The organism is Microcoleus sp. A2-C3 (assembly GCF_036706065.1).
Lineage (GTDB): Bacteria > Cyanobacteriota > Cyanobacteriia > Cyanobacteriales > Microcoleaceae > Microcoleus.
This window is the reverse complement of sequence record NZ_JAUBVX010000041.1, coordinates 1-57,671: the sequence shown is the minus strand read 5'-3', so window position 1 is coordinate 57,671 and position 57,671 is coordinate 1. Positions and strand designations below refer to the sequence as shown.

Sequence of the window (57,671 nt, the reverse complement as noted above, 5' to 3'; positions counted from 1 at the left end):
GGCGGCGCTGGAATCGGCGCATTAGCCGGAGTATTGTTGGGGCGGCGCAGCGTTGACGTGATCGTGATTCGCCCGGAACAAGATTTGGCAGTGAGATTGCGATCGGACATCGTGCTGCGGTAATATTGGAATCTTCCGATTAATTATTTGCAGTAAAACATTGTCGATCGCTAACTTGTGGTCTCCCGATAATTGGCTAGGCATACTATTAAGGTTGTGTCTGGCCATGTTTGTTGGCGGAATGATTGGATGGGAGCGCCAACTCAGACACAAACCAGCGGGTTTGAGAACTCATATGCTCGTAAGTATGGGCTCGGCACTGTTTGTTTTAATACCGTTGGCAATAGGTAAAAATGAAAACGAACGAGATGCTATAGAGCGCGTAATTCAAGGCATTGCTGCCGGAGTTGGATTTTTGGGAGGTGGAGAAATCCTGCGGGAATGTCAGCAGGAAGTAGGCAAACCAGAAGTTCACGGGCTTACCTCTGCCGCCGCTATTTGGGTATCAGCAGCCTTAGGAACGGCGGCAGGATGCGGGTTGTGGCAACTTTCATTAATTGGCGCTTTCATGTCGCTGTTTGTTTTGAGAGTAATTAAAGAGTTGGAGCGTCGGAGTCGTCGGAAATAGTTTCAGTTAAAATCGCGTGGCAATCGGACTCTTTGGCAGCAGTTGAAACTGACAGATATAGCCTTTCTCAGAAAGATCAGGTACGCGAACGGCATAGGGCATAGGGCATAGGGCATAGGGCATAGGGCATAGGGCATAGGGCATAAGGCATAGAGCATACCTCACCACGCTTAAGAACCGCTATAAGAATTAGCAGAAACCTAATTTATAATATTATTTGGTTTTTGGGCAGAATCAATGTCTATCCAGCCCAAAAACTGAATAAACAGGATTAGTTTTTATCATAAATGTTGGACAATTTTATCGATTCCAAAGACTCTTGCCGCACGCGACCCGCCATCGCAGCTAGCTGCAAACTCATAAAAGCATTCAAATCTTCCAAATCACATTTGGCTGAGGAAAAACTCTGCTGCATTTCATTTTCTGCTTCCAAACTCAGATATCCAGCGGCAATAGCTTGTTGTACAACTTCACGAATCAGCATGATCAAAATGTTCCTTACTAAAATTCCAGGTGTCAAAAGCTAAATAATTACTAACAGGAAGTTTCCGAGGCTGTCTCGCCAAACATTTCAAATTGTTTGAGCTCGCGAGACTCTTGTTTTACCAAGCCCGACATGGCTGCTAGTTGCAAATTCATAAAAGCATTTAAGTCTTCCAAGTCATACTTGGTGGTAGTTAACATCCGCCGCAGTTGATTTTCGGCTTCAAGAGTTAAATAACCTAGGCTCAGAGCTTGTTGAGCGAGATCGCGAATCAGTACCATAACACTTCCCAGTTTTATTTGTTGAATAGCCTCAGTATCAACGGTTTTCACTGACTCCGCAGTGACGGCTATTGCTCAATTTGTGTGACATTTTTAATGGCCGGCCGTGACAGCCGGACTCCCAAACTGTGACTAAGTGTTTGTACGGGTGTGACGGAGATCACGCGGGGGAGTGGAAGAGGGGGAAATGGGGAGTGGAAGAGGGGGAAATGGGGAGTGCGGGAGATGGAAAAATATTCCCTCTTCCGTCTTCCCTCTTCCTTCTTCCTTCTACCTTCAGAAGCCTTCTACCTTCAGAAGACGCTCACCGTCTATAATCATCAAGTTAAATATTTACGGCAAGACCTATGGAAGCAGCACATAAAGATTTGTTACAACAAATAGCCAGATTATCGGAAACTTATGGTAATTTAGCCGATCGACTATCCCAAGCAGCCAAACAACTGCAAGACTCCGGCCTTCCTCTCTCCGACAGCTTACTGCAAGAAGTCGCCACCTACAGCCGAAACTTTGCAGAAGTCCAAAAACAAGCTCTCCAACTCAATAAATCTGCCCTCACCCCAGGGGAAATTACTTCCCTCAAAGACATTCAAAACTTAGTCGAGAGTGCCGCAGCTTCCGTAGGTAAAGCAGAAATTCGCGACGCGGCTTTGAAAGTGCTCGATCGAGTATTGGCGATCGCCCACCGTGAACAAAACGACTTCGCGCCCTTACAATCAGTTCATGGCAAAGCCCGCGAACTGCACCGCGCCATCTCGGAATCAGCCCCAACTCAACTGCATTCCGACGCAGAATCCTTAATCAGCGGCAAACACCCAGTTGCAGCAGTGCTCGCACTGGTGGAACAGCAAGACAAACTAGATGATGAACAATGGGTTATCCTCGAAGAAACAGTCAGCGCCGCTTTTGGCAAACAAATAGCCGTCGCCATTTCCAGAGGCAAATTAACCATTACTGAGATGGTAAAAGCAGCACCGGCTAAAGTCGAACCCGCATTTAAAACAGCGCCCGAACCCAAAATCAGCGCCGAACCCTTGCCTGAAGTGATTATCATCCCGTCGGGAAATGTCGCGCCGAAACAAGTTACAGTTGCACCACAAATCCAAATTTTGGAATCCCCCGCCGCGACGGCCCCCATGCACGAGGTGATTATTGTTCCTAGCGTGGAAGTACCTAAATCCCTGCAAACAACCGGCTCCGGCAACATTGTCTTTGGGGCACCTCGCGACATTCAACAAGCGCCTGTAGAGGGCGGTTTGGGATTGAAAGTGTTGGCGCATATTCAAGGAATTGGCGATCGAACTTTCGGTGCTCAAGAATACGCCGGCACTAAAGCTCAAGGGCGGCGCGTCGAAGGATTTCTGATTAATATCGAGCCACCAATTGCCGGCTTAACAGTCGAGTACATGGCTCACGTCGAAGGTGTTGGCGATACTCCTTGGATTAGCGAAGGGGAATTAGCGGGTTTTCGGGGTCAAGCGAAACGAATTGAAGGATTTGCCGTGCGGTTGAGCGGGCCGCAAGCTGATAAGTATGACGTATTTTATAGCGCTCACATTCAGAATATCGGCGACACCGATGTGTCCTCCAACGGCGATTATTGCGGCACTCGCGGCAAAGGTTTGAGAATTGAGGGCATCAAAGTTTGGATCGCGCCGTCTGCGAGTTCTCAAGTTGCGGCGCCTGTGGGTTTAAAAGTGTTGGCGCATATTCAAGGAATTGGCGATCGCACTTTTAGCGATAAAGAATACGCCGGTACCAAAGCTCAAGGCCGCCGCGTCGAAGGATTTCAAATTAAAATAGATCCTCCGACTGCCGGTTTAAATTTGCAGTACATGGCTCACGTTGAAGGAGTTGGCGATACTCCTTGGATCTCGGAAGGGGATATCGCCGGTTTCCGGGGTAAAGCTAAGCGAATTGAAGGATTTGCTGCGCGGCTGACTGGCCCACAAGCTGATAAGTACGATGTATCTTACACCGCTCATATTCAAAATGTGGGCGATACTCCTGTTACTTCTAACGGTCAATATTGCGGCACTCGCGGCAAAGGTTTGAGGGTTGAAGGGATGACGGTTTGGGTTGAGCCGAAAGCGTAAAAACTTAGGTTTATTGTTATCCAAGAAATTTGAGAAACCAGGTTTATTCCTGAATTTTTGGTACTAACCGAACTTTGTCGCAGAAACCCGGTTTTTGGCCACCCAACGACTCTGAGAAACCGGGTTTCTTCCTATATTGTTGGTACTCCACCGAATTTGTTGGAGAAACCCGGTTTCTGGGCACCCACGACTCTGAGAAACCGGGTTTCTTCCTATATTGTTGTTACTCCACCAAATTTGTCGTAGAAACCCGGTTTCTGGGCACCCAACGAATTTCAGAAGCCTGGTTTAGCAGGCAGTTAATAACGTCGCAAAATTTACCCTCGGCTGCGGAAAACACCGATATCGAATCGATCGACAATAAATCGCAAATAATAGGATTCGACTTGTGAAATCGATATTTTTACTGTGGCTGCATCCTATGTAATTATACGGTTGCGAAACGGTAGACGCTCGGCATAGAATATATTTGTAGGTTGGATCTGTGTGAGTTGACAGGAGGGTAAAATTTGAGTTGACCTCGGTTCGGAGAATAAAAATTTATTGACAGTAAAAAACACAACATTCAGAGGCTGGCGATCGCGCTTTTGCCTGAATGGTTAATTAAAAAAAGTCTTAAAAATCCCGTTACACTTGTTCCGAAGTTTTTAGTTCAATACTCGCAGGTAAGTATGTCTTGGCCAGCAGCCGACCGTCCCCAATCTGTAACAACTAATAGCGAATCTTCCTATCAACTTTCACCGATCCAGCAGGGGATGTTGTTCGAGGGCCTTTCGGGCCAACAGTCAGGGGTAGATATCGAACAGGTACTGTGCAGCCTGGGCGAAGAATTGAATGTTTCAGCTTTTGTGCAAGCTTGGCGCCAAAGTGTCGATCGCTATCCAGTTTTGAGAACGAGTTTTAGTTGGTTGGATCGAGAAGTGCCGGTGCAAACTGTACACCAACAAGTCGAAGTACCAATTGTTGACGAAGACTGGCGCAGTTTTTCGGAGGACGATCGCACCCGCCAACTCGCAACTTTTTTACAAGCCGATCGCCTGCAAGGATTTGACCTCACTCAACCGCCGCTGATGCGTTTGGCTTTGTTCCGAGTTGCGGAAACCGAATACAAACTCATCTGGACTTATCACCATATTTTGCTTGACAGTACCTCGGCAATAACTGTTTTGCAAGCAGTTTTTACCTTGTACGAAGCCCTGACTGGCGATCGGCAATTAGAATTAACACCGCCAAATGGCGATCGAGATCGCAGCGATCGAATGCTGCAAGATATCTCGAAAACAAAAGCATTTTGGAGGCAATACTTAAGTGGTTTCACAGATCCTACCCCTTTGGTTGGCGGTGTTTCCAGGACGGGCAAGATACTTAACCCGAAAGACAGCCCGAAAGACAGCCCGAAAGACCGCCAGGGGTTTAAACCCCTGTCTAATAGCGAAAGTCCTCTGAAGAGGACTGATGAGTTATTCAGTCCTCTTCAGAGGACTTCAGCTTTGAGGCAGGGGTTTGAACCCCTGCCGGACTGCGGGTTTGACCCTAACTTGACACCAGTGGCATCTGGCCTGTTGCCGACACTGCCAGAAATAAGGCTTTCTACCACTGTTACCGCAGCTTTAAACTCTCTAATTCAAGAAAAAAAACTAACCTTAAATACCCTGCTGCAAGGAGTTTGGGCTTTAGTTTTGAGCCGCTGTTCCGGTTCGGAAGATGTAGTATTTGGATCTATTTGCAACAGTCGATCGCCAAATACAGAAAAAATAGAACCAGCAGTAGGATTGTTCATCAATACTTTGCCGCTGAGAGTAATTGTCACGCCAGAAATGCCAGCGATCGATTGGCTGAAACAACTGCAAAATCAATGGAATGCGCTGCAAGAATACAGTAACGTACCGCTGGCAAAAACTCAAGAATGGAGCGAAATCTCCCGCAGCAGCGCTTTATTTGAAAGCTTGCTAGTAGTTGAAAAATACCAATTCAATTCTGCCTTGCAATCTCTAGGCGGTGACAGGAAAAATCGAGAATTTCAGGTTTTAGAACAGACGAGTTTTCCCCTAACAGTTTACGGATACGGGGGAGACGAATTGCTGCTGAAAATTGCGGGCGATCGCCAGCGGTTCGATCAGAATGCCATTACCCGAATGTTGGGACACCTGCAAACTTTGCTCGAAAGTATAGCCGCGAATCCCCAGCAGAAAATCAGCAAATTGTCAATGCTGACAGCAGCCGAAATTGCTCAATTGCAGGCCTGGAATCAAACTGAGGCAAATTATCCCGACGACAAATGCGTTCACCAATTATTTGAAGCGCAAGTTGAGCGATCGCCCGATGCCATTGCCGCCATTTTTCCCCACAATTCCCGACAGCAGCTTACCTATCGCGAACTCAATTCGCGATCGAATCAACTAGCCCATTACTTGCAGGAATTAGGAGTCGGGCCCGATGTTTTAGTCGCGATTTGCATGGAACGTTCCTTAGAAATTGCGATCGCCGTTTTAGGCATTCTCAAAACAGGCGCAGCTTACGTGCCGATCGATCCAGCTTATCCCAAAGAAAGGCTGACTTTCATGTTAGCCGACACCAAAACTCCCGTTATACTCACACAATCTCACTTAGTTTCGGGCTTGCCGGAACATCAAGCGCGAACCGTTTTTTTGGACGAAAACTGGCAAGAAATCGCCAATTACAGCACCGAAAACCCCGCTAACACCCTATCTCCCGACAATTTAACATATACAATATATACATCCGGTTCCACAGGCAAACCCAAAGGAGTGCTCCTCCCGCACCGCGCCCTAGTCAACCTAATTGCGTGGCAATTGCAAAACTCCACCTTGGAAGACGCAGCCAAAACCCTGCAATTTGCCTCCCTCAGCTTCGATGTCTCATTTCAAGAAATGTTTTGTACTTGGTGTGCCGGCGGCACCCTCGTTTTCATCACCGAAGAAATGCGGCGAGATGCGCGGAGTTTGTTGCAGCTAATCGACACAGAAAAAATTCAAAGACTATTTCTCCCTTTCATCGCCCTGCAACACTTAGCAGAAGCCGCCGATAGCTATCAGCTAGTACCAAAATCCCTGCGCGAAGTAGTCACCGCCGGCGAACAGTTGCAAGTCAACCGTTACATAACCAGTTTCTTTCAGCAGCTAGAAAATTGCACCCTGCACAATCAATACGGCCCCTCGGAGAGCCACGTTGTCACAGCTTATACCCTCAGCGGCCCGCCGGAAAATTGGCCCGCACTGCCTCCCATCGGCCGCCCTGTTGCCAATACGGAGATATATTTGTTACACATGAATGGTGAGCCTGTGCCGATCGGCGTTCCGGGAGAATTGCACATTGGAGGTATCTGTTTGGCGCGCGGCTACCTCAACCGCCCCGACTTGACTGCTGAAAGATTTATTCCCAATCCCTTAAACGATTTTAGATTGGAGGAAGATGCACAGAAACCAGAGATTGCTGAAAGCCAAGAAATATCTAATTTTGCCCGATCGCATCTCCTTTATAAAACAGGAGATTTAGCTCGCTACCAGCCCGACGGTAATATCGAGTACATCGGACGCATTGACGGTCAAGTAAAAATTCGCGGCTTCCGCATAGAGTTGGGAGAAATCGAAACTGCACTAGCAAAACATCGGGCGGTAAAACAAGCTGTAGTGCTAGCGCGGGAAGATACACCGGGAGACAAACGATTGGTGGCTTATTTAGCAGTCAATCCAGAAGAGCAACTGACAATTGCCGATCTCCGCGTCCAATTGCAATCGCAACTCCCCGATTACATGGTGCCTGCGCTGTTTGTGACTGTGGAGGCGATGCCGAAGACTCCCAGCGGCAAAATTGACCGCCGCGCCCTGCCAGCACCTGACTCGCAGCGACCTGAACAGTCGCAGGGTTACGCGGCACCGCAGAGCGACTTGGAGAGAGTGCTAGCGGGCATTTGGTCGAAGTTGCTGAAGCTCGATCGCGTGGGGATTCATGACAATTTCTTCGAGATTGGAGGCAATTCTCTGATGACTCTGCAAATTGCTGTGCAAGTGCGGGATCTACTACAAAAAGACTTGCCAGTTGTGAAATTGTTCCAGCATCCGACGATCGCCCAATTGGCCAATTATTTAAACCAAGGAGAAAGTACGAAGCAGTCTAGTAACAAATTTCAAGATAGGGCCGATCGACAAAAAGCTGCTTTTGGTCGCTCGAAGCAATCTACTAAAAGAGGCTAAATCGAAGGAAGAAGGAATAAGGAAGAAGGAAGAAGGAAGAAGGAAGAAGGAAGAAGGAAGAAGGAGGAAGAAGGAAAATTTATACAGTAAGTTGTTGATTTATTTTTGTTTGACGTTCGATTAAATTGATTTTACTTAACTTAAATTTATGAATGATTCAATCGATTCCGAAGAAAATCAAGAACTTGACGGCATTGCCATTATCGGCATGGCCGGCCGCTTTCCCGGTGCTGCAAGTGTCACTGAACTGTGGCAGAATTTGTGCGGGGGAGTCGAGTCTACAACGTTTTTCAGCGATGCGGAACTAGACCCCAGTGTTGATCCGGCCCTCCAACAAGCTCCAAATTACGTCAAAGCTAGAGGAATTATTGACGGGGCCGATCGCTTTGATGCTGCATTTTTCGGTGTCAGTCCCCGCGAAGCCGAAATTACCGACCCGCAGCAACGGGTTTTTTTAGAAATAGCTTGGGCCGCCCTCGAAAATGCAGGCTGCGATCCGAATACTTTTAACGGTTCGATCGGAGTTTATGCCGGCACTGGCAACAATACTTATTATCCCAACAACATCGCCGGGCGATCGGACATAATTTCCCGCGCCGGCGAGTTTCAGGTGATGGTAGGGAACGAAAAAGACTACATCGCTACCCGCACTTCTTACAAGCTGAATCTCAAGGGCCCGAGCGTCAGCGTTCATACCGCTTGCTCTACATCATTAGTTGCAATTTGTCAAGCTTTTTATGCTTTGATGAGCTATCAATGCGATTTAGCTCTCGCCGGCGGGATTTCGATTACAGCCCCCCAAAATAGCGGTTATTTGTATCAAGAAGGGGGGATGTTTTCTAGCGACGGACATTGCAAACCTTTTGATGCCAAGGCTGAAGGGACTGTGTTCGGCAACGCTGCTGGGGCTGTGGTACTCAAGCGTTTGGAAGAGGCGATCGCCGACAGAGATACAATTTATGCGGTAATTCGCGGTGTCGGCCTCAACAACGACGGTGCAGCCAAAGTCAGCTTCGCAGCGCCCAGCGTAGACGGCCAAGCAGACGCGATCGCGATGGCGCAGGCGATGGCAGGTGTAGATCCAGAAACCATATCCTACGTCGAAACCCACGGCACGGCAACTCCCCTCGGCGATCCGATCGAAATTGCAGCTTTGACACAAGCCTTTGCTCTCAAAACCACAGCCAAACAATTTTGCGCGATCGGCTCCATCAAAAGCAACTTCGGACACACGATCGCCGCCGCCGGAGTCACGGGGCTGATTAAAACAGCTTTAGCCCTCAAACACCAACAAATACCCGCCACTCTCCACTACGAAACACCGAATCCGGCGATCGACTTTGCCAACAGCCCCTTCTACGTCAACGCCGAACTTGCGGAATGGAAAGCCGGGAAAACGCCCAGAAGAGCCGGAGTCAGTTCCTTTGGAGTTGGCGGTACCAACGCTCACGTTGTCCTCGAAGAAGCGCCGGCACTCACACCGTCAAGCCCTTCTCGCCCCAAACAGTTGCTGCTGCTGTCGGCAAAAACAGCATCTGCTTTGGACGCGGCTACCGCCAACTTGCGATCGCACTTTGCCGAAAACCCAGAAATCGATATCGCCGATGCTGCTTACACCTTGCAAACCGGGCGACAAGCCTTTAATTACCGCCGTTTCGCCGTTTGCAGCGATCGCTCCGATGCCCTAGAGTTACTCGCATCGCTGCCACCGCTACGCACTGCCACCCGCTGCACCGAATCGAGAAATCCGGCGGTAATCTTCATGTTTCCGGGACAAGGGGCGCAATACGTCAATATGGGCTTGAATTTGTACGAATCTGAGCCTTTATTCCGCTCTACGGTCGATCGCTGCGCCGAAATTTTGGAGCCGCATTTAGGCCTAGATTTGCGCCAAGTGCTATATCCCGGTAGCGATGAAACCGCCGCCGCCGAATCTCTCCGCCAAACCTTTTTGACTCAGCCTGCAATATTTACCGTAGAGTACGCGCTGGCCCAACTGTGGCAGAGTTGGGGCGTAACTCCCCAAGGTGCGATCGGGCACAGCATTGGCGAATTTGTCGCGGCAACTATCGCCGGCGTGTTTTCCCTGGAAGATGCGCTGATGCTGGTGGCTGCGAGGGGGCGCTTGATGCAAGATTTACCGGGGGGTTCGATGCTGTCGGTACGGCTGCCGGCGGCGCAAGTCGAAGGGCGCTTGAGTGGCGATTTGGCTGTGGCGGCGGTGAATGCGCCGGATTTGTGCGTGGTTTCTGGGCCGACAGATGCGATCGCACTTTTTGAACAGCAATTAACCAGCGAAAAGATTGTCTGCAAACACTTGCACACTTCCCACGCTTTCCATTCGCCGATGGTAGATTCGATCGTCGAACCTTTCGGTGAATATGTCAAAAAAGTGCAATTGTCAGCACCAACTATCCCCTTTGTTTCGACTGTAACTGCTAGTTGGATCACCGCAGAACAAGCAACAGATCCGATGTATTGGGCGCGGCATTTGCGGGCGACAGTGCGTTTTGCCGACGGCATTAAAGAGCTGTGGCAAGATCCGAATCGCGTGCTTTTGGAAGTCGGGCCGAGAACAACGGCTGCTACTTTGGCTCGCAAACAATCCAAAGATTTGAAAAAACAAGTCGCTATTTCTTCTCTAACCGATAATCCAGATAACAACGCTGAATGGACTTCTTTGTTGAGCGCAGCCGGACAGCTTTGGCTTTGCGGAGTGTCGATCGACTGGCAGAGTTTTTATCAGGAGGAAACGCGCGATCGCATCCCCTTGCCAACTTATCCCTTCGAGAGCAAACGCTTCTGGATAGAACCCATGCGGAGAGAGGGGGAGACGGGGAGAGGGGGAGACGGGGAGAGGGGGAGATGGGGAGAGGGGGAGAATTCCCAACTCCCAATGCCCGATGCCCAATCCCCAATGCCCAATCCCCAATCCCCAATGCCCGATGCCCAACTAACAACTATCAACTCATTACCAATGTCAAATTCACAAGTCGCAACCCAACAACCAGCTCGCAAAGAAAGACTCATTCCCCAAATCAAAAATATATTAGAAGAAACTTCGGGTGAAGATTTAGGCAGCGTCAGTGACGATCTAACGTTTTTAGAAATGGGTTTGGATTCTCTGTCTTTGACTCAAGTAGCGCTGAACCTGCAAAAAGAATTTAAGGTTAAAATTACCTTCCGCCAGCTACTAGAAACTTTCCCCAGTCTCGAAACTTTATCTGAATTTATTGACGGATCTTTGCCGCCGGAAGTTTTGCCCGCAGCAATTCCCGCACCAATTCCCGCAGCAATTCCCGCACCAATTCCCGCACCAATTCCCGCACCAATTCCCGCACCAATTGCAGCACCAATTGCAGCCAGCGCCCCGGTAAATCTGCCCGCCCCGCAACCTTACATCTTGCAACCCGTACAATCGAGCAACCTCGAATACTTGATTGGCCAGCAGTTGCAGATTATGTCGCGACACCTAGAATTGTTAGGTGGCGGTGTTCCCGCACAGCCTGCACCGACAGCCCCACCTCAAATGGTGCAGCCCCCCGCACCGGTGCAACATATCCCGCAATCGAGCAATAACGGCAGCACGATCGCCCCAACCGCCCAACCTGCACCATCCGCCGAACCCACGGCCGAGCCCAAAAAAGTATTCGGCGCGGCCGCCCGCATCGACACATCCGATCGCGGTGGCTTAACTCCATCGCAAACAGCATATTTAGAAACATTTGTCAAGCGGTATACGGCGCGAACCCAAAAATCGAAACAGTACACTCAGACTCACCGCCACCACCTCGCAGATCCGCGTGTAGTTTCCGGCTTTAACCGGACGATGAAAGAGTTGGTTTATCCGATCGTGGTGGGGCGATCGTCCGGTTCCAAACTTTGGGATGAAGACGGTAACGAGTATGTAGATTTAACCAACGGTTTCGGGTCGAACTTTTTCGGATATTCGCCTTCATTTATTACAGAAGCGATCGCCGCTCAAATGCAGCGCGGGTATGAAATCGGGCCGCAAACACCGCTAGCCGGGGAAGTCGCCGAACTCGTGTGCGAAATGACCAAGCACGATCGCGTCGCCTTCTGCAATACCGGTTCTGAGGCAGTTCTGGGTGCAATGCGACTCGCCCGCACCGTCACCGGCAACAGTACGATCGTCACGTTTACCGGAGACTATCACGGAATTTTCGACGAAGTAATCGTGCGGGGGACTAAGAAATTGCGATCGCTCCCAGGAGCACCGGGAATTCCCCAATCGGCAGTTGACAATACCCTGATCCTCGACTACGGCGAACCCGAATCCCTGGAAATCCTGAAAGCGCGGGCGGGCGATTTTGCAGCCATCATGGTAGAACCGGTACAAAGCCGCCGCCCCGACTGGCAACCGCGAGAATTCCTCCACGAAGTGCGCCGGATTTGCGATCGAGCCGGTTGCGCCTTCATCATGGACGAAGTGATTACCGGATTCAGAGTAGCACCGGGCGGCGCTCAAGAATATTTCGGCGTACAAGCCGATATCGGTACCTATGGCAAAGTTGTCGGCGGCGGAATGTCGATCGGGGTAATTGCGGGCAAGTCTGCCTGGATGGACGCTTTTGACGGCGGATTTTGGCAATTCGGAGATGACTCGTTCCCCGAAGTTGGCGTTACCTATTTTGCAGGAACTTTTGTCCGCCATCCGCTGACTTTAGCAGCCGCCAAAGCATCCCTCGAATATTTGAAACGGGGCGGGCCTTCATTGCAGCGCGATCTCAATGCCAAAACTGACCAATTAGTTGCAGAATTGAGCGCCATGTTCGATCGCGAGCAAACACCTTTCACGGTTAAAAACTTTGGTTCCCTGTTCAAAATCTCCTACCCGCAAGATTTTTCTCATGGAGAATTGCTCTTCTACTCGCTGCGGGAAAAAGGCATTCACATTTGGGATCACCGCCCGTGTTTCCTGACGCTAGCCCATTCCGACGCAGATATTGCTTTTATCAAGGAAGCATTTAAAAACAGTATTGCCGAATTGCAGTCAGCCGGATTTTTAGCCGGTGGATCTGAGGAAGCTGTGAGGGCGATCGAATTCCACAATCACAGTAATATTAATGGAGGAAAGTCCTCAACTGCTTTCGCCCAAAATGCTCCCGTACCCGGTGCAAAATTAGGGCGAGATCCTAACGGTAATCCCGCTTGGTACGTAGCCGATCCAGAGCGCCCAGGCAAACATTTACAAGTAGGAGATAATTTATCCAATTGATTGTTAAAGTTGGCAATTAAATCCGGCAGGGGCGGGTTCACCAACAATAATTGCCTGAAATCGATCGTCTAAAAAACCCGCCCCCACCAAACGATAAATCTCAATCTACCTGTAAATAATTTTCACATCGGCAATGAATTTCAACTAAACAACACAGGAAAAAACCAAATGCTCCAAACAGCAAAAGCTCTTCAAATAGACCGCCGCACAGGCCTGACTCACCAGGAATTTGTCAGCGAGTACCGCAATCCCGGCAAACCAGTTATTTTCACCGATTTATCAAAAAATTGGCCCGCAGCAGCGAAATTTACCCCAGAGTATTTTGAAGACAATTTTGGCGATCGCGAAATAGAAATAGGTGGCAAGATTTACACCCTCACAAAATTGTTCGACTTGCTGAAAAATTCCACCAAAGAAAATCCGGCTCCCTATCCTTTTAAACTCAATGTCCGCAAAGATTTTGCCGATTTAGAGCCTGATGTCTCTCCCCGACCGAGCATTGCCAAACCCGATCGCACCCACAGCAGCTTAATCCCGAAAATGCTGCTCGATAATTTGTACGACTTAGAAATATTCTTTGGCGGCCCAGGGGGAGAATTTCCTTATTTGCATTACGATTTTCTCGGGCTTTACGCATATATCAATCAAATTTACGGAGAAAAAGAATTTACAATTTTTCCGCCGGAACAGCAAAAGTATCTTTACCCAAAACCAGATGCTCCTTGGCTGTCTGAGATTGAAAACCATCACAATCCAGACCTAAAAAAATATCCGCTTTTTGCTGAAGCTACGCCCACAAAAATTATCATCTCAGCAGGTGAAACACTGTTTATTCCCTGTGGGTGGTATCACACTGCAAGGTCGCTGACTTTAACAATTTCCGTAGCATTTGACCAGCTTTGCGAATCAAATTGGGAATTTTTTACGAACGAATGCTGCATTTCTAGAGGTCAAAATTCCCTCAAAGCCAAGATGATTAAAGCCTATCTAAAAAGTGCAGGTGCGGTGCTTAGTGCTCGCGAAAAATTGATGGGGACAGATTAATAAATTCGATTGTAGCTTGCTTCTGCGTAGCAGTACAAAGCGAACACAACATAACTTCTGATTGAACCACAGAGAGCCCAGAGCAAGCAGAGAAAAACGAAAGAAATTCATCATTCCCATGCTGATCCGATTTGATACCCCTATGATTCTCTCTCTCTGCTTACCTCCTCTCTCTGCGCCCTCTGCGCCCTCTGCGGTTAAAAAACATTATCTAGATCAGTTATTCTACCGTTAAAAGCCGATGAAAACAACCGCAGATATACCACCAAAACTAACTGCTGTAGACTTCGATCCTTTCGCAGGCGGAGAACTTTTTGCTTGCGTACCCCCCACGGAAGCGCAGAAAGAAATCTGGATTGCCGTGCAAATGGGAAATGAGGCAAATTGTGCTTACAACGAATCGATGTGTTTGCGATTGCAAGGAAACCTCGATCTTGAATCTCTGCGATTTTCCATTCAGGAATTAGTGCAGCGACACGATGCGCTGCGGGCAACATTTAGCCCCGACGGATCGACTCTTTGCGTTGCTGCGTCGATCGCCCTCGATATTCCAACGATTGACTTGTCAATTTTGGACGATCGCGATCGCGAATCGAAATTAGCTTATTTGCGCCGCCAAGAAGTCGATCGCCCATTCAACCTAGTCAGCGGGCCGCTGTTTCGCAGTCAAATTATTAAGCTGCAAGAACAGGAACACATCGTTATTATCACCGGTCACCACATTATTTGCGATGGCTGGTCTTGGGGCATCTTATTTCCCGATTTGGGAGCAATTTACTCTGCCAAAAAGCAAGGATTAGCCGCCAATCTTCCCCAACCAGAAAGTTTTACAGAATACGCAATTTTACAAGAAGCACAGTCAACAAGCACCGAAGTTATTGACGCAGAAGACTATTGGTTAAAGCTTTTTTCCGACACAACTCCGGTGGTGGATTTGCCGACAGACAGACCGCGGCCTGCTTTGAGAACTTACAATGGTTCGCGAGAAGATTGGGAACTAAATCCCGATTTAGTTGCTAACCTCAAACGTCTGGGCAAAAAAGCAGGTTGCAGTTTTTTTACAACTCTCTTTGCTGGTTTTGAAGCATTTATGTACCGCTTGTGCGGCCAAGAGGATTTGATTGTCGGAATGCCGTCAGCCGGACAGTTGTTTGGAGGTCAAGAAAAACTTGCCGGACACTGCGTCAGCTTGTTGCCCATCCGCAGCCAAATTAACGGCGAACAATCTTTTATCGATTATTTGCGATCGCGCCGGAAAGCGATTTTAGATGCCTGCGAAAGGCAGCAAATCACCTTCGGAACCCTGGTCAAAAAACTAGCCTTAGCCCGAGATTTCAGCCGCATTCCGCTAGTACCTGTAACTTTCAATCTGGACGTGCAGCTTACGGAATCACAACTTAATTTTCCAGATTTTAAAGCTGAAGCTTTCTCGAATCCCAGAACTTGCGAAAATTTTGAATGGGCGGTGAATGCTAGCGAAACCAAAGAAAAATTGGTGCTGGAGTGCCAGTACAACACTAACTTGTTTGACGCAGCTACCATCCAATCTCGCATGGCGGAATTTGAGGAGTTGTTAAAGGCGGTAGTGGCCAATCCAGAATGCCCGCTGCAAAATTTGCTAATTTTGACTGCTGCGGAACGACAAAAAATATTAGTTGATTGGAACAATACTCAAACAAATTATCCCAAAGATGCCTGCATTCACGAACTGTTTGAAGTGCAAGCAGAGCAAACTCCCGATGCTGTCGCCTTAGTTTTTGGCGAACAACAGTTAACTTACCAACAGCTAAATTGTCGCGCCAATCAATTAGCACATTACTTGCAAACTTTGGGGGCTGGCCCGGAAGTTTTAATCGGTGTTTGTTTCGATCGCTCTCTGGATGCGATCGTCTCGCTTTTAGCTGTTCTCAAAGCCGGATCTGCTTACCTGCCTTTAGACCCAGCTTATCCCAAAGAGCGCCTGGAATTCATGCTGTCAGATGCCGCCCTATCGGTGCTGTTAACTCAACAGCATTTAACAGAAAAGCTGCCCGATACTGAAGCAAAAATAGTTTGTTTGGAGCAGGTGCGGGAGGAAATCAACACACAAAGTGAGGACAATCTTGCCAATCTCGCGCAGGCGGAAAATCTGGCTTATGTCATGTATACTTCCGGTTCCACGGGCAAACCCAAGGGCGTTTGCGTCGTCCACCGTGGGGTAGTGCGGTTAGTCAAAAACACCGATTATGCCAGCCTCACCGCCGCCGAAGTATTCCTGCAACTGGCTCCGATTTCCTTTGACGCTTCGACGTTGGAAATTTGGGGAGCGCTGCTTAACGGGGCGCAACTGGTTGTATTTCCGCCAGGAACTCCATCTTTAGCAGAGCTGGGAGAGGCGGTTCGTTTATCTAAAGTGACAATTTTGTGGCTGACGGCTGGACTGTTTCACTTGATGGTGGACGAGCGGATTGAGGATTTAAAGGGTGTGCGGCAACTGTTGGCGGGCGGGGATGTTTTATCTGTTCCCCACGTCCATAAAATGCTGAGAGAGGCTCCAAACTGCCAATTAATTAACGGCTACGGGCCGACCGAAAATACGACTTTTACTTGCTGTTTTGCGATCGCTCCAGACAGTCAAATTAGCAATTCCGTTCCGATCGGGCGGGCGATCGCCAATACTCAAGTGTACATACTCGATCGCCACTTGCAGCCAGTGCCGATCGGCGTTCCGGGTGAGTTGTATACAGGCGGCGCAGGCTTAGCCAGAGGCTACCTCAACCGCCCGGATTTAACAGCAGAAAGATTCATTCCAAATCCTTTGATCGCCAACCAAGAAAATGGATGGAAAAATGCCGAAGAGCGATCGGCTTCAAGCCTTCTTCCTTCTGCAAATCACCTTTACAAAACAGGGGATTTAGCCCGCTATCTACCCGATGGCAACATCGAGTATTTGGGACGCATTGACAATCAGGTAAAAATTCGCGGTTTCCGCATAGAAGTCGGAGAAATTGAGGCGGTACTCGCCGGATATCCAGATGTGAGTCAAGTGTCTGTGGCCGTTCAGTTAGATGCTTCGGGGAATAAATGTCTCGCAGCCTATGTAGTCGCGGGCGAGGGCAAAATTCTCGCCGCCGCTACCCTGCGAAATTTCCTGCAAAAAAGACTGCCAGACTACATGATACCCGCTGGGTTTGTGTTCCTCGACGCTTTGCCCTTGAACCCCAACGGCAAAGTTGACCGCCGCGCTTTGGCAAGTCAAAAGTGGCAATCTGCCAGCGTCCCATCCAATGAAACAATTGCTATTAACCCCCGCGACAAGTTAGAACTCCAAGTGCAGCAAATTTGGGAACAAGTTTTAGGCATCAATTCAGTTGGTATCAGGGACAATTTCTTCGAGATAGGAGGACATTCGCTGCTAGCAGCGCGTTTGTTAGCTGAAATTGAAAAACTCTTCGGGAAAAAGCTACCGCTTTCTGCTATGTTTCAATCGCCAACAGTTGAGCAATTGGCTAACATTCTCCGCGAACCGGAATGGTCTTCACCGTCTCCGTCAATGGTAGTGATTCAACCGGGAACAGGGAGTTACAAACCCCCTTTGTTCTGCATTCATGCGCTCGGCAGAGGATTGGAATTTTACCGTCCTTTGCTGAATTATTTGGATCGATCGCAAGCTGTTTTGGGACTGTCTACCCAGATTATGGATGAAAAACTGGCTCCCCCCAATCGAGTTGAGGAATTGGCAGCTTATTACATCAAAGAAATGCAAGTTTTTCAGCCGCACGGGCCTTATTTTCTGTTAGGAGTATCTTTTGGCGGGACGGTAGCTTTTGAGATGGCCAGACAGCTCGATGCGAAAGGTGAGAAGGTAGCTTTGCTGGGATTTTTGGATACTTACGGCCCGGATGCTTTCAAAAATTTGCCTGAAATAAAAAGCGGTCAACGGGTGATGAAAATGTTACGGCTAAAACCAGGTGTGTTTCTGAATAAAGCGAAGAGCAATCTGATGGGAAAAATCGAGATGCTTACTCATATTCAGTATAGAATTTTGTGCAAATTTTACCGATTAATCGGGTGTCCCTTGCCGATTTATTTGGAAAATTTCACTCATGGAGATCTCAATGAAGAGGCATTGAAACACTATGTAGCGGGAGTTTACTCTGGTCGAGCCACTATCTTCAAAGCGGTTGAGAGTGCCATCTTGTTTGGTGCCGATCGCGAATTGGGTTGGGGCGAGGTAGTTACTGGAGGAATAGAGATTCACGATATCCCTAGCGACCATTTGGGGATGTTAAAAGAGCCGCACGTTAGGATACTGGCGGAAAAATTGCAGGCCGCGGTCGATCGCGCTCAAGGTTAACATTGGACAATTGACAGTGGACAATTGACAGTAAAAACTCCGAGCTAATTTTCGCTGTGAACTATCAACTATCAACTATCAAATCGTTTCTGGTTGCATCGGAATGATTTAACCACAGAGGGCGCTGAGAACACAGAGGAAGATTAGAGAGAGATGAATACAGGACTATGAAGCGTGGATTTTATATGACTCGATTTTACAATTCCGATGCTACCGGATTTGATATTAATTGTTTAAATCTCCATGCTAAAAACTCGCTGTCAACTGTCAACTGTCAACTGTCAACTGTTTAACCTTCCAATGCCGCCAAAAGACACAGCAACAAAGCCTCCGTCCACTCGACTACAGCACCGTAAGTATCGCCCGTGTGGCCGCCCAAACGGTGGTTAAACCAGGCTCCGACAAAAATTCCGATCGCACTTCCGCCCAAAGCCATCCCCACCGCCAACAGCCACCGATCGCCCGACAAGACAACTTGCAGTACGCTCAAACTCAGCAGCAACAGCACTCCTGGGATAAAATCAAACGGAGAATAAATCGATTCTTTATGAAAAGCTCCCTTACCCTCCGGGCGGAGATAGGGATAACGGGCGATCGCCACCAGTTGCCCCCATCTCCCCCAACCTGCCACACCCATCAAAGCCAGCCACCGATAGTTACTCAAGTCCGAGAGAGCGGCAGTTTTCAGTAGGACGATCGCGATCGCAGCCATCGCCCCAAAAGCCCCTGTAACGCTATCCCGCATCACTTCCAGCCGGCGCACCGGGTCGGGGACGGCCAGCCCGTCCGCCGCGTCCATTGCTCCATCTAGGTGCAGCCCGCCAGTGATGGCAATGCCCAAAACTACTACTAATGCCGATCGAGTCAGAGCAGGCATACCCAACAAATGCAACCCAAGATCTGCCAGTCCCAGCATCCCGCCAATCAAAAGCCCGATCGCCGGAGCCAAGCGAGCAATGCCCCGAAACTCCAAAGTCCAAGACACCGGCACCGGCAAACAAGTATAAAACGCGACTGCGGCTGCAATGGCAGCGCCTTGATTCCGGAAAAAGTCGATTGTAGAGCGAACCAATTTATCATCCACCATAAGATAGAAAATTTTTCATCTGATATGCAGTTGTCAATCCCTTAGCGTGTGCCAGAATTGGAGCTGTAACACCCTAGTTTTTTGGATCGGGCATTCCTCCTGTCCGAGATATTTTCCCCGGAAAACCTCTGCCGGCAGCGATCCCGAAGCTCCGTATCTAAAATGACTAAACTGAAGATCCGCGTTTCCCTTCCCAAGAATTCTAGCTAACTCCCTGATTTCCAAGACGGGAACATACTACAACAGAGGCTTTTAATCCATGAGTCACGACCAATTGAATAACAGGGTAGTTGCTCCTTGCATCATCGATACAGGCATTGTCGTCAACAAGCGCGATATCAAAAGATTGCTGTTTGATTTAGGACGTGTCCGCTACCTTCACATCCAAGATGGCAAGATTTACAGCGAAGGAGAAGGTTATGTGCTCGAAGTCTTCGCCAACCCCCACCGTTCTACCCTGATTGCCAACCATGCGCTTTATTTGAACGTGTATAGTTTTGATTACCTAGAACTGAAACAGTCCCCTGATGAGGGTGCTTATTTTGACCTGATTCAAGACGGAAGACAGTTGCGTTTAATTCCCCTCTCCAATCCTTTGCAAGAGCAAGTCGCCCGGAATTTGGATGCTGCGGCTTTGGATGCGGTTGTAGATCAGGTACTCTCAGGCAACTGGGATCTGCAATTAGATGAGGATGATTCTCCGTTTTAATCACCAGTCAGTCGATTTTAGATTTTAGATTTTAGATTTTAGATTTTAGATTCACTCTACAGATGAATCTGGGAGATTAAATTTTGGTCTAAAATTTTTGGGCATCTATGAGAGGAGTCCGGGCTGGTCTCGGTTTTTTGGGTCCCGTCATGGGTTTTTTGTCTCAATCTCAACAACAATAGATTAGATAACACGGACTGCCCAGTAGCGGTTAAGCATCGACGGAGACTAATGACTGAAGACAACGGGAGATTTTCTTTTAAGTGTGAGGCTAACTGTAGCCATACCCAAGCACGTGCAGGGGTTTTTAGCACTCCCCACGGTATTGTGGAAACGCCTAAATTTATGCCCGTGGGGACGCTGGCTAATGTCAAAACGTTGACCCCGGCACATCTAGAAGACGCGGGAGCTCAAATGGTTTTGGCGAATACTTATCACTTGCACTTGCAGCCGGGGGAACGAATTGTCGCGGGCGCGGGCGGATTGCACAAATTTATGGCTTGGCCTGGCCCGATTCTGACGGATTCGGGCGGCTTTCAGGTGTTTAGCTTGAGCCAAATGCGGACTATTTCGGAGAATGGGGTGACTTTTCGAGCCCCCCGCGATGGCCGTATCATTAATTTGACACCGGAAAAGTCGATCGAGATTCAGAACGAGTTAGGCGCTGACGTGATTATGGCCTTTGATGAGTGTCCGCCTTACCCGGCTACACGGGACGAGGTGGAGGCGGCGACAAATCGCACTTACCGCTGGCTGCAACGCTGTATGCAGGCTCACTCGCGCCCGGATCAAGCTTTGTTCGGCATCGTGCAGGGGGGCGTTTTCCCAGATTTGCGATCGCGCGCGGCAAACCAGTTGGTAGACTTAGATTTGCCCGGTTATGCGATCGGCGGGGTTAGCGTCGGAGAATCGGGGGATTTGATCGCAGAGATTGTCAGAGTTACTGCGCCCCTGTTGCCGGCAAATAAGCCCCGTTATTTGATGGGAATTGGCACCTATCGCGAAATGGCGCTGGCTGTGGCGAGTGGCGTAGATATGTTTGACTGCGTGATTCCGACTCGACTGGGGCGTCACGGGACGGCTTTTGTGCGCGGGGAACGCTGGAATTTGAAAAATGCTCGGTTTCGGGAGGATTTTGCTCCCCTGGATGAGTCTTGTCCTTGCTATACCTGCCAAAAATTCAGTCGGGCTTATTTGGCGCATTTGGCGCGGGCTAAGGAAGCACTCAGCTATACTTTGCTGGCGCTGCACAACGTCACGGAGTTGATTCGCTTTACTGGGAGGATGCGGGAGGCGATTTTGGCCGATCGATTTACCGAAGAGTTTGCCCACTGGCTGACACCGAGTGTCGATCGATAATGATTGCCTTGGGTGAAGATATGCGACAATTATGAAAATTCTGTTGGATAGGTAGGTTGATTCATGGAAGCTGCATTACTCTTAGCAAAACTGCCCGAAGCTTATTCGATTTTTGAGCCTTTGGTTAATGTTTTGCCGGTCATTCCCGTGTTTTTCTTGCTGCTGGCTTTTGTCTGGCAAGCGGCTGTCGGGTTCAGATAAGTTTCATTTCATTAAAAATCAGGGGCAATTCACCAATTGCCCCTGATTTTAGCTGTTAAGTTTTGTTTCGTTCTGCTTTATGGCTTCAGCTACCGATCGCACTTTTAAATGCCGGTCTTTCCGAAATCCGCTTGATGTAATCTACCACAGCCGGATAAGCACTGAGGTCAAGTTTTAGCATCATCGGAATGTAGGCCAACATTGAGCCGACAGCAGCGTCAGCGACACCGAATTCATCGCCCATTAAAAACTGCTGTTTCTCGAAGATGCGATTTAACGGTTCTAACATTTTCGGGGTTTCGCGTTCCCGGCTGGCTTCGACAAATATTCCCGGCCCCAGGGTGGCGTTAGCAAAGATCACCCACTGCACAACTTGAGCTTGCTGCTCCAAAGTTTCGGGGATTTTACCATATTTTTGAGCTAAATACAGCAAAATTGCGCCGGATTCCCAAAGTTTAAAATCTCCGTCCACAATTGCCGGTACTTTGCCGATCGGGTTAATTTCAAGAAACTCTGGCTGCAAGTGTTCCTCTGCTTGCATATCCAGCATGACAAATTCGTAGGGAACCGCTATTTCTTCGAGATACCACTTGACAATTGAGGCCCTGCTGCGAGCTCCGCCGTAAAGTTTGAGCACTTAATTTTTGTCCTTTAATGCAATATTTCTGTTATACCATTTTTTTGTCAGTTGACAGTTGTCAGTTGACAGTTGACAGTTGTTAGTTGACAGTTGTTAGTTGATAGTTGATAGTTGTTAGTTGATAGTTGTTAGTTGATAGTTGTTAGTCAGTATCTAATGACTACTGCCCACTGTCAACGGCCCACTGCCCACAGACAACTGTCAACTATCAACTGTCAACTGACTAATGGCACTTCTGTCAAGTGCAGAAACAAGATTCTACTGCCAATAAAAATCAAAATTGCTCCGCCCAAAATTTCAATTTTATTAGCAAACAAATTGCCGCACTTGTGACCGACAAACACACCAGCAAAGGCTAAAAAGAAAGTAATAAATCCGATCGCAGTCACCGCCGGAGCAATAGAATCTTTCAGAACCGCAAATCCGATACCAACGGCGAGGGCATCGATACTCGTCGCCACCGACAGCGTTATCAAAGTCCCCGTATCTAAGGGATTAAATTTTTTCTGGCATTCTTCAATTTGCAGCGATTCATAAATCATTTTACCGCCAATGAAACTCAAAAGGCCAAAAGCGATCCAATGGTCGATCGCAGATATCAAAAAACTGAAAGTCAGCCCGATAGACCATCCGATTATGGGCATCACAGCTTGAAATCCACCGAAAAACAAGGCGATTTTTAAAGCTTTATTAACCTTCATATGTTTAATTGCTGTGCCGCTCGAAACAGCCACAGCAAAAGCATCTGCTGCTAGTCCCAAGGAAAGGAAGACGGTAGTGGCTGCATCCATTTTTGTAAACTGTTAGATGTTATAGGGAAAGTATTTCTCTTGACTGTTTTACTTTACACTAAACTTTGATAAAAATAGGTTTTTCTCATAATCCATTCATTTTTTTATCACATTTGTTTCACAATTTTCGGGGATTGAAAAAATCCGCCTTTAGCTGTATTATATGAAAGACTATCGATCGCATAGCAAAATTGAGAATGCCGCCATCTAAACCGTATCAGCCATTGCTGCTCAGATTACTGCACGGGCTTAATGCTGCGATCGCCCTTTTAGCAATTTTGACCGCATTTCTGGTGTACAACACCTATGACGGGCGGTTCGGCAAAGTGCCCGTGCCTCGAATTGCAGATATTATCGGGATTCACGGCACTTTTGGTAAGATGTTGCTGCTAGGAGTCATGCCGACTTTTGCATTGTACAGTTTCCTCGCAGGTAAAAAACGCTTGGTGCAGCCGGATTCTTTTGGGAAACTAACTCAGTTGGGAAAGCCTATTTGGTGGTATAGTTTGCACCGGATCGTGAATACGTTGATGTTGTTAGCGCTTACTTTTGCGATCGCCTCTGGGAGTATGGTTAAGGAAGAATGGCTACCGGCTGGAGATTTGACCCAGGTTTGGTATTATTTGCACATTTCTGGTTGGGCGGTATTAGTTTTTTGTCTGCTAATGCACTTGTTGATGAGTGCAAAGGTGGGGGGTTTACCGCTAATTTTGTCGATGTTTGATGTCGCGTACCGCCGGGAGGATTCGCCGGCGGCTTGGTGGCGCAAAATTCGCTCTTTAGTCGATCGCCCTTAATCGAGAACCGCCATTAATTGTGCATTATTATTTCTGGTAAAATTGCCACGGACTAAACTATTTAACAGGTGCTCATGTACTAGGAAATGTTAACTTTGCCACCCTGCTAAATCAGCATCCGATTAAGCAGGTTATGATTTTTGTGCTTTGTCAGGCTATAAAACCCGCGAAACGATTCCAGGAAATGTGATAGCCTTCCTGAAAAATTAGGACGCGAACCGTAATATAATAACTCTCAAGAACATCAAAAAATCAATTAATTTATGCAAGTTTGTCTCGTTACTGGTGGTAATTCCGGTGTGGGTTTAATGACATCTTTAGGTTTAGCTAAATTGGGATATCATGTCTTTATTGCTTGTCGTTCCCAGAAAAAAGCGACAAAAGCGATCGCATATATTCGTGAAACTACCGGAAATCCCAATATAGAATATTTACCCTTAAATCTTGCCTCATTAGAGTCAGTGCGTCACTGTGTTAAACTATTTCAAGACAGAAATTTGCCCTTACATATCCTCGTCAATAATGCCGGAATCTTCGACGGAAGAGGAGTTACTAAAGAAGGATTTGAGTTAATTTGGGGAACCAATTATTTAGGTCATTTTCTCCTCAGTTATTTATTATTAGATAAATTAGAAAAATCCGCCCCAAGTCGCGTGATTATAGTATCCTCAGATTTAGCATTGAAACCCACTCGAATTAAGTGGGATTTATTCGTTAAAAAAACACCCTTAAATTTTATTGAATCATATAACCAGTCAAAACTTTGTCTATTGCTTTTAACCAGACAACTTTCCCAAAAATTAACGCAGGTAACAGTTAACGCGGTTCATCCGGGTTTTGTACAATCTAATATTACGATCGGTCATAGTTTGAGTAAATATCTCGGCTTAGGAATTAGTCCAGAAAAGGGAGCCTATAGTAGTCTCTTATGTGCAACTTCTCCAGAATTTGAGTTAACAACAGGTAAATTTTTAAATCAAACAGCACAACAAATAACCTTGCCTACATTAGCAAAAAATAATGATTTATGTCAAGAGTTATGGGAAAAAAGTTTATTATGGACTGGCTGTAGTCAAGCCGTCGAGAAAGAGAGAATTAATCATGATGCTACTGATGGGATATGGGGGCCTTATGCTCTCAACTTAAATCAGGATGAACTCGCGAATATTTGCGATCGTATTTTTAAGGAAGTTTTACCAAAACCGCCCATTAAAATTTTATTGACTCAGGCATTAAAAGCCCTTTTGAGGTTACAATTTGGTTCACTTATGTTGATGGTCATTCAATGTTACCAACGCCAATTTTATATGGAAAGACATTTAGATTCTGCTGCGGTGTTGCACCTGTGTCAAGATGAGAATTTATTGAAAATACTGACAGCTTATTTAGGGGATAATTTGAAATTATGGCGATCGGAATTATGGGTGAATTATCCCTCACGTCAATTGATTCCTTTTTGGCATCGAGATATTTATCCTAATTTACTTACCGGGGATGGAAAAACGATTAATATTTATATTGGTTTAACAGAAGTGACGGAGACAAACGGGTTTGAATATATCCCGAAAAGTGAACTCGAAAAGTGTGAAGTTACCATCACCGATCCTTTTAGTGGGAATCATTTTTTTCGAGTTCCCAAGGAAGTAGAAGAGAACGCGAACGCGGTAGTTTTAAAACCGGGTGAGTTTATTTTATTTACGGATCAACTTGTACATCGTTCTATTTATAATAGAAGTGGTAAAGTGCGTCTTTCTTTAACATTACGAGTCGCCCAACCGAGTATAAAAATTTTATCCGGTTACACTTCTAATTATCAGCAACCTGTCACAATGGGTAAGAGTTCAGTTGACAGTTGACAGTTAACAGTTGACAGTTGACAGTTGACAGTTGACAAGCAGAGCCTCCTTTTACTTCCGAGATTATAGAAGAAAGGACTATAGGATCTGTTTAAGTTATTAACTTTTCGTGCCTAATGACGATGTACCTGTTCTTTTCAATGGACGATAAAAAAAAATGTTCTAGTAAGCTTTTTTGTAAATGGTATTAGTGAAGGTAGTTCAAAATATCGGCAATTCTATGATAAATTCAGCACCACCGCCCGTTTGAGATTGACTTTGAGATTGCACTGGAGATTGAACTTTCATGCGCCCGCCGTGCAATTCTACAATAATTTTATAGCAAACCGACAGCCCCAATCCTGTAAAATTTTTCAAGGATTTAGTATGGTAAAACGGGTCAAAGATTCTCTGTTGAATTTCCGGTGGAATTCGAGAACCGTTGTGGGCGATCGATACTGCAATAAATCTGCCTGTAGAATGCTCGACAATATCTGTTTTAATTGTAATAGTTTGATTGAATTTGTCAAGACTGTTAACAGCATCAATTGCATTGCTGAGGATATTAGCGAAGACTTGGCTGAGTTGACCGGGATAACACAAAATTGGCGGCAGGTTGCTGTATTCCTTGACTATTAATATTTTTTGATCTAGCCGATGAGCGAGCAATAGCAGAATATTATCGATGCTTTCGTGAAGGTTGGCGCGTTCTTTGTTGTCTTCGTCAGGAAGTGAAATGTTCCGCAAAGCCAGGACTATCTGGCGAATGCGATCGGTTCCTATTTTCAGAGAATTGAGAATTTGTGGCAAGTCTTCGCTGATAAAATCTAGATCGAAGGTTTCTATTTGTTGGGCAATTCGCGGCACTGGTTGGGGATATTGTTCGCGATAGAGGCGAATTATATTCAGCAAATATTTTATATAATCGTTGACGTGAATCAGGCGGCCGTAAATAAAGTTAATTGGGTTGTTAATTTCCTGGGCAATTCCGGCGGCGAGTTGACCGACTATTGTCATTTTTTCGCTTTGTACTAAATGCTCTTCGGTTCTTCTGAGTTGGGCTAATACTTCTTCTAAAAGTTTGAGTTCTTGTTGAATTTGCCCGTGGAGTTGGGATTGGGAAATTGCGATCGCCAGTGAGTCTGCAATTGTTTCCAAAACTTCCACTTCGTCGGGACTTGCAAACCGCCGATTAGCACAGGCGAACAGATATCCCAGCCGATTAGTCTGAGTCAGTACGGGTACTGCTGCGTAGTGGTTGTCTGTGAGTTCGAGATGCGTTGCTTCCTGAGAGCCTGTGGCATCGGGGGCGGAGGTTTTCTTGAGAAGTATCGTTTCGCACCGATGCAGCCTTGCTGCTAAATCTCCAGAGGGCCCTGTTTGGGCACCGAAGATTCCCAAGCGCCCTGGTAAACCTTGCCGGCAATATTCCCAGCAAAATTCTACAGTATCGTGTCGGGGGTCGTACCAGCCGAAAATTGCTCGATCGAGCTTTAGCAGGGTACCGAGTCCGTCTATTGTAGTTTGCAGGATGCGATCGAGCGGCAAGCCAGCACGAATGCGGCTAGTCAAGCGGTGGATCATGGCTTCTGTGCGAGTGCGGATGCAATTTTCGGCAAACAGCTTCAGTGCTACAATTGCTGCCAAAATAGCTGCGGCGAAGAGTCCGGCGGTAGCTGCTGCTAATATGTTTAAGGCGAACAGTTCTTTTTCGAGATTATCGCTGGGAATTACTAGGGCGATCGACCATTCAGCTTGTTCTAAAGGAAGATAGGCAACATAAACTCTGGCGTCGTTGATTTGAGTTAGTACAATGCCCGTTTTTTGATAAACCATCTCCCGGACTACATTCGCCAAATTAGTATCTGCGGACTCTAAAAGACTGGGAGCGGCTTTGTCAATATTTCCCATTAACCGAGCGTCGGGATAGACAATTGGCACTCCTTGAGAATTCAGTACAAAAGCGTAAGTTCCCGCCTCATATTCCAGCTTTCCTACTACTTCCGCAATTCGATCGATGCTAATGACACCGTTCATTACTCCGATCGGCTTTTTTGGTCTTTTCTCCAGAGGATTTGACCATACCGGAGCCGAAATGGGAACAATACTTTGTTGTTTGAGCGTGCGAGAAATGGTAGGATCTGAAACATAGACTTGTCCAGCCATTGCCTTTTTGAAGTGTTGGCGATCGCTAACATTAATCAAAGCTCTGCCAAATTTTGTGGTAAAATAAGAACCGTCGGGTTCAATTAATGCGAAATGCTTGAAGTCTGACAGTCGAATTACTTCCGATTTTAAATAAGGCCCTGCCACTGACCAATTCATCGATCGCACCGGAGGAGTGTTGGCGAGGGTTTCGATCTCATTTTTTATCGTGCCAATCCAGCGATCGATCTTGTTACCGCGCTCCTTAACTTCTAACAAAGCATTTCGCTCTAAATTTTTGATAATCAAGCGGCGAACGCTTTGATAGCTGATACAACCAGCGATGCTAGCTGCCAGAATTGTTACGCCCAAAATTAACAACGCGATTTTGTAGCGAAGATCGTATTTGCCCTTAAATCTCGCTGGCAATAGTTGAGTTAATTTCCACCACTTTACTTTCGCAAAGCTTCTCATGGTTTGACCAATTTGTGAGATTGAAATTCTCAGATCACCTGCGATGAACTCGCCCGCCTGCTAGTAGTCTGAAACTACTACCATTCAATAATTGCCGGGATTTTTGATTTTTTTTCCCGCAGGCCTGCTCACCTTGTTAAACTGGAATACAATTTTACCATGTTTTTGAGAAATTCAAAAAAAGATTAACTTGTTGATATTTTTACCAATACTTGTTAATAATTCATCTAAGGTGTGGACTGGGCACCCTAAGTTAAAATTTAGCGTTTTTATTAATAAAATCTTGATTAGGTAAGGTGCGGACGGCGCACCCTACCTTGAAATATTTGGCTTTTGCCTTAATCATAAAATATCAAAAGTTTTGAGTTATTAATGAAGAAAAAACTTATTAAAATTTTAATTCAAATCTCAAAACTTTTTTCGCTAAATTGATGCTGTTGGGCGATTTGTTTAAAGAACCTTGTGAGTGTGTTCGTGCTGTTTCACATTGTCTTCAGTGCGAATGACGCGCTCGGTGTTCAGCACTCTTTTGCGTTCTAAAGAATAAGAAAAGTCGTTGCGAACTGTTCCCTGGGGAATGTGAACTTGAGCTTCGGGGCGGATTTTGTAAGTGCGGGCTGCGGCGATCGCCCGAAAGCCAAATTCTTCGCTAAACTGGGCTTCGGCAGGGAATTCCGGCAGCCTTGTGGGTGATTCGCCGTCGAACACCGATCCTAAAGTAGTCCCCCAAGCCATTTCATAAGATGTGGGAATTCCCTTGACAATTGCTTCCAAAGCTGCTGAGGGGATAGGTTCGATTACTTTTACTTGATGAACTTCGCCTTCTTCTTTGATGAAGCAGGTGGCTAAACCTACTGCTATGTAGTCGTCGGTGCCGAGTTCTGGTGCGTTGGGATAAACTGTTGCAGTCGTCATAAGAAAAGCTTGGTAGTGGGGAAACCGGGAGGAAGAAAGTAAGCGATTTGAGATTTAAGATTTGAGATTTTTGCCACGGATTTTTCCGAGGGATTTTATCTGAAAAATCTCAAACTGGCGGTTGTGACATCTAAAATTTTTGTGTGAAACTCCAAAGAGCCGATCGCGCCAGTGAGTCGATCGTACCACATCAAGGTAAATGCCGGATGATGCGGCAAGGATTCCCCGCAGCCACGACGTTTGCGGGAATATCTTTGACAACAACGCTACCTGCGCCGATCGTGCTATTGTCGCCAATAGTGACTCCTGGGCAAATAATACTGCCGCCGCCAATCCAAACATTATTACCAATATTAATTTCAGCGGCGAGCTCTCGGCCAGAAAGTCTGATTTCCGGATCTGTGGGATGAAAAGCAGTGTAAATTTGCACGTTGGGGGCGCACAGCAAATTTTCGCCGATGTTAACTCGATTGCAGTCGAGAATCACGCAGCCAAAATTCATGTACAATCCGTTTCCCGCATAAATATTGCTGCCGTAGTCGCAGTAAAAAGGCGGCTCGATTTCAACTTTCGGGCCGATTGCACCAAACAATTCGGCAAGGATTTCTAACCGTTTGTCTGGTTCATCTTCGTGAGTAGAATTGTAGATTCTGGCGAGGCGGCGGGCTCGCTGGCGTTCTGCAATTAATTGCTCATCCGCAGCTAAATACAATTCGCCGGCGAGCATTTTTTGTTTTTCGGTTTTTTCCATAATCATCGGTGGTAATAATCGCCGGCATCAGATCACAGCTAGGGTTTTATTTTAGGATTCGGGCTGGGAGTGCAAACAAACGGCTAAATCCAGATTGGTTAATTGCTCAAAAGCTCGATCGATCGATCCTTTTCCTCGCAAAAAGCCAGTATTCGCAGCGGGGCAGATATATTGCAGAGTCGAAGGCGAAAATCGATCGATAATTGACTGCACATTGTTAATTTGCCGCGGCCAGTGAAAAGTTTTTGGCGTTCTCTGCGGTACCGGGGCGCCTTCTCGATTGGGAAGCAAGTGTCTGCCGGTAAACAACACTCCACCACTGCCAGTATCATAAAGGCAAGATGAACCAGGAGAGTGGCCAGGAGTCCAAAATGCTTTTAGGCGATCGCTCACAGCAAATTCTCGCTCAAAAACCGTCAGCTTCAATCCAGGGAGCAAATAAGCTTCCTGCTCTTGAATCAGGATATCGCAGCCCGTGGCTTCCTGAATCTCCCGCGCCTTGGCTATAGCGCCGCGGTGGGTGAGAAACAGCAGCCGCACGCCGCCGTTTTCCCGCAAAAAGGCTTGATTAATCTCATCCCAAGCGGGACAATCCACCAGGATGTTCGATTCGTTTTCTACAATGAAATAAGCTGTCCCACCCAGGGTATCCCGGTGAGGTGGGAAAGCAAAGATATTTGCCAGCACTAGCCTGGGCTGTTTGGAGACTAAACTCTGTTGTTTCAAGGAACTATTGAGAGGCATGGAATAAATATTATGTTCTTTTTACTATGGTTGCTCGTATTGGGGTTTATATCTTACTACTTGTTACAGAGCAGCACCAGCCGCATTACACGAACCCCGGTATGGCTGCTGTGGCTGGTAATGATGGCGCCGGCGCTGATTTGGAGCGGTTGGCTTTTAGTTAACGGCGCCAGCAAAACAGTACCGCCGGAGTTGGTAATTATACCTTTTCTGGTTTGCCCTTTTTTGTACTGGTTTTTGGTACAGTTGGGGCGCAAGGAAATTATCGGCTCCACTGAAACGCTCTTAGCAGGCTCTGCGACTGAACCGAAAGAGCCAAAACTGCCCCTGCGCCCGATCGATTCTGAGGAAGAAGCGAGCTTGCGCGATTGTTTTCCTTGGTCAATTTACTTTTTGCGAGATTTAGAATTTCGGCCACAGGCTGTAATTTGTCGCGGACAGTTACGCACGAACCCGGAGGCTGCTTATCAGGCGATTCGGGAGAATGTGGAGCGGCATTTTGGCGATCGCTTTTTAGTCATATTTCAAAACAGTTTAAGCGGTAAACCTTTTTTTGCCATAGTTCCCAATCCCAGCCACCAATCCGGGGAAACTCCGGTAAAAACCGAATCTGTAACCAGGCCGTTTTTTGCCTTAGCTTTGGTGCTAATCACGGTATTTACTACTACGATTGTCGGAGCGCAAATTGCCGGAGTTACTGAAAAAATTTTGCAGTCCAACCCGTCAATGTTGCTCCAGGGTTTGCCCTATTCCCTGGCTCTGATTGCAATTTTGGGAATGCACGAATCCGGCCACTATTTAGCTGCCAAATTCCACAAAATTCGCACAACTTTACCTTATTTTATTCCCATTCCTTTTTTCTTAGGAACTTTTGGCGCTTTCATTCAAATGCGGAGTCCAATTCCCAACCGCCGAGCTTTATTTGACATCAGTATTGCCGGCCCATTTGCAGGTTTAATTGTGGCAGTGCCGTTGTTGATTTGGGGTTTGGATCATTCGACAATTGTACCATTATCTGAAAAGTCGGGAATGTTGAATTTTGAGTCTTTCAGTCCGCAATTTTCGCTGCTGATGACTCTGTTGAGCAAGTTAACCTTGGGCGCTGCTTTGAATGCGGAAACTGCGATTAATTTGCATCCGGTAGCGGTGGCGGGTTATTTGGGTTTGATCGTGACGGCGTTTAATTTGATGCCGGTGGGACAATTCGACGGCGGGCACATCGTACACGCGATGTTTGGCCAAAAAGCGAGTATGGCGATCGGGCAATTTGCCAGAATTTGTATGCTGCTGCTGTCTTTTTTGGAGCAGGGTTTGCTGCTGTGGGCAATTATTTTGTTTTTGACGCCCCTCAGCGACGAACCGGCGTTGAATGATGTCAGCGAATTGGACGATAGGCGAGATTTTTTGGGGTTACTGGCGATCGGGCTTTTGTTAATTATTTTGTTGCCAGCGCCCAAGATACTCGTTCAGTGGTTAAATGTTTAGAAGTCATTAGTCATTAGTCATTAGTCATTAGTTATCAGTCATCACGAAAAAGGAAGAAGCAAAAAGCAAGAATGAAGAAGTCATAAGTTATCAGTAGTTATCAGTCATCACGAAGAAGGAAGAAGGAAGTCGGATTTAGTTATCGATCGTCGCGAGAGACGGAAGAAAAGACAGGTTCACAAATTCTGCAATGGTTGCTATATTAGGACTTACACAGGGGGGTGAGACACCCGGTTTCTTCCTAGACGCTAGCAAACCAAGATTTATCGCAGAAACCGGGTTTCTTTGGTGTAACTTTTGCATCCAAGCAAGTTGGGCGTTTTTCAACTCGCTTTCTATCTCAAAGTGATGTTTATTTTCACCGATTTCTTTGAGAAATATGTCCTACAACTCCTTCACTTTCCAACAATTAAAAGATCGGTTTGGATTGGATATATCACTCAATCCGATTTTGAGTACCAAAATTATTCCTTTAGAACCATCTCAATGGCTTTGGAGAACCCTTGAAATTAGTTCTAACACTGCTGTAACAACGGCAAAAGAACGTTCGGAACGGATTATTTCTCCTGTTTTGTTAGAGGTGGGGGAAAAAAATAACAAACAATTTTCTATCTTTTCCGGTTGGGCATTTGATGTAGATATTTCTCAGGGATTGAATGGAGAATGCGACTTTCTACTGTCTGGCGTGTCGTTGGATTTTGAAATTAAAGTTCCGTTTTTTACAGCCAGACAAACGAAAGGCGGAGAAATAGAATCTTGTCTGCCACAGTGTGCCGCACAAATGGTGGCAGCTCAGTTATTTAACCAACGCAAACAAAATTCAATCCCTGCCGTATTTGGCTGCGTAACTTCGGGGGTAGTCTGGCGGTTTCTTAAATTAGAAGGAAATAATTTAATTATTGATGATGATGTTTATTATCTCGATAATCTTCCTCTGCTTTTAGGGGTTTTGCAAAAAATTGTTAATTTATACCAATAATCTAAGAACTCTCGTAAAATAGGTTTGTAGTCAGGACTTCACCAAAAAACGAGAGGGAAGCCCCGGGCTTTAGACATGAGGAGGAACTCGGTAGCGGTTTCAACCGCCTTCAATTTTTTTTTGTATTGGTTGTTTTGTATGCATACTTTACCCTGGAATTGCGAATACTATGCTAATATAAACCAAGGAGGAAAACAGAATGTATGGATGCCAGCAAAATCTAATCAGTCCAGGCAAAGACTTGAAAGCAGTCTTAGAATTCCTGTGTAGTGAAGCCTCTAAATTAATCAATTGTGGAGTTTACTATTCCCGACAACTCTTCTTCAAGACAGGGATGGTTCCAAATAGAGCTAAGCTACACAAGGTATTAGGAACGGAAAATCAGAACATCCACTACAAAGCTTTTTATTCAGATACCGCACAGCAGATATTGACTAGCGTTGCTGAATCTTTCAAGTCCTATTTGGGATTACTGACTGGACTCAAAGAAGGAACAGTGACGCAACGTCCAAGAGTGCCTGGATACAGACAAGGTGGATTAGCGTTGGTTACATTTACAGGTAGATCGGTCAAATTAAAAGATGGAATGTTACGATTTCCATTAGGGAGCAAAGTTAAAGCTTGGTTTGGAATAGATTCGTTCTATCTGACCATGCCATCTAACTTAAATCATTCTGCTATTCGGGAGTACAGGATCTTACCCAGAAACGGATGTTTTTATCTGGAATTGGTTTACCAAAAAGAAGCTGTCCAATCCGATGTGAACGTTGATTCTGTGTTGATGATCGATCATGGGATGGACAACTGGATAACTTGTGTTAGCAATATTGGGACTTCATTCATCGTAGACGGAAGACATCTAAAGTCTATCAACCAAGGTTACAACAAACGAGTGGCAACCTTGATGTCTGGAAAAGATAACGGATTCTGGTCTAAAAGACTGGAACGGCTGACCGAAAACAGAAATAGAACAATGCGGGATGCGGTTAATAAAGCTGCTCGTAAGGTCATCAATTATTGTGTATCGTCCAAGATTGGTACAGTCATATTTGGATGGAACAAGAATCAGAAAAATTCGATCAACCTAGGTACAAAGACGAATCAAAAATTTGTTCAGATTCCCACGGGTAGGTTAAAAGATCGAATTGCTCAACTATGCGAACAGTACGGAATAAAATTCATAGAAACTGAAGAATCTTATACCTCAAAAACTTCGTTTCTAGATGCTGACGAAATGCCTAAATTCGGTGCGAAACCCGAAGGGTGGAAAGCTTCTGGAACAAGAATTAAACGTGGATTATATCGGACAGCGAATGGGTGGCTAATTAATGCAGACTGCAATGGGTGTGCAAACATTGGTCGCAAAGTAGCAACAATACTTGGACTAGATCTAAGTGGAGTTAGTAGGGGTGATTTGTCAGCACCCGTAAGACTTAAATTATGGTCTTATGAATCCCCGTCCCTTTAGGGCTGGGGAGTTGTCAATCCTTCTCTCTTTTTAAGGAATGAAGTCCTCAGTACGAATTTAATTAATTCTTAATCGAAAATTAAATAATATGAATGTACCAACGATCGCACTTACTCCCGAACAAGCAGCGCTAACTCCCATTTATCGCGAAAAATGGCGGCAAATAGGACTGTCGATCGCACCAGTCGATCGCCCGATCGCGACAGCCGCCATCAACACCGCCTACCACATCATCGGCTTGGGCGAACCGGAAATTATTTTCTGTGACAGCCCTTACATAGCTTTGGAAGCTCTTGAACCGCTAAGGATACGCGATTCTGGTCTGGAAACTGGTAGCGAAATTCGAGACAAAATTCATAATGAATTGTATGATACATTAAGAAGTCAACTCGACCGGAAACTGGAAAACCAGATTTACAGCCAACTCTATAACCCGCTGTATGCTCAACTGATGAGTCAATTCCAAATCCATGTTAAAGACAAAGTTTTTGACAAATTAGCAAAGAAGTTGGGCAGGAGATTTCACCAATTTTTTGTCAATATAACCTATAATAATAACTGGATATTATCCGAACTTTCTGCCTGTCACGGAAGTTGGGTAGATTTTTGTATTGAGGTCTTAGAATTGGAGTGCGATCGCTCTTTGTACTCAGCCTTTAAAGGTTTAGTAGAAAACTGCGGGTGGATTTACCCGTTTGAGAAAAAGTGCTTTGTGTGCGATCGTCCACAACGACTTAATTTTGACAGCGAATATTTGCTGCACGCCGAAGGTAAACCAGCGATCGAATTTGCTGACAACTTCAAAGTATATTCTTATCATGGCGTGCTACTGCCGGAAACCATCGGTGAAGTTCCGCTGCATTCCTGGGAATCTGCATGGCTGTTAACAGAACGTAATGCGGAAGTGCGGCGAGTGTTGATTGGGGCGATCGGCTATTCGAGAATTTGTCAAGAATTACAAGCAATAGAATTGGATACTTGGCAAGAATATACTTTATTGAAAATTGATAATGAGATTGACATAGAGCCAATATATTTGTTAAAGATGACTTGTCCGAGTACGGGACACATTCACGCTTTGCGAGTGCCGCCACAGGTGCTAACAGCTAAAGCAGCGATTAGCTGGGTAAATTGGGGAATAGAACCGGAACAATTTCAAGTGCAGACTTAATGGGAACTTTGAGAGTTTTGAGTGCGAGTTTGCAGTTTAAAGAATTTCACCCCAGCCTTCACCAGCGTTCTGCACAAGTCCAGAAAAATTAAAAAATGTAGATTTACAGCCCGCACTTGGTAGTATGTACTCTGGCAGCTAAAATCAACAACTTCAAATCGACATGAGCCAGCATTCAGACCGCATTGCCCCTCACGGCGGCATCCTGGTCAACCGCATTGCTACACTAGACCAAAGACAAGAATTTTTCGACAAAGCAGAAGTTTTGCCGCGAGTCCAGCTTTCGGATCGATCGATCTCTGACCTGCAAATGATCGCAATTGGCGCCCTGAGTCCCCTCAAAGGGTTCATGGGAGAAGCTGATTATCGATCGGTAGTCAAAGAAATGCGCCTCTCCAACGGCCTCCCGTGGTCGATTCCCATCACCCTCCCAGTCAGCGAAGCAGTCGCCGACACCCTCAAAGAAGGCACAACAGTGCGCCTCGACTCCCCGGCTGGCGAATTTGCCGGCATCTTGGAGCTGACCGAAAAATACCGCTACAGTAAAGAAGAAGAAGCCCTCAACGTCTACCGCACCGACGACCTCAAACACCCAGGCGTCCAAGTAGTAGACCAATCCGGGCCCGTTAACCTCGCAGGCGAAGTTTGGCTGCTGGAACGCGAACTAGATGTCCGGTTTCCCCAATACCAAATTGACCCAGCAAAATCGAGAATGCTGTTCAAAGAAAAAGGATGGAAAACCATAGTTGGTTTCCAAACCCGAAACCCCATCCACCGGGCCCACGAATACATCCAAAAATGTGCCTTAGAAACAGTAGACGGATTATTTTTGCACCCGCTAGTCGGGACAACTAAAGATGATGATATCCCTGCTGACGTGCGGATGCGCTGCTACGAAATTCTGCTAGATAAATACTATCCAAAAGATCGCGTAATTTTGGCAATCAATCCGGCGGCGATGCGCTACGCCGGGCCCAGAGAAGCAATTTTCCACGCTTTAATTCGCAAAAACTACGGCTGCACTCACTTTATTGTCGGACGCGATCACGCTGGAGTTGGCGATTATTATGGCACCTTCGATGCACAACACATTTTTGACGAATTTGAACCAGGAGAATTGGGAATTGTGCCGATGAAATTCGAGCACGCTTTCTATTGCACGCTGACGGAACAAATGGCTACAACTAAAACAAGTCCTAGCACTCCCGAACAGCGAGTGCATTTGTCGGGAACTAAAGTGCGCGAGATGCTGCGCGCTGGAAAATTGCCGCCCCCGCAGTTTTCGAGACCCGAAGTTGCCGCCGAATTAGCGAAGGCTATGAATATTTTTAGTTACGAGATTTAAATCTTGAACTTTGGTATTGGTGGCATTTTGAATAGTTTTTAATTTTGGGTTTTGAGTTTTAAATTTGAAAGTTTAAGCTTGAGACTCAAAAGTTAAAACTTAAAAATTTTAAAAATTATCTGAATAATTAACTGTCACAATCTAATTAAATTCCCCTAAGATGATGATTGGGAGGGATTTAACTTAAAATTCAAAACATAAAATCCAAAGCTATTGAAAAATGGGACTGAAGCGGCGGGAATTTTTGCAGCAAGCTGGCCGGTTGCTGGCGGCGCTGGGAATCAGTGAAGCTGGGTGGTTGCGGTTGGGTTCAGGCTACATGGAAGCTTTAGCCCAGCCAACAGCCCGTAAATTGGCTTTGTTGGTGGGGGTTGACCAATATCCAGATTCGCCCCTGTACGGCTGTGTGACGGATGTCCAATTGCAGCGGGAATTGCTGATATATCGATTTGGGTTTGCGCCGTCGGACATTCTGACTTTGACTGACGCTCAAGCTACTAGGGAAAATATCGAGACGGCTTTTGTAACTCATTTGAGTGAACAAGCAAAACCAGGCGATGTGGTGGTTTTTCACTTTAGCGGCTGCGGTAGCCGAGTGAGTTTTGGCGACTCTCCGGGAAAAATGCAAAACAGTTTGGTGCCGGCGGATGACGTGGTGCCGCTGTTAGCAAATCGATCGGTAAACGATATTTTAGAGGAAACGCTGCTGCTGTTGGTACGATCGCTCGCGACAGAAAATGCGATCGCCATCCTCGACACCAGCTACACCTATCCGGGTTTCCCCAAAAACGGCAACTTTCGCATTCGTTCCCGTCCCCGCCCCACCATCGGGCAGCCAAGCCTCGCAGAATTAACGTTTGCCGAAGGTCTCAACTCCCGCCCAAATCTGCGTTCTCAGGCTATCGTACTTGCCGCGGCCGCTAATTCTCAAATCGCCGCCGAACAAGAGTGGAACGGATTTACGGCGGGTTTGTTTACCTACGCGCTCACCCAAACTCTGTGGTTGGCGACTCCCCCTAGCAGTTTCAGCGTCAGTTTCAGGCGGGCGGCGCGCACAGTCGAGCAAATAGCGGGATTATCGCAGCAACCGCAAATTCGCTATGACAATTTAACAACCGCGCCGGCGCTGAATTTTGCGACAAGTTTAATGTTGAATTCCGCTGCTGCTGACGGCGCTGTGACGGCGGTGGAAGATGGCGGCAAAACTGTGCAGTTGTGGCTGGGCGGGTTGTCTGCTGGGGTTTTGGAGTTCTGCGGGGGCTCGGTGTTTGCTGTGGATTCTGCTGTTAAATCGATCGAAAGCGATTCCCTACAAGATAGCTACACTCCACGACTTTTGCTGCGGGCGCGCACGGGCTTGTCTGCAAAAGCTCAAATTTTAGATAAGATCGATCCTCCAAACGAGCAATTAACAGCCGGCGATTTGGTGAGGGAAGAAATTCGAGTATTACCGCGAAACATCGGTTTGACAGTAGCTTTAGATTCTGGTTTGGAAAGAATCGAGCGGGTGGATGCTACCAGTGCTTTCGCGACTTTACCGCAAATTTCAGCCGTAGGGAGCGAGCAACCAGCAGATTTTCGATTCGGGAGAGTCCCGGAAACCATTGTCGCTCAGACTCCTGTGGCTTACGAGCCTGCTTTGTATCAAGGCCGCTACGGTTTGTTTTCTGTGGGCAAAATGCCGATTCCCGATACTCAGGGCGACGGCGGAGAAGCGGTTAAGGTGGCGGTACAGCGGTTGACTCCACAGTTGAAAGCGTTGCTGGCGGCGAAGTTGCTGCGGCTAACTGTCAATGAGACATCTTCGCAGATGAAGGTGCGGGCGGTGTTGGCAACTCTGGCGCCGCAAGCGCGGGTGATGTTGGAGCGAGAGCCGATGCGGGCGAGTGGTGATTACCGGTTGGAACCTCTAAGCAGGGAAACGGAGAAATCGACTAACTTTGGTATACCAAGTGTGGCAAGCGGCAGTCGAATTCAGTACAGATTATATAACGACAGCGATCGCCCATTTTATGCTGCGGTATTGTCGTCGGATACTGCTGGAAGGCTGTTAGCTGTGAATTATCAGGGCGAAAAAGCGGCTGGAGGGATGTCGCGGGCGATCGCCCCAGGGGATAATTTGACAGTACCGGTGGCTGGGGGTTTGGGGTTGGCGGTGTCGGGGGCTTTGGGGTTGGCGGAAACTTTGATTATAGTTAGTGAGAGTCCGTTCGATCGCACTTTGGCAGCAATAGCAGCGGAAATGCAGCAAACAAGGGATACTTTGCCGTTGGTGTTGTTGAAGCCTTTAACTGTGGCGCGGGCTGTATTGGAAGATTTGCACGCGGCTAGCATTCCGGGCGTGCAGAAAGTGGGGATATCGACGGATGATTTGGCTTTGGATGTCAAGGTTTGGGCGACTTTGAGTTTTGTTTATCGGGTGGTTTAATTTAGGAATTGGGAATTGGGAATTGGGCGAAGCGAAGCGGAGGGATTGGGCATTGGGCATTGGGGATGTTTTCTATAACCTATAATCCGAATCTATCCGAGTACGAAGTCGATATTCACTTCCCAATCGGGAAATGCTAGAGGCGAAACTTGTTGACCGCGCCAAAACTTTTGGATTAAACTATAACCGTTGGGTGTTGGTTGGCGGTAGACTTCTAAGCATTGTGCTTCTAAATCTACTAGCCAAACTTCTGCAATTTGCGATCGCGCGTAAATGGGAACTTTCACATCTCGATCGTAATCCACCGTACTATCAGATACTTCTATCAACAGCAAAACTTCTGATGGTGTAGGATGTGCCGTTGAATAGTAATCAGCACGGGGTTGTAGGAATACTACATCAGGTTGAGGTTCAGTGTGATCGGTCAACTGAACAGGATTTTGGATAGCCATAATCGCTCTTGTTGCGGGAAATTCAGCCGAGAGTCGGTTGAGGCGGTTGACACATCCGGCATGGCGAGTTCCAATGGCTGCCATTTGTACAAGTTCTCCTTCTATCAATTCTACGCGATCGCCCTGGGGAAAAATACCAGCTTTACCCATTAAATGATATTCTTCTACGGTGAGTAATCTTTTGATTAATTGCACTACCATAACTACCGTGCCTCTAATTATTTCTTAAATTGTAGTCGATCGTTTTTAGGGTGTGCACTGCGCACCGGATCTTGTAGTTGTAGGGTGCATCGCTCTGCGATAAATTCCTAACTAAATATTAACCATCAAATAGACGCACCTGGGCTATTTTAACTGGTTTAACTGGTTCCAAGGCTCTGCCTGGGAACCCATACCCAGAGGCTCTGCCTCCGCTAGGAAAAAGGAGGCAGAGCCTCCGGATCTTCGTCACCAGGCACTGTTGGTAACGAGTAGAAGAAATCAAGAATGATAAACCTTTTCTACCAATTGAGCTAAACGTTTCATCGCAGTTTCGATTTCATCATTTGTCGCAGTCAAACTAATCCGTAAACACTCATGTTTGTGCTGCCAATTTTCGCGCAAACCGGGGAAGAAAGAACTTCCTGGTACGACAATTACGCCGACTTTTTTCAATTCTTGATACATTTCCCAATCAGTCATTGGCAAATCTTTGAGCCACAACCAGGCAAAGATTGCTCCTTCGCCTCGGTGCAAGAACCACGGTAAATCCTTCGGCATTGCGTGTTCTAGAGTTGCTTCAACTACTGCAAATTTGCTTTGATAGTACGGGCGAATTACGTTGAGGGAAATATCGGCTAGTGCGCCGCTCGCAATGGCCCTAGTTGCGATCGCCTGTCCGTATCTCGGCGAGTGAATGCACATATTGGTCTGAAAAGACTCTAATGTTTTAATGATGCCTTCATCGCCGATCGCAATTCCGATTCTTTCACCGGGTAATCCGGCTTTGGACAAACTCATGCAGTGCACAATATTGCCACCGAATATCGGCGTCATTTCGGTAAAGTTCAAGGCGGGGAAGGGAGGCCCGTAGGCGGAATCGACTAACACCGGCACGTCGAAAGCGGCTGCTAAATCTGCTATTTTCTGCACTTCGTCGTTGGTGAGGACGTTTCCCGTGGGGTTGCAGGGACGGGAAAAGATGACGCAACCGGTGGTTTCATCAATGGAAAGTTGGCTGAAATCGGGGCGATATTTGAATCTGTGGGCGGCTGCATCAATATCTAGGGTGGGTTTGCAGGCGATGACTGCTTCGGGAATTAGGCTCACGCCGCCGTAACCGGTGTAGTCTGGGCTTAACGGTAGGACGATCGACTTTAGGTTGCGGATTTGAGATTTTGGATCGTTCAGGTCTGTTTGTGGTGCAGTGTAGCCACCGAAAGCGTTGGCTGCGTAGAAGTAGATTGATTGACTTCCCGGAGTAATTAGGATATTGCGATCGGTCAAATTGAGGTTATAACGTTGGTTAAAATCGGCCAATACTGCATCGATAAACGGCTGATAACCTTGGCTGGAACCGTAGCGACAAACGACTTCGCCGTATTCCGGGCCCGCCAAAAGTTCCGCAGTGCAATCGCGCCACAACTGCTCGACTTGCGGCAAAATCACCGGATTTCCGGCGCTCAAATTGATAAATTCCTGCCCGTTGCCGGCTCTGAGAGTTTCAATAATATCTTTCATAATTGCCCGAACTCCTGTGAGTTGGGACATTTGATTGCCAAATTGTGTGAGGGCAGGTTTCATGATGCGACGATGATGATAGAGGTTGACGGTTGATCTATGATAACTCCAGTCTGAGGCGTTAGCGTAGCTTGTCTGGGGTATCAGTGGTCGATCGAGCGCGAGTGCCAATTCATTAAACTCGATCGGACAGAATTTGGTTTTTTCCCCTGTGCGGGTGCAGAAGCATCAGATTCAGTGCATTGGTGGAGCTCTATCTTGCAGTGTTTTTTGCCTGAAAATCCTCGCGGCAGGCAGTATTATCCAATTCAAGAGTTTTGGTGAAATTTCGCACCGCATCAGATCAATTGCCGATAGTTGACCGCAGCCATTGGGACAATGTAAGATTAGCAATAGGGCGCGATCGCAACATAATTTTATTAGCTCCGGTCATTGCTATAATTAATTGCAGATTTAATCCAGCCTCAAAAATCAAATTTGTTCTTAGCTCATTTTCAAGATTCGCGGTTTGCTGACAGCGGTGCATTTTCTCATCAATCGGACTCAAGCCAAGATGGAGCGTAACGCCGTCTTTTCGGTAGCATTTAATAACAAATGCGTAAATCCAAAACAAAATTAACAACCGTAAAATTCAACACAACAATGACACACTTTCCACTTACAGAATACGATCAACTTACAGACCCTAAAGCCAAGGAAGTGTACGAAGAAATATTGACAGAATTGGGGTTTGGCATCGTCCCCAACCTGTTCAAGTCAATGGCAATCAACCCTGACATATTAGAAGCAAATTGGAAAAAATTCCGGGGAACAATCCTGCAAGGAGACTTACCCCGCACGCTAAAAGAAATGGTCGGCGTCGCTATTTCCCAATCAAATAATAGCGAGTACGCTCTCCAAGTTCACCTACACGGATTGTCTGCCTTGGGGATGAGCGAAGAAATCCTGCGGACGCTGGTTTCTGACTTTGCCAACTGCCCTTTGCCAAAACGCGATAAAGCCGTAATTACCTTTGGCTTGCTGGCTGCTACAAAACCCCTGGAAATGACAGAAACTCATTACCAAAACCTGCGCGATTTAGGGCTAGATGATTCCGAAATCTTTGAGATTATTGCCACAGCAGACTTGTTTAGCTTTGTCAACCGATATACCGATTCCATTGCCCTCGAAATAGATGCTTTGTAATCTATATTTTATACCCATATTATGGGCGATCGGCTAGAAGATCAAGATCGAGAACAACTTCTGTTAACAGCCCGCCGTTTGTTAGCAGAAGCTCAAGCGCTTTCCATCCGCATTTCCGCCGTCAACGAAGTTGCCACTGCCATTAACCGCACCCTCGATCTCAATCAGATTTTGCGGGTAGTAGGCAAGCAAGCTAAGTGGTTGCTCGACTTTGAACACTGTAGTGTTTGCCTGCACAGCACTAACGCTTGCACGACCTTATTTGGCAAGCATATCCCTGTAGATATTGCTGCCCTACCAGAGGGCTGCCCTATTAACAAGGCTTTCATAACACGTCAACCTCAATTAATTCAAGAAGCGGGTGCTACTGCTATTTTGTCCCCCTACGCTTCGCAAATTATCATTCCTTTGGAAAGCGAAGGTAAGGTTTTAGGAACAATTAATTTTGCCACAACCAAGCCGCGAGCTTACACTCAAGAAGATATGCGGATTGGCTATCTTTTGGCTTTGCAACTATCCTCAGCCATCCGCAATGCTGAACGCTTTAAAGAGATAAATAGGCTGTATTCCGAGCTCGATGCCGAAAAGCACAAATCTGACCAGCTACTGTTGAACGTGCTCCCGGTTGAAATTGCCGAAGAACTCAAAAATAACGGCAAAGTGGAACCAGTTTATTATGATTGCGTATCGGTTTTGTTTACTGACTTTAAAGGCTTTACTCAGTTATCTGAAAACATGACACCGCGAGAGTTAGTTGACGAACTTGACTATTGTTTTTCTTATTTCGATCGCGTCATGGATAAATACTCTATGGAAAAATTGAAAACTATTGGCGACAGCTATATGTGTGCGGCGGGAATTCCTAAGTATAGACCAACACACGCCTTTGACGCTGTACTTGCTGCCCTAGAAATTCAACAGTTCATGGATCTGCGAAAAGTGCAGAAAGCTCAACAAAAAATTCCTTATTGGGATATCCGCATTGGCATTCATTCAGGCCCAATACTTGCTGGGGTAATTGGCAATAAGAAGTTTGCCTATGATGTCTGGGGAGATACAGTTAATACTGCATCTCGGATGGAATCTTCCGGCGTACCTGGAAGTATCAATATCTCTCACGCAACGTTTGAATTAGTTAAAGATTTTTGTGAATGCGAATACCGAGGAAAAATTCCTGCTAAAAATAAGGGTGAATTGGATATGTATTTGGTTCGTAATCTTAAATAATAAAGTCTTGGAGGCATCAAAACCAAAGAAACCGGGTTTTTTACCTAATCTGTAGGCTACAGCGCGTCTTTTCGTAAAAAACCCGGTTTCTAGCCACTCGTGCGTCCAGGACTATAATATCAATTATGAAAATTAGTGCTACAAACCTCTTGCAAAAATAGCTAGGAACAGGCAAGATGCTCGTTCCCCAAAAAAAATATTTTTGTGGAACGGGCCGGAGAGCCCGTTCCAAAATTTGATTAAAACGACTTTTGCAAGATATCTAATATAGAAATCCGATGCCACTCAGGAGATCGGTATCGTATCGCAGTATCCCCAGACTATATTAAAATGATCGAGTTGTAGATTTTAATTTTTAATTATTTATGCGTATTTGGCAAGCCGATTTCTACCGCCGCCCTCTCCGAGACGAAATCAGCAAACCATTGTGGGAACTTCTCATCTGCGACGCAACACAAAGTTTTAAATTTAGCGCTTTTTGCCGCCAGTCGGAAGCAAACTCTAATTAGCTAGCCGCCCAATTCCAGCAAGCTCAAACTCATAAATTGCCCGACATATAGCAGTTCTCAAGCGTGGTGAGGATAGCCATATCCCATATCCCATATCCCATATCCCATATCCCGGATAATACCTCATCTTTCTGAGAAAGGCTATATCCCGTACATTGCTCGTTGGCCGAACTTCCTTCCGTTATTAATTACTTCCGGGCGCGCAACTTTCGCCCAGCAGCCAGCATAGCGCCTCCCGCGATCAAACCCCCGACAGTCAGCGGCTCTGGAACCGCCTCAGCTTTTATCGTTCCCAAAGAACCGCCTTTAATAAATACAGCCGAATCAAAATTACCATCTCCCACATCTTTAATGCGGATGCTGAGAACATTCGTCTGATTTTGCTTGAGCAAACCCTCAAAACCTAAAACTTTAGTAAAACCGTCCAGCTTAATGATGTTAGCAGCAATGCCTGTCAAACTTGGGTTGTTAATATAGTCCGAGTTATCTGTAGAGCGATTATTTGGATCGGGAACAAGATTATTAATTGTAACTATTTTCCCGTCACTCAATTTTGCCAAATTATGACCATTCAGTAACAGTTGAAAATCGTCATTAAATTCAGAACCGCCGAACTCAGGAAACTCCTCAGAACCAAATACATACTCAAAGAACAACTTTTCAGCAGTATCGTCAGCAAAAAAGCTGAGGTCTAGCTGAGTTGAATCGCCAGCTTCGCCCTTTGGCCCAAAGTCAGTATTTAAATCACTGCCGTTGGTCATGAGATTATCTTTTTGATTCTGACCGGGTATATCGATGACTTTGCCAGTGCTGAGAACAACGCCTGACTGCAACCCAAAAGGGTCATTAGTAAAAGTACCAAAAGCAGCCTGATTCCCAGTAATTGAAACAGAGAAATTGCTCAATCCAACTGTGTTTTTTCCCAACAAATTATTTTTTAAAGTCTCAGTGTTATTAGTTGCTCCTACCGAAAATGCCATTGCTGGCGCTGCCAACAAGCTGAGAGCAGTAGTCAATGTAGCAGTTAAGGCAGCAATTTTGTGAGAACTTATCATAATTTTTTTGTTTGAAAAACAAAGCTGATTTAATGCACAAGTTCATTTTCACATTAAATAAGCATTAATGTCTAGTGCCTTTACAATGACTTTATATATAAGTAAATTTACGGCTTTGATGGTTAATTGTTCTGGTAATTATTAGCAGTTAGTCAATCAATAAACCTCAGCGTAAAAAGACAAATACCGAAATACACGTAGACAGACTAATAATTTCAAGACTTACGCACTAGATACTCAAAAAACCTGGTTTTTATACGGTTGGCGATCGCCCTTGACAAAAGATTTTGCCGAAAAACCCCGGTTTCTGCGTAAGTCCGCAATTTATATCAAGTGGGGTCGATCGACCCCACTTGATGTCACAACAACTCATGACTGATGACAAGGTTCGCTCTTGGGGGACAGCACTAATGACTAAAACCCCCTTACTTCTCCTTCCCCGCGCCGATCGGCAGATCCTTCCAACCAACCATCACCAGTCAGGACGATCGCATTAGCATTTCCCCAGCCATCACGTTCGACAATCTGGTGTCCCCGCCTACGCAACTCCTCAAACGTCGCAGCATCAAAACCTCCCCGTTCCACCATCAGGCGATCCGGCTGCCATTGGTGGTGAATTCTCGGTGCAGACACAGCATCGCCCACATTCATGTCATAAACCAACACATTCAGCACAATTTGCAACACCGTGGTAATAATCGTGCTGCCTCCGGGAGCCCCCGCAGCGAGGCGAAATTTGCCATTTTCTGAAACTATCACCGGTGTCATGCTGGATAAAGGAGTCTTCCCAGGGGCGATCGAATTTGCCTCACCGCCCACCAAACCAAACAAATTCGGCACTCCCGGCGCAGCAGCAAAATCATCCATCTCATTGTTGAGCAAAATTCCCGTACCCGCAGCCACGACTCCAGCCCCAAAACCCCCATTCACCGTAAACGTTAAACTTACTACATTGCGCTCTTTGTCAACTACCGTCAGGTGCGTAGTTTCCGGCGACTCGTGCACAAAGCGGCTTAAAGTTTCAGCATCAACAGCTTTTACCTGGCTGGAGGGTCTGGCTTTTGACATCTGGATTTGCGATCGGCGAAATTTGCCATAATTCTTGCTAGTCAGAGCTTTGACAGGTACGCTGACAAAATCTGGATCGCCCAAATATTCGGCCCTGTCAGCATAAGCAATCCTCATCGATTCCGCCAGCAAGTGTAGCGTATCTGGACTTTGCCTCCCCAACCTTTTAAGATCGGTATCGCCCAGAATATTGAGGATTTGCAATAAATGAACGCCGCCGGAAGAAGGAGGCGACATCGCGCAAATTTCGTAAGCCCGAAAGTTTCCACAAACCGGATTTCGCCAAATCGGCGTATAGTTTTTCAGGTCTTCGAGAGTAATAATACCACCATTTTTGGTCATGTCGGAGGCGATCGCCCGCGCAATATCCCCGGTATAAAAACTCTGCGGATTTTGAGAAATCTTACGTAATGTCCGCGCCAAATCCCGCTGCACCAAAAGCTCCCCCGGCTTGTATAAAACGCCGCCGCGAGTAAAAACCTCCCGCGCCGCCCGATTTTTTTCGATCGCATCCTTTCGTTGCAGAGTAGCCTTGCTGAAGCGCGAACTTACCGGAAAGCCCTTTTGGGCAAGGGCGATCGCCGGAGCCACCACCTGCGCCCAGGGCAACTTACCATACTCGCGGTGCACCGTATAAAGCCCCGCCACAGTCCCCGGAATGCCCGCCGCCAAATGTCCATCCAGACTTGCCCTTGGGCGCACCTTGCCTTGCTTGTCCAGGTACATATCCCGCGTGGCTCGTTTGGGCGATCGTTCCCGGAAATCCAGCGCTTGCACAGTCCCAGTTTCGGCCCGCCGCAGCAGCAAAAAACCTCCGCCACCAATACCCGCCGAAAAAGGCTCCACCACCGAAATCGCCAAAGCCGTAGCAGCAGCCGCATCCACCGCATTGCCTCCCTGTTGCAACACGCTCAGCCCCGCAGCGCTCGCCAGCGGGTGAGCCGAAACTGCCATAGCCTCTTTGCTGCGCTGCTGCTGCAACTTTGGCTGTAGCTGCTGCTGGCAGCCACCTAACAGTATTACTGTTAGAAAAAAAGTATAAATTCGCACTGTACAGATCAACTTTGAAAACATTTTCCCTCCGATCGACGAGTTATCATTACAGTAAAAATTAAATAGCATCATCCTCAAGACATAGATTCTATTTCAACTATGATCAGAATCATTAACAGCCACAAGTTTACTATTCAAATAATTCCGATATTTTAGTTAAATACACTACACTTTCAGTCCCATTATCGTAAATTTAAATCAATATAGCTAAAACTGTTGCAGGCGAGCGGGAAGAGTGCTACTATGACGAGATGAATTATTAAATTTTTGTTGATCAGCATCTATTAAAGCAAAAAATCATCTCAAATAAACATCTCCATCAACCTTTATGAATGCAGATAACATCGGCGTATTCATCCCCGGATTTGAGCCCAAAAACATCGCGAACAGAGATGTCGCAGGTGCGATCGAGAAAAAGTCAAACACAGAAAAAGCCACAACTGTTTCGCCTACATTTCCCGGCGCCGGCACCGCCTTAGAAGCAGCGCCTGGAACAAACACAAGTTCTCATCCAGAAAAAGTCAGCATCATCATGCCGGCATTCAATGCCGAAAACACAATTGGCGAGGCGATCGCCTCCGCACTCAACGGCACTCACCGGAATCTAGAAATCTTAGTAATTGACGACGGTTCGACCGACGGCACAGAAAACACCGTCACCGACATGGCGCGACAAGACGAGCGAATTAAATATCACAAAAACCCAAAAAACTTAGGAGCTTACAAATCCCGGAATGTAATGCTCTCAGCAGCAACCGGACAATTTATCGCATTTTTAGACAGCGACGACACCTGGGAACCAAACAAACTAGAAGAATGTTTGAAGCTCCTAAAACAGCACCCAGAAGTTAAATCAGTCGGTCACGCCCTCCGCTATCTAGACAAGCGCGGCAACAAAGTCGGCTACATCCCCACATATCCTATAACTACAGAAGAATTGCAGAACGTTCAAGAAAATGGCGCGCTTCCCTGGGTTTTTCCCACAGCTTTAGTAGTAGAACGAGAAGCTATCCTAGAAATCGGAGGATTTTTAGACTGGAAAGTAGCCGCAGATACCGAGTTCATGGCCAGATTAGCTCAAAAACACGGGATGCTAGGCACAAAAATGCCCTTAGGAAACTACCGAGTTTTGGGCAACTCTTTAACCGATAAATATTGGTTGGACAAGCGTCTAGCCATAGACTGCGTTAAAGAAAACCAGCAGCGCAGAATTCGCGGTGAATCAGAGTTAACATTGACCGAATACCGAGAAATCTTTTTCCAAAATCTGTCGCCCTTGAAAAAACTCAATAAGTTAAGAGAGATTGTGGCAACTCGCTTCATGAGAAAAGCCGGAGAAAGCTGGTTAAATCGGGAAATTTTGCCTACGCTGATTTACGGAATTGCCACAACAGCGCTGAACCCTCAAGCCACTATACACAAAATTCAGTGGATGAAATATCAGAAGCGATTAAATCAAGAATTTCACTAATTAGCTGTTGGCCTGCTGCACATAGCAGGCCGGACACTGCTGCTTTCTTGCAGTTGTTGAACAGTATTATAAAACATTGAGGCTTCCCTTTTTTCTTTAACGAGTTGGCTGCCACTAACCGTTCCAGAGCAGAAAGGGAGCCTTTCTACAAAAGAATTTAAAGTAACACTGTAAAAATTGCTTCCTTGCAAAATTCCTATATAATATTTCGATCGCCCTCGCTACAGCCCCAACGGCTCCAACAGACGGCTCTCCGGCCCAGAAACCAAGCGTAATATTGGCCGCGATCCCCTCCTGAAATTTGTCCCCTAGTCGATCGCACTTAGATCTGAAGCCTGTTATATTAGCTGTACGTAGGCAATCCGGGTGCAACTTTTAAAAGGTTCCAGTCCCCCTTACCTGGTGCGGGAGCTGGAAGCCGAAAGACTTACCACCTTTTTAATTGAGCACTAAACAGGTGTCTAACTCACGAGTTAACAGCTCAAACCCGATCGAGCTTTCATCGCGCTCGATCGCAGTCTGTGCGTTTCACAGCCAACAATTTTCAGTTTCAGCGCAAAATCCTTACTTTCTCCGTATTCCAATTCAGGGATCATATGTGGCGAAGACTATACTTCGGCGAACAACTAACAAACCACAACTAATTAAAGTTATGAACAGCCCAAAAGTCAGTGTAATCATTCCTGCATTCAATGCAGCCGAAACTCTGGCCGAGGCCGTTGCCTCCGTAGTTAATGGCAGCCACAAGCATCTAGAAATTTTAATTGTTGATGACTGCTCGACGGACGATACTAGCAATGTTGGTGCTAGGCTAGCCAAGCAAGATTCGAGAATTAAGTTCTATAGAAATCCCCAAAATTATGGCGTTTCCAAGTCTAGAAATTTAATGATCAAGCGGGCCACTGGCAAGTATGTAGCGTTTCTAGACAGCGACGATACCTGGGAACCCAACAAGCTAGAAGTTTGTTTGAAGATGCTCGCAGACAATCCCGAAGTCAAAACAGTTGCTCATGCCTTGCGGTATTTAGACAAGCGCGGCAACAAGTTGAGTTACGTTCCTACCTATCCTACAACTAAAGCAGAAATGCAGGCGATTAAGGAGACAGGCGAAAGTCCTTGGGTTTTCCCGTCTTCTGTGGTAGTCGATCGCTCCATTCTTCTCAAAGAAGGCGGGTTTGCAGAAGATTGGGAGGTAGGAGAAGATACAGAGTTATTTACCAAACTTGCTCAAAAGCACGGCTTGCTAGCGGCGACAGCACCTTTGGGAAATTATCGAATTAGAGGAAACTCTCTCACAGATAAGCACTGGCTGAAAAAGCGCATAGCTTCTGAGTGTGTCAAGGAAAATCAACTGCGACGCTTACGGGGAGAAAAAGAGTTATCGCTCAATGAGTACGAACAGTTATGCTTTAACAGTTTGCCCCTTTTGCCAAGGCTCAACAAATTCCGAGAAATTTTGGCACTGCACTACATGAGAAAGCTGGGACAAAGTTGGTTAAATCGGGAGGTTTTGCCTACTATTGTTTACGGCGTCGCTACCACAGTGCTTAATCCTCAAGCTACTGTGCACAAGTGGAAATGGATGAAGTCTCACGAAAAGTTGAGTCATCAAACCGCAGAAGGTATCAGTCATTCGGCAGAATTAAATCGCCAGCGATCGTCTGAAATCGGGGGGCTGTCCTAAAGGATGTTTCCTAAAGAATGTTATAGTTGTATGCGGGTTTAGTCAAGAAATTAGGTGCTGCCAATAAAGCCGAATCGAAGCCGATCGCCCAGAGACTGGTTAATACGCGATATTGGGGTTTTGAGCCGTATTTGACTGTTAAGATCCTGTCGGGTCAATTACCCGCAATACCAGCTACAGCGGCTTGCAGCCGTGCGATGGGACACGATATACAAATCTTTGAAAGCCGCGCTCGGATGTCAGCCTTAATTTATTCTGCCACTAGCTTCAAGCCTATACAGGACGCTAATAGAAGCGTTCCCGCACCGTGCTATTTGTCGCCAAAACAGTTATACTAAATATCATATATAAGTAAAGAGCAAAGTTTATTGAATGAAAAAATGGGTGGCAAACCCTTTTTTGAAGCAGAAAATAAAAGCAAAAATTTAGCAAAAATTCTGCTTTCTACCTTCAGAGGACGATCGCCTTTTTACTTTAAACTTGATGAAATTTATGGACTGGCAAGAAGTTTCCGGCAACTGGGTATTAATTCCCTCTAAACCGATCGCGATCGTACATTTTCTCGGCGGTGCATTTGTGGCGACAGCACCGCAACTAACCTATCGCTGGCTGTTAGAGGCTGTGGCAAATCAAGGATATGTGGTAGTCGCAACACCGTTTGTGAATACTTTGGATCATATTGCGATCGCCCGCGATGTCCTCAACAAATTTGAAAATGCCCTGGATAGGTTGCATACCACTAAATTGCTCAAATCTTCGTATCTTCCAGTTTACGGCATGGGGCACAGCATGGGATGCAAACTGCACTTGCTGATCGGTTCGGTGTTTGATGTAGAAAGGGCAGGCAATATTCTGATCTCTTTCAACAATTATGCGGCATCCGAAGCAATCCCGATGGCCGAGCAAATTTCCCCCGTCTTTAAAGTAGAATTTACGCCTTCCCCGCAAGACACCAATCGCCTAGTGCAAGATAGCTATCAAATCCGGCGCAATCTTTTAGTCAAATTTAATGGCGACAACATCGACCAAACCCTGCTGTTGACAAATCTGCTCAAACCTAGATTTCCCGACATGATTACAGTTCAAACCCTGACGGGGAACCATCAAACGCCATTAGGTCAAGATGTTAGCTGGCCTGTGGGTCAAATTTTTACACCCTTCGACGCTCTTGGCCAATGGGTAAAACAAGAAGTGTATCGAGAATTAAATCAATTAAAACGGACAATTCTACTGTGGCTAAATCCTCTGTCGCGCGTTTAAAAACCGATCGGCCGATTAGCCCAAAAGTTCGTCCGGCAATTGCAAAATATCATCTTCGTCGCCCATCTCGGAGATAGGAGTATAGTTTTTGACGATCAACAGACAGTTACGGTCATCAGCCGTTCTCGTATAACTAAGACTGTCTGCGATGTCTTTCATCAACTTGAGCCCCCGCCCGCCCGAAGCTTCAGGATCGATTTCTGACATATCTCTAATTTTTTGGTCTAAATTAAAGATTGGGCCCGAATCCCAAATTTTAATCTCTACAGATTCAGTACACACCGTCACCTCAATATCAACCGGCAAATTCGGCTGTTTGCCCTGGTGGGCGTGGCGCACCGCATTGGTAAAGCCCTCAGCCAAAGCCAACTGACAGCGTATCCACACGCTGGTGGGAATTGCCCGATCGTACAATTGTGCAAACCACGACAAAACTGGGTCTAAAGCACTCAGACCAGTATTGATTTGAAGATCCGCTTTCTTTAGGACTTGCAACTTTTGGGAACCTTTTAATTCAATCACGCTCTGCCACTGAAATTATAGTTTTATAAAATAGAGGCAAATATTTTATTGCCTGTACTTTACGTTTTTAACTTTTTTGCCAAAAGCCGGGCCAACATCACCCATCGGAGTTATTCACAGGCAGCGTCATTTTCCACATTCTCGATCGGCTGCGGGCAATGTCAAACCGGGCAAAATTGAATGGGAGTTTTATAAGACTAGCTTTTGCGACCAGCAAAGTAAACGTCAAATCCACTAATCAGCTATTTATGATACCAGAAGTCCCGCCCAGATGTCAATTCGGCCCTGCTGCCCAAAAAAGTCCATCAAAGTTTATATTCTGAGTATAAACTGGGGGTGAAGTTCGATCGCGACCAAATTTCCATCAAATTTCAACGTAAATAGAACTCAATGGCTGGCAGGAAAAAGTATTTACCTGAAAAGCGATGTCAATAAACTATACTCTATCTCAGACAAGCGCGCTGATAAGATATATTTTTAATGACCCCCAGACCTTGAAAGACTTGTAGTACCTGAGTGCCATGTTTCAAATTCTGGTTATTGACGATGATACGGCTGTTCAAGAACTGCTGAGAAGAACCCTGAAAAAACAGGGTTACGAAGTGACAGTAGCAAGTAATGGCGAAGACGGTGTAGCCCAGGCGCAAAAATTGCGTCCGGCCCTGATAATTTGCGATTGGATCATGCCGCGCTTGACGGGCATAGATGTTTGCCGTCGAGTTAAGGCAGATCCAGATCTGTCAACTACACAATTCTTTTTGTTGACTTCTTTGGGTTCGATCGCCGATCGAGTCAAAGGGCTCGACGCCGGTGCCGACGATTTTATCTCAAAGCCGATCGAGCTCAACGAATTGCAGGCGAGAGTACGCGCGGGATTGCGGCTGCACCAACTCAGCCGAGATTTAAAAATTGCCAAGCAAAATCTGGAAGCAGAATTAGCCGAGGCGGCGGAGTACGTGCAATCGCTGCTGCCAGATCCGATGACGGAACCTTTCAGCATCGAGGCAAAATTCATTCCCTCCCGGCAGTTAGGGGGAGATTGCTTCGACTACAACTGGCTGGATGCCGATTATTTGGCGATTTACTTGCTCGACGTAGCCGGTCACGGTTTGCGGGCGGCGCTGCCTTCTGTGGCCGTGCTGAATTTGCTGCGATCGCGCACGCTCCCCAACATAGACTACTACAAACCCAGCGACGTTTTGCGGGCCCTCAACACCACCTTCCAGATGAGCTACCAAAATGACAAATATTTCACCATCTGGTATGGCGTTTACAACCGCATTACTCGCCAGCTAACTTACGCCAGCGCCGGCCATCCCCCGGCCGTGTTGATTTCCCAGTCTCCTGCGAGCACGGCTAAAATCCAGCGATTAAAAACCCCCGGAATGCCAGTCGGGATGTTCCCCGACGCCCCCTATGTCGATAATTGCTGCGATGTCGAGGATTTGAGCACTCTCTACATCTTTAGCGACGGGGTATACGAGATCCACCAACCTGACGGCAATATCTGGGGGCTTGACCCTTTCATCGACCTGCTAGCAGCTTACAACGGTGCAAGTGCCGACCAGTTAGAACTGGTTTTGAACTACATTCTAAAGTTGAACGCTAAAGCAGTTTTTGATGATGATTGGTCTTTACTCAAGGTGAACTTTGGCTAGCTGACCTTTTGCAGCACATCTGCGACCAAATAGCAAGAAGGCAGCAGCCAAAAAAGTTAACTGGTAGAGAGAATTTTGCTATTAAAAGCATCGCGGGTCACAAATATCTCGAAAACTCGATCCATGCTGGTGAGTTCAAATAAGATGCGGATTTGCTCGTTGATAGAACAGACGACTAATTGACTCCCAGCGGCCCGGACTGTTTTGAGCGCCAAGACTAAAGCGCCCAAACCAGAACTATCCATAAATGTCACATCAGTGAAGTCTATCAATACCACATCGGCTCCCGCTTCCACTAGGTCGCTAATCTCTTGGCGGAATTGACTTGCCTTGGTGCCGTCTAAAATGCCAGAGGGCTGAATAATTTTAACTACAGGACTCATATTTTGCGGTGTTAATGTCAGAATTTCTAGCCAGACTAGGGCTAGTATAGCTGCGAGACGGACTCCGATCCAAATAAGAGAAAGGGAAAGTCCCAGAGCGGGAGAATATTTTTGAGTGCAAGAGATGGTGATCGTCGCGGATCGGAACGCTGATCAGACTCGCAGCGCTTCGCCGGGAGTGAATGTTGAGAGGGGGACAATCTTTGTTCTGCCGAATACCTTCTGCTATTAATCAAACTGGGCTAACTTTGGCGCGGTAGAGGAGTTTGTCGCCTTGTGTGTAGCCTGTGTAGCGGACTTTGACGGGTTCTCCGGGCTGGGCTGTTCCTTCGAGGAGTTGATGTTGTTGCCAGTTGTAGGGAATTTCGGCTCCGACTGGGGCGATCGACTCTATGCCCCAATGCTGCAATAACTGCTCGACGGGGCGCAGCAACGGCAGCAGTTTCTGGGCTGGCAAATGGTGATTTTCCTGAGCTTTGCTGGCAGCCGTCGGCCACTGCAACATCCAAGATTCTAAAATTTGCACGCTAGCAAGTTGGAATTCCTGCATCAAAGACGATCGCTGTTGTGCGATCGAAGCTTGGAGGCGCTGATATTCTTGTTCTAGGGCTGTCGGTGCGGGCGGTTCTAACTCTACATAGTCTGGGGCCAAGGTTGCGAGCAGTTCGGTTAAGGAAATTTGCAAAGCTTGACTAATTTTGAGCAGGATGTCGGCTCGGGTTTTCAAAGCTAAGCCGCGCCGCAGACGGCTGAGCTGAATTTCGGGAACTCCTGCTTTTTGGCTGAGTTCTCGATCGCTCGAAATCCCGGCTTGTTGCATCAGGCGTTGCAGTTGAGGAGCATAATCAGGAATATTAGCTGCCACGAAAATTCATCCAAATTAATAAATGGACATATTCTCGATCGTAAACTGTCGGGAGCCTTAAGGAAATACATCTTTGGGGCGGGCTTTTCGGCCCGCCCCATCAGAGTTTTTGTGGCACAGGCATCTTGCCTGTGGCGGGCTAGGATCAACGCCCCACAAGAGTTTTTGTGGCTATTTTACGGCAACTTGTTCGCGGACGGCTGCGGTTGCAGTTGTGGCAGAACCTTGCAAATGCGCTTCTAGGAACCACAAACGCTTGTCAATTGTCCGCGAAATTTCCGTGTACAAGTCGGCGGTATCAGCGTCGCCGAGTTCGCCTGCTTTGTCGATCGCGACTCGCAGGTGTTTGGCATAGGGTGCGTAGCGATCGGCCAAAGCAGTCACGTATTCTTTGCCGTCTAGGATGTCGAAAGGAAATTCTGGCAGGATCGAATCTGCGGCGGCTGTGCGGGCTGTTCCGACAGCCAAAGCGCCCAAAGCTGTGATCCGTTCGGCAACGGTATCAACGTATTCTTCGAGTTCCCCCGCCATTTCATCAAATAACAAGTGCAACTGGTAGAAATCCATGCCTTTGACGTTCCAGTGAGCTTGCTTGACTTGAGTTTTTAAGTCTAGAGTCGTGGCCAGCGTGGCGTTGAGCAGCCCGACTACTTGAGTGCGGGTGGCGACTGGCATATCGATGCGGGTCGGGTACAGATGTTGTTTGTGGTTGTTGGTAGTCATAGGTTTTTAGGTTGTGAGTGGTGATTGTCGATCGAATATTTGCCTGTCATGAATTGCTCAAGCTAGGTGCATCTGCAACACAGAACGGGGAGCTCGGCGGACTTTGCAGCGAATAGTTTCTAAACCGAGACGCTGGCAAGCTTCGTAGCGGTGGCAGCCGGAAAATCCGTAATACTGGCCATCTACTTCTAGCACGTCGATGGGTTCGTTTAAACCTACCTCGCGGATGGAATCCATGAGGGCGGCTACTTTGGTTTGGTCGTTGACTCGCGGCAAGGGGCGGCGAATCTGGTTGAGGGGAATTTCTTCAATCCTCATGGCGGCTTTCTTTTTTGCTTATAGTTAAATCATACTCGTAATGACTTCGTTTTAGCAAAAAAAATCAGGACTGAGGCAAAAATAAGGTTTGGACATAATTACTCGGTAAGATGGAGACGAACAAAGCAACTTGCAGGCAACCCCTGATGAACTCAACGACTGGCTTGTTAACTCGCATTACCCAAACCCCCGGTCAGTGTGGTGGTCGTCCCTGCATTCGAGGAATGCGAATTCGAGTCACGGACATCCTAGAAATGCTGGCTGAGAACGTCAGCGTTACTGAGATTTTAGAAGATTTCCCTGACTTGGAGCTGGCAGATATTCAAGCTTGCTTGCTGTTTGCTGCACGACGTACCGATTTCCCAAGACTGACGGCATGAAGATATGGATCGATGCTCAACTGCCACCAACTCTGGCAAATTGGCTGACAGATAACTTTAATTTAGAAGCTGTTGCGTTGCGAGATATTCAACTGCGAGATGCTCAAGATACCGAAATTTTTGAATCAGCACGAGCCGAAAAAGCTGTGATTATGACCAAAGACAGCGACTTCATCGATTTGGTATGTCGATTAGGATCGCCCCCTCAAATTTTGTGGTTAACCTGTGGCAATGTCACAAACCGTAACCTGCAACAATTGTTGACTGCCACTTTACCTGATGCTTTAGAACGATTGCGTCAAGGAGAGGCGATCGTCGAAATCAGCAACAACCCTTGAAGCCGATCGCTCCCCAAAAAGCCCAAAGCACTCTCTTACAGATCAGATTACGGTAGCTGGCTCTCGGATGCTAAGTAACTGTAGTTTAGACTAAAAAATAGTCGCAGCTAAAAGTAGCTGGCTTTGAAGAGCAGGCAAGCTGTTACTCAAAAACT

The 57,671-nt window shown here is 46.6% G+C and carries 47 protein-coding genes (1 of these 47 running past the window's edge); 29 read left to right on the top strand and 18 right to left on the bottom strand.

The window, feature by feature from the left end; all coding sequences use genetic code 11:
* Together QUB66_RS21110 and QUB66_RS21105 are read left to right on the top strand one after the other, a co-directional pair.
* Nucleotides 1-123, top strand: partial view of a hypothetical protein gene (locus tag QUB66_RS21110; protein ID WP_332969570.1) — the end only. Its footprint begins 534 nt before the window's first position; 123 of the gene's 657 nt are visible here — the last part of the coding sequence; the start codon falls outside the window, past its left edge; its stop codon occupies nt 121-123.
* Between the two features lie 103 nt (nt 124-226).
* Nucleotides 227-628, top strand: coding sequence for an MgtC/SapB family protein (locus tag QUB66_RS21105; RefSeq protein ID WP_332969569.1), 402 nt, complete (start codon nt 227-229; stop codon nt 626-628).
* A 271-nt stretch (nt 629-899) separates the two neighbouring features.
* Here the strand turns inward: QUB66_RS21105 and QUB66_RS21100 are convergent, their stop codons facing one another.
* Nucleotides 900-1,115: a hypothetical protein gene (locus QUB66_RS21100; protein WP_265235382.1), complete on the bottom strand. Its 216-nt coding sequence runs from the start codon at nt 1,113-1,115 to the stop codon at nt 900-902.
* A 47-nt stretch (nt 1,116-1,162) separates the two neighbouring features.
* Nucleotides 1,163-1,393 (bottom strand): hypothetical protein, encoded by a 231-nt coding sequence (locus tag QUB66_RS21095; protein ID WP_265235383.1) that lies wholly within the window; start codon nt 1,391-1,393, stop codon nt 1,163-1,165.
* Nucleotides 1,394-1,740: 347 nt separating this feature from the next.
* On the opposite strand from QUB66_RS21095, the gene QUB66_RS21090 reads away from it, so the two are divergent.
* The 6 genes from QUB66_RS21090 (at nt 1,741) to QUB66_RS21065 (ending at nt 18,322) form a co-directional block, all read left to right on the top strand.
* Nucleotides 1,741-3,489: a hypothetical protein gene (locus QUB66_RS21090; RefSeq protein ID WP_265235362.1), complete on the top strand. Its 1,749-nt coding sequence runs from the start codon at nt 1,741-1,743 to the stop codon at nt 3,487-3,489.
* A gap of 671 nt (nt 3,490-4,160) precedes the next feature.
* Nucleotides 4,161-7,703: a non-ribosomal peptide synthetase gene (locus tag QUB66_RS21085; RefSeq protein WP_332969568.1), complete on the top strand. Its 3,543-nt coding sequence runs from the start codon at nt 4,161-4,163 to the stop codon at nt 7,701-7,703.
* Nucleotides 7,669-7,827 (top strand): hypothetical protein, encoded by a 159-nt coding sequence (locus QUB66_RS21080; protein ID WP_265235364.1) that lies wholly within the window; start codon nt 7,669-7,671, stop codon nt 7,825-7,827. Before QUB66_RS21085 ends, QUB66_RS21080 begins: the two co-directional genes overlap by 35 nt.
* Nucleotides 7,828-7,851: 24 nt before the next feature.
* On the top strand, nt 7,852-12,942 hold the full coding sequence (locus QUB66_RS21075; RefSeq protein ID WP_332969566.1) for an aminotransferase class III-fold pyridoxal phosphate-dependent enzyme: 5,091 nt from the start codon (nt 7,852-7,854) through the stop codon (nt 12,940-12,942).
* Between the two features lie 168 nt (nt 12,943-13,110).
* Nucleotides 13,111-13,986, top strand: coding sequence for a cupin-like domain-containing protein (locus QUB66_RS21070; protein WP_332969565.1), 876 nt, complete (start codon nt 13,111-13,113; stop codon nt 13,984-13,986).
* Nucleotides 13,987-14,227: 241 nt separating this feature from the next.
* Nucleotides 14,228-18,322 (top strand): non-ribosomal peptide synthetase, encoded by a 4,095-nt coding sequence (locus tag QUB66_RS21065; RefSeq protein ID WP_332969563.1) that lies wholly within the window; start codon nt 14,228-14,230, stop codon nt 18,320-18,322.
* Between the two features lie 289 nt (nt 18,323-18,611).
* Here QUB66_RS21065 and cobS read toward each other — a convergent pair whose 3' ends face one another.
* Nucleotides 18,612-19,409 carry an adenosylcobinamide-GDP ribazoletransferase gene (cobS, locus tag QUB66_RS21060; protein ID WP_332969562.1) on the bottom strand — a complete coding sequence of 266 codons (798 nt, stop codon included), beginning with the start codon at nt 19,407-19,409 and terminating at the stop codon, nt 18,612-18,614.
* 259 nt (nt 19,410-19,668) lie between these two features.
* On the opposite strand from cobS, the gene QUB66_RS21055 reads away from it, so the two are divergent.
* From QUB66_RS21055 to QUB66_RS21045, 3 genes are all read left to right on the top strand, one after another.
* A complete protein-coding gene (locus QUB66_RS21055; protein ID WP_265235369.1) occupies nt 19,669-20,118 on the top strand; it encodes a hypothetical protein in 450 nt (149 codons plus the stop codon).
* Nucleotides 20,119-20,349: 231 nt separating this feature from the next.
* The gene (tgt, locus tag QUB66_RS21050) at nt 20,350-21,477 is read left to right on the top strand and encodes a tRNA guanosine(34) transglycosylase Tgt (protein ID WP_265235370.1); all 1,128 of its coding nucleotides are present in this window, start codon (nt 20,350-20,352) and stop codon (nt 21,475-21,477) included.
* Nucleotides 21,478-21,540: 63 nt separating this feature from the next.
* Nucleotides 21,541-21,678: a photosystem II reaction center protein K gene (locus tag QUB66_RS21045; RefSeq protein WP_006634808.1), complete on the top strand. Its 138-nt coding sequence runs from the start codon at nt 21,541-21,543 to the stop codon at nt 21,676-21,678.
* An 85-nt stretch (nt 21,679-21,763) separates the two neighbouring features.
* On the opposite strand, the gene QUB66_RS21040 is transcribed toward QUB66_RS21045, so the two are convergent.
* Both QUB66_RS21040 and QUB66_RS21035 read right to left on the bottom strand, forming a co-directional pair.
* Nucleotides 21,764-22,315, bottom strand: coding sequence for a glutathione S-transferase family protein (locus tag QUB66_RS21040; RefSeq protein ID WP_332969561.1), 552 nt, complete (start codon nt 22,313-22,315; stop codon nt 21,764-21,766).
* A gap of 218 nt (nt 22,316-22,533) precedes the next feature.
* A complete protein-coding gene (locus tag QUB66_RS21035; protein WP_332969560.1) occupies nt 22,534-23,109 on the bottom strand; it encodes a manganese efflux pump MntP in 576 nt (191 codons plus the stop codon).
* A 197-nt stretch (nt 23,110-23,306) separates the two neighbouring features.
* On the opposite strand from QUB66_RS21035, the gene QUB66_RS21030 reads away from it, so the two are divergent.
* Both QUB66_RS21030 and QUB66_RS21025 read left to right on the top strand, forming a co-directional pair.
* On the top strand, nt 23,307-23,906 hold the full coding sequence (locus QUB66_RS21030; protein WP_265235373.1) for a cytochrome b/b6 domain-containing protein: 600 nt from the start codon (nt 23,307-23,309) through the stop codon (nt 23,904-23,906).
* 263 nt (nt 23,907-24,169) lie between these two features.
* Nucleotides 24,170-25,762: an SDR family NAD(P)-dependent oxidoreductase gene (locus QUB66_RS21025; RefSeq protein ID WP_332969558.1), complete on the top strand. Its 1,593-nt coding sequence runs from the start codon at nt 24,170-24,172 to the stop codon at nt 25,760-25,762.
* Nucleotides 25,763-25,963: 201 nt separating this feature from the next.
* On the opposite strand, the gene QUB66_RS21020 is transcribed toward QUB66_RS21025, so the two are convergent.
* The 4 genes from QUB66_RS21020 to QUB66_RS21005 form a co-directional block, all read right to left on the bottom strand.
* The gene (locus QUB66_RS21020; RefSeq protein WP_332969557.1) at nt 25,964-28,360 is read right to left on the bottom strand and encodes an ATP-binding protein; all 2,397 of its coding nucleotides are present in this window, start codon (nt 28,358-28,360) and stop codon (nt 25,964-25,966) included.
* A 450-nt stretch (nt 28,361-28,810) separates the two neighbouring features.
* Entirely contained in the window at nt 28,811-29,275 is a 465-nt protein-coding gene (locus QUB66_RS21015; RefSeq protein ID WP_332969556.1) for a hypothetical protein, read from the bottom strand.
* A 190-nt stretch (nt 29,276-29,465) separates the two neighbouring features.
* Entirely contained in the window at nt 29,466-30,026 is a 561-nt protein-coding gene (locus QUB66_RS21010) for a sugar O-acetyltransferase (RefSeq protein WP_332969555.1), read from the bottom strand.
* A gap of 51 nt (nt 30,027-30,077) precedes the next feature.
* Nucleotides 30,078-30,752: an MBL fold metallo-hydrolase gene (locus QUB66_RS21005; RefSeq protein WP_332971267.1), complete on the bottom strand. Its 675-nt coding sequence runs from the start codon at nt 30,750-30,752 to the stop codon at nt 30,078-30,080.
* Between the two features lie 30 nt (nt 30,753-30,782).
* Between QUB66_RS21005 and QUB66_RS21000 the strand changes: the two genes are divergently transcribed.
* The 6 genes from QUB66_RS21000 to QUB66_RS20975 all read left to right on the top strand — a co-directional run bounded on the left by QUB66_RS21000 (nt 30,783) and on the right by QUB66_RS20975 (nt 39,646).
* On the top strand, nt 30,783-32,255 hold the full coding sequence (locus QUB66_RS21000) for a site-2 protease family protein (RefSeq protein WP_332969553.1): 1,473 nt from the start codon (nt 30,783-30,785) through the stop codon (nt 32,253-32,255).
* A 379-nt stretch (nt 32,256-32,634) separates the two neighbouring features.
* Nucleotides 32,635-33,234, top strand: a complete 600-nt coding sequence (locus QUB66_RS20995) for a hypothetical protein (protein ID WP_332969552.1) — start codon at nt 32,635-32,637, stop codon at nt 33,232-33,234.
* Between the two features lie 199 nt (nt 33,235-33,433).
* On the top strand, nt 33,434-34,702 hold the full coding sequence (locus QUB66_RS20990; protein ID WP_332969551.1) for an RNA-guided endonuclease InsQ/TnpB family protein: 1,269 nt from the start codon (nt 33,434-33,436) through the stop codon (nt 34,700-34,702).
* Between the two features lie 88 nt (nt 34,703-34,790).
* Complete coding sequence (locus QUB66_RS20985; RefSeq protein ID WP_332969550.1) at nt 34,791-35,873, top strand: DUF6745 domain-containing protein; 1,083 nt, start codon at nt 34,791-34,793, stop codon at nt 35,871-35,873.
* A gap of 163 nt (nt 35,874-36,036) precedes the next feature.
* The gene (sat, locus tag QUB66_RS20980; protein ID WP_265236940.1) at nt 36,037-37,218 is read left to right on the top strand and encodes a sulfate adenylyltransferase; all 1,182 of its coding nucleotides are present in this window, start codon (nt 36,037-36,039) and stop codon (nt 37,216-37,218) included.
* Between the two features lie 220 nt (nt 37,219-37,438).
* On the top strand, nt 37,439-39,646 hold the full coding sequence (locus tag QUB66_RS20975; RefSeq protein WP_265236939.1) for a caspase family protein: 2,208 nt from the start codon (nt 37,439-37,441) through the stop codon (nt 39,644-39,646).
* A 92-nt stretch (nt 39,647-39,738) separates the two neighbouring features.
* Here the strand turns inward: QUB66_RS20975 and QUB66_RS20970 are convergent, their stop codons facing one another.
* Nucleotides 39,739-40,299 (bottom strand): Uma2 family endonuclease, encoded by a 561-nt coding sequence (locus QUB66_RS20970; protein ID WP_265236938.1) that lies wholly within the window; start codon nt 40,297-40,299, stop codon nt 39,739-39,741.
* A gap of 279 nt (nt 40,300-40,578) precedes the next feature.
* The gene (locus QUB66_RS20965; protein WP_265236948.1) at nt 40,579-41,880 is read right to left on the bottom strand and encodes a valine--pyruvate transaminase; all 1,302 of its coding nucleotides are present in this window, start codon (nt 41,878-41,880) and stop codon (nt 40,579-40,581) included.
* Nucleotides 41,881-42,459: 579 nt separating this feature from the next.
* Here QUB66_RS20965 and QUB66_RS20960 point away from each other — a divergent pair.
* The 3 genes from QUB66_RS20960 (at nt 42,460) to QUB66_RS20950 (ending at nt 44,738) form a co-directional block, all read left to right on the top strand.
* A complete protein-coding gene (locus tag QUB66_RS20960) occupies nt 42,460-43,002 on the top strand; it encodes a carboxymuconolactone decarboxylase family protein (RefSeq protein WP_265236937.1) in 543 nt (180 codons plus the stop codon).
* 21 nt (nt 43,003-43,023) lie between these two features.
* A complete protein-coding gene (locus tag QUB66_RS20955; RefSeq protein ID WP_265236936.1) occupies nt 43,024-44,229 on the top strand; it encodes an adenylate/guanylate cyclase domain-containing protein in 1,206 nt (401 codons plus the stop codon).
* A 365-nt stretch (nt 44,230-44,594) separates the two neighbouring features.
* Nucleotides 44,595-44,738 carry a Tab2/Atab2 family RNA-binding protein gene (locus tag QUB66_RS20950; RefSeq protein WP_375339811.1) on the top strand — a complete coding sequence of 48 codons (144 nt, stop codon included), beginning with the start codon at nt 44,595-44,597 and terminating at the stop codon, nt 44,736-44,738.
* 188 nt (nt 44,739-44,926) lie between these two features.
* On the opposite strand, the gene QUB66_RS20945 is transcribed toward QUB66_RS20950, so the two are convergent.
* A complete protein-coding gene (locus tag QUB66_RS20945) occupies nt 44,927-45,793 on the bottom strand; it encodes a choice-of-anchor L family PEP-CTERM protein (RefSeq protein WP_265236935.1) in 867 nt (288 codons plus the stop codon).
* A gap of 414 nt (nt 45,794-46,207) precedes the next feature.
* The gene (ggt, locus tag QUB66_RS20940; protein ID WP_332969548.1) at nt 46,208-47,935 is read right to left on the bottom strand and encodes a gamma-glutamyltransferase; all 1,728 of its coding nucleotides are present in this window, start codon (nt 47,933-47,935) and stop codon (nt 46,208-46,210) included.
* Between the two features lie 307 nt (nt 47,936-48,242).
* On the opposite strand from ggt, the gene QUB66_RS20935 reads away from it, so the two are divergent.
* From QUB66_RS20935 to QUB66_RS20920, 4 genes are all read left to right on the top strand, one after another.
* Entirely contained in the window at nt 48,243-49,385 is a 1,143-nt protein-coding gene (locus QUB66_RS20935) for a glycosyltransferase family 2 protein (RefSeq protein ID WP_332969547.1), read from the top strand.
* Between the two features lie 652 nt (nt 49,386-50,037).
* Nucleotides 50,038-51,069, top strand: coding sequence for a glycosyltransferase family 2 protein (locus QUB66_RS20930; protein WP_332969546.1), 1,032 nt, complete (start codon nt 50,038-50,040; stop codon nt 51,067-51,069).
* A 26-nt stretch (nt 51,070-51,095) separates the two neighbouring features.
* On the top strand, nt 51,096-51,407 hold the full coding sequence (locus QUB66_RS20925; protein WP_332969545.1) for a hypothetical protein: 312 nt from the start codon (nt 51,096-51,098) through the stop codon (nt 51,405-51,407).
* A 154-nt stretch (nt 51,408-51,561) separates the two neighbouring features.
* Complete coding sequence (locus QUB66_RS20920; RefSeq protein WP_332969544.1) at nt 51,562-52,329, top strand: DUF1350 family protein; 768 nt, start codon at nt 51,562-51,564, stop codon at nt 52,327-52,329.
* A gap of 15 nt (nt 52,330-52,344) precedes the next feature.
* Here the strand turns inward: QUB66_RS20920 and QUB66_RS20915 are convergent, their stop codons facing one another.
* On the bottom strand, nt 52,345-52,851 hold the full coding sequence (locus QUB66_RS20915; RefSeq protein WP_332969542.1) for an ATP-binding protein: 507 nt from the start codon (nt 52,849-52,851) through the stop codon (nt 52,345-52,347).
* 521 nt (nt 52,852-53,372) lie between these two features.
* On the opposite strand from QUB66_RS20915, the gene QUB66_RS20910 reads away from it, so the two are divergent.
* Nucleotides 53,373-54,509 (top strand): PP2C family protein-serine/threonine phosphatase, encoded by a 1,137-nt coding sequence (locus QUB66_RS20910; RefSeq protein ID WP_265236925.1) that lies wholly within the window; start codon nt 53,373-53,375, stop codon nt 54,507-54,509.
* A 56-nt stretch (nt 54,510-54,565) separates the two neighbouring features.
* On the opposite strand, the gene QUB66_RS20905 is transcribed toward QUB66_RS20910, so the two are convergent.
* The 4 genes from QUB66_RS20905 to QUB66_RS20890 all read right to left on the bottom strand — a co-directional run bounded on the left by QUB66_RS20905 (nt 54,566) and on the right by QUB66_RS20890 (nt 56,798).
* A complete protein-coding gene (locus tag QUB66_RS20905) occupies nt 54,566-54,892 on the bottom strand; it encodes an STAS domain-containing protein (RefSeq protein ID WP_265236924.1) in 327 nt (108 codons plus the stop codon).
* A gap of 232 nt (nt 54,893-55,124) precedes the next feature.
* Nucleotides 55,125-55,757, bottom strand: coding sequence for a helix-turn-helix domain-containing protein (locus QUB66_RS20900; RefSeq protein WP_265236922.1), 633 nt, complete (start codon nt 55,755-55,757; stop codon nt 55,125-55,127).
* A gap of 171 nt (nt 55,758-55,928) precedes the next feature.
* On the bottom strand, nt 55,929-56,480 hold the full coding sequence (gene dps, locus QUB66_RS20895; RefSeq protein WP_265236920.1) for a DNA starvation/stationary phase protection protein Dps: 552 nt from the start codon (nt 56,478-56,480) through the stop codon (nt 55,929-55,931).
* 57 nt (nt 56,481-56,537) lie between these two features.
* Entirely contained in the window at nt 56,538-56,798 is a 261-nt protein-coding gene (locus QUB66_RS20890; protein ID WP_332969539.1) for a sulfiredoxin, read from the bottom strand.
* 146 nt (nt 56,799-56,944) lie between these two features.
* Here QUB66_RS20890 and QUB66_RS20885 point away from each other — a divergent pair, with 146 nt between their 5' ends.
* Nucleotides 56,945-57,178 carry a DUF433 domain-containing protein gene (locus tag QUB66_RS20885; protein WP_006632006.1) on the top strand — a complete coding sequence of 78 codons (234 nt, stop codon included), beginning with the start codon at nt 56,945-56,947 and terminating at the stop codon, nt 57,176-57,178.
* Nucleotides 57,175-57,516, top strand: a complete 342-nt coding sequence (locus QUB66_RS20880) for a DUF5615 family PIN-like protein (protein WP_332969537.1) — start codon at nt 57,175-57,177, stop codon at nt 57,514-57,516. The genes QUB66_RS20885 and QUB66_RS20880 overlap by 4 nt, the downstream gene beginning before the upstream one ends.
* Nucleotides 57,517-57,671: the final 155 nt, after the last annotated feature.

Bases quoted from the DNA above. Each gene is read 5' to 3' on its own strand.
- QUB66_RS21105 (WP_332969569.1), top strand. From the start codon at position 227: ATGTTTGTTGGCGGAATGATTGGATGGGAGCGCCAACTCAGACACAAA.
- QUB66_RS21095 (WP_265235383.1), bottom strand. From the start codon at position 1,393: ATGGTACTGATTCGCGATCTCGCTCAACAAGCTCTGAGCCTAGGTTAT.
- QUB66_RS21090 (WP_265235362.1), top strand. From the start codon at position 1,741: ATGGAAGCAGCACATAAAGATTTGTTACAACAAATAGCCAGATTATCG.
- QUB66_RS21085 (WP_332969568.1), top strand. From the start codon at position 4,161: ATGTCTTGGCCAGCAGCCGACCGTCCCCAATCTGTAACAACTAATAGC.
- QUB66_RS21075 (WP_332969566.1), top strand. From the start codon at position 7,852: ATGAATGATTCAATCGATTCCGAAGAAAATCAAGAACTTGACGGCATT.
- QUB66_RS21070 (WP_332969565.1), top strand. From the start codon at position 13,111: ATGCTCCAAACAGCAAAAGCTCTTCAAATAGACCGCCGCACAGGCCTG.
- QUB66_RS21065 (WP_332969563.1), top strand. From the start codon at position 14,228: ATGAAAACAACCGCAGATATACCACCAAAACTAACTGCTGTAGACTTC.
- cobS (WP_332969562.1), bottom strand. From the start codon at position 19,409: ATGGTGGATGATAAATTGGTTCGCTCTACAATCGACTTTTTCCGGAAT.
- QUB66_RS21055 (WP_265235369.1), top strand. From the start codon at position 19,669: ATGAGTCACGACCAATTGAATAACAGGGTAGTTGCTCCTTGCATCATC.
- tgt (WP_265235370.1), top strand. From the start codon at position 20,350: ATGACTGAAGACAACGGGAGATTTTCTTTTAAGTGTGAGGCTAACTGT.
- QUB66_RS21045 (WP_006634808.1), top strand. From the start codon at position 21,541: ATGGAAGCTGCATTACTCTTAGCAAAACTGCCCGAAGCTTATTCGATT.
- QUB66_RS21035 (WP_332969560.1), bottom strand. From the start codon at position 23,109: ATGGATGCAGCCACTACCGTCTTCCTTTCCTTGGGACTAGCAGCAGAT.
- QUB66_RS21030 (WP_265235373.1), top strand. From the start codon at position 23,307: ATGCCGCCATCTAAACCGTATCAGCCATTGCTGCTCAGATTACTGCAC.
- QUB66_RS21025 (WP_332969558.1), top strand. From the start codon at position 24,170: ATGCAAGTTTGTCTCGTTACTGGTGGTAATTCCGGTGTGGGTTTAATG.
- QUB66_RS21020 (WP_332969557.1), bottom strand. From the start codon at position 28,360: ATGAGAAGCTTTGCGAAAGTAAAGTGGTGGAAATTAACTCAACTATTG.
- QUB66_RS21015 (WP_332969556.1), bottom strand. From the start codon at position 29,275: ATGACGACTGCAACAGTTTATCCCAACGCACCAGAACTCGGCACCGAC.
- QUB66_RS21010 (WP_332969555.1), bottom strand. From the start codon at position 30,026: ATGGAAAAAACCGAAAAACAAAAAATGCTCGCCGGCGAATTGTATTTA.
- QUB66_RS21000 (WP_332969553.1), top strand. From the start codon at position 30,783: ATGTTCTTTTTACTATGGTTGCTCGTATTGGGGTTTATATCTTACTAC.
- QUB66_RS20995 (WP_332969552.1), top strand. From the start codon at position 32,635: ATGTCCTACAACTCCTTCACTTTCCAACAATTAAAAGATCGGTTTGGA.
- QUB66_RS20990 (WP_332969551.1), top strand. From the start codon at position 33,434: ATGTATGGATGCCAGCAAAATCTAATCAGTCCAGGCAAAGACTTGAAA.
- QUB66_RS20985 (WP_332969550.1), top strand. From the start codon at position 34,791: ATGAATGTACCAACGATCGCACTTACTCCCGAACAAGCAGCGCTAACT.
- sat (WP_265236940.1), top strand. From the start codon at position 36,037: ATGAGCCAGCATTCAGACCGCATTGCCCCTCACGGCGGCATCCTGGTC.
- QUB66_RS20975 (WP_265236939.1), top strand. From the start codon at position 37,439: ATGGGACTGAAGCGGCGGGAATTTTTGCAGCAAGCTGGCCGGTTGCTG.
- QUB66_RS20970 (WP_265236938.1), bottom strand. From the start codon at position 40,299: ATGGTAGTGCAATTAATCAAAAGATTACTCACCGTAGAAGAATATCAT.
- QUB66_RS20965 (WP_265236948.1), bottom strand. From the start codon at position 41,880: ATGAAACCTGCCCTCACACAATTTGGCAATCAAATGTCCCAACTCACA.
- QUB66_RS20960 (WP_265236937.1), top strand. From the start codon at position 42,460: ATGACACACTTTCCACTTACAGAATACGATCAACTTACAGACCCTAAA.
- QUB66_RS20955 (WP_265236936.1), top strand. From the start codon at position 43,024: ATGGGCGATCGGCTAGAAGATCAAGATCGAGAACAACTTCTGTTAACA.
- QUB66_RS20950 (WP_375339811.1), top strand. From the start codon at position 44,595: ATGCGTATTTGGCAAGCCGATTTCTACCGCCGCCCTCTCCGAGACGAA.
- QUB66_RS20945 (WP_265236935.1), bottom strand. From the start codon at position 45,793: ATGATAAGTTCTCACAAAATTGCTGCCTTAACTGCTACATTGACTACT.
- ggt (WP_332969548.1), bottom strand. From the start codon at position 47,935: ATGTTTTCAAAGTTGATCTGTACAGTGCGAATTTATACTTTTTTTCTA.
- QUB66_RS20935 (WP_332969547.1), top strand. From the start codon at position 48,243: ATGAATGCAGATAACATCGGCGTATTCATCCCCGGATTTGAGCCCAAA.
- QUB66_RS20930 (WP_332969546.1), top strand. From the start codon at position 50,038: ATGAACAGCCCAAAAGTCAGTGTAATCATTCCTGCATTCAATGCAGCC.
- QUB66_RS20920 (WP_332969544.1), top strand. From the start codon at position 51,562: ATGGACTGGCAAGAAGTTTCCGGCAACTGGGTATTAATTCCCTCTAAA.
- QUB66_RS20910 (WP_265236925.1), top strand. From the start codon at position 53,373: ATGTTTCAAATTCTGGTTATTGACGATGATACGGCTGTTCAAGAACTG.
- QUB66_RS20905 (WP_265236924.1), bottom strand. From the start codon at position 54,892: ATGAGTCCTGTAGTTAAAATTATTCAGCCCTCTGGCATTTTAGACGGC.
- dps (WP_265236920.1), bottom strand. From the start codon at position 56,480: ATGACTACCAACAACCACAAACAACATCTGTACCCGACCCGCATCGAT.
- QUB66_RS20890 (WP_332969539.1), bottom strand. From the start codon at position 56,798: ATGAGGATTGAAGAAATTCCCCTCAACCAGATTCGCCGCCCCTTGCCG.
- QUB66_RS20885 (WP_006632006.1), top strand. From the start codon at position 56,945: ATGAACTCAACGACTGGCTTGTTAACTCGCATTACCCAAACCCCCGGT.
- QUB66_RS20880 (WP_332969537.1), top strand. From the start codon at position 57,175: ATGAAGATATGGATCGATGCTCAACTGCCACCAACTCTGGCAAATTGG.